Consider the following 53,660-nt stretch of genomic DNA (forward strand, 5'->3'; position numbering starts at 1 on the left):
GTCAGGCCCCCACCCTCTGGATACCTCACCTCACCGGCATACCGCAGGGATCATCAAGCGTCACTACCCGACGACAACCCGAAAACCTCAGTAACGGCAGGCGATGTCCCTGGCCTGGCCCACAGGACCACAGGACACGGAAGTGAGACGAACGGCTGGGGTTTGACGCCGCGCGAGCGCGACGCCTCAGGCAGTCCCCGGACGCGCCCGGGGCCGGCTCACTGTTGCAGCGGCCCCGCCGCGAGGGCGTCCAACTGCTCCTTCGACGACGTGAGGCTGCCGGCTCGCAGGTCTTCGACCACCGCGCGCACCCACTCCAGCTCCGCGGCCGTCACGGCCCGCAGGTACTCGGTCTCCAGGCGGGTGATGCGCGGCAGGCCCTGCTCCGCCTCTGCGGTCATGGCCGCTTCCAGTCCGTCGAGCTTCTCCGCGAGTGCGTCGGCCCGCCGCTCCAGTACGTCCGCTGTCTCTTCCGGCGTGAGCAGCAGCAGGTTCGACAGGGCGGCCGGGAACTCCGGGAACTCCTGCTTGGGCGCGGAGAGCATCTCCTCCAGCCAGGCGCGGGCGGTCTCGCGTCCCGCGTCAGTGACCTCGTACACGGTCCGCTCGGGGTACTGCTGATCGCGCCCTGTCTCGCGGACCGCGATCAGTCCGTCGCCGTTGAGCCGCTCGATCGTGCGGTAGAGGCTCGCACGCTGCCTGACGTTGACGACCTGCTCCTTGCCCCAGTCCTTGACCAGCCGCTGGATGCCGTACGGGTGCAGCGGCTTGTAGTGCAGCAGAGCCAGGACGGTCAGGGCGAGCGGGGAGCTGCGGGGAGCAGATGTGGTCATGGGCCCGATTTTAGCCCCAGAAGAACTAGTTGACGTGAGACTAGTTTCGCTGCAACTATCGAACCGTCAACGCGACACCGCCCCGAGAGGAACCACCGAGATGTCCCTCACCGAGCGCATCCACTCCGACCACGGCCTCGTCAAGCACCTGGGAAACTGGACCGAGGCCGGCCGCTTCGAGATCAAGGCACGCCACGGCGCTGCCGTCCTCGACCTCCGTTCCCCCGGCCTCCCCGACGACGTCGAGATTCACCTCGACATGGACCGGGCCATGGTCAAGCTGCTCGTCGACGACGGCACCGCCATCGACCACTGGAACCTGAGGTGGACCGCCCGCGGCAGGATCAAGGACTCCCGGCCCTCAGCCACCCCCGACAAGGCGGCCGGCCGCCGTATCCATCTGTCCGGCTCCGCGACGAACAGTGAGATCCGCATCCACCGCGGCGGCATCGCGATCCTGTCGGCGATGTTCTCCCGTGCGTACGTCCAGGACGTGCGCCGCGCACACAAGACCGGCGGCGTACCGACGATCGACGCCCCCGCGAAGGGGCGCCAGTCATGACCCGCATCGGCAAAGCCCGCACCGCGCTCGTCATCGGCGGCGGTATCGCAGGCCAGGTCGCCGCGATGGCCCTCCGTCAGGCAGGTATCGACGCCGTCGTCCACGAGGCGTACGACTCCACGGCCGATGGGGCCGGAGGCGGCATGACCATCGCCCCTAACGGCCAGAACGCCCTCGACGCGATCGGCGCGGGCGACATCGTCCGCGCCATCGGGACACCGGTCACCGCCATGGGGCTACGGAGCTGGACGGGTAAGCACCTCGCGCAGTTCGCCCCGCCCTCCCGCCTCCCGCCCCTGCAGTTCGTCTGGCGCGCCGATCTCTACCGTGCGCTCTACGACGAGGCGGAGCGCCGCTCCGTACCCGTCCATCACGGCAAGCGGCTGACCGGCACGACGGACACCGGCTCCGGCATCACCGCGCACTTCGCGGACGGTACGCAGGCGAACGCCGATATCCTCATCGGCGCCGACGGCATCCGCTCCACGGTCCGCCCCCTGATCGACCCGGCTGCTCCAGAGCCGAACTACGCCGGCCTGGTCTGCTTCGGTGCGCGGATGAACCCATCAGGGATGCCCTCCACCAACGGCGTCATGTACATGTGCTTCGGCAAGCGCGCATTCTTCGGATACCAGGTCTTCGACGACTCCTCGGCGGTGTGGTTCGTGAACCTGCCCCACCGCCCCCCGATGACAGTCGCCGAGGCCCGGGCGATCGGCGCGAACGAGTGGATGCGCGCCCTGCGGGCCGCGTTCGCCGACGACCGCACCCCGGCCCTTGAGATGATCAGCCGTACCGACGTCGGCCAGCTCCTCATCACCGGCCCGATGGAGAACATGCCAAGGGTCGCGACCTGGACCCGCGGCCGTATGACCCTGGTCGGCGACGCGGCCCACGCCGCCTCGTCCAGCTCCGGGCAGGGCGCCTCCATCGCCGCCGAAAGCGCCGTCGAACTGGCGCGCTGCCTGCGGGACCTGCCCTACGACCAGGCCTTCGCCGCGTACGAACAACTGCGCCGCCCCCGCGTCGAGCGCATCATCAAGCTCGGCGCCCGCACGAACAGCAACAAGACCGCGGGCCCGGTCGGCCGTGTACTGCGCGACCTCGTGATGCCGGTGAGCATGAAGCTGATCAACCCGGAGAAGATGGCCTGGCAGTTCGACCACCACATCGACTGGGACGCGAAGGCGGCCTCGCTCACGTAGCTCCAGTTCGTCGGCTACCCGGCGCGCCCTGGACGAGCTCGCGCCACTGGCTCGCCACCGGCGTCGCAGAACGGGCGCGTCTCTGACCGGAGCGCCGTCAGATCGAAAACTCGGTGACAACCGTCCCGGCGGGGGAGACGCTGGGGGAATGACTGAGCAGCTGCACGTTTTCGGGATCCGTGTGATCCCGCCGGATCCACGTGACCGGCACGGCATGCCCGAAGTCCGGCCGCTGAGCGACGGGGTGGACTTCATCGAACGGGACTACATGGCGTCCTGCGGCGACGCGCGCAGCTGGCTCGTCCCCGACGGGCCATTCGCCGTGGGGGAAGCACCGCATGAGGTGGAGATGGCGACGACGTGCGGTTGTCACTCCGCCCTGGACGTCGCCATGCGGCGCGAGGGCTCCACGGTGGTGTGGGACTTGAAGGAAACCGAAGGCACCAACCCTGACGACGAGCTGCGTTTCGATGCCGGGCAGTACGACGCCGAAGTGGCACGGGCTTCCACGGACTCCAGCTGGGAATGGCCCGCCCAGACCGTCGCCCGGGTCCTCGGCGATCTCTTGAGCTCCCGGACCGACTGGCTCGCCCACTGGTGCTGCGAGGCGGGCGCGGTCTGGTCGTCCCCGTGGGCCGACGAGATACGCCTCTACTTCGTCAACTACGAAGCGCAGCCCGATGGCGCGCTGCGCTTCGCGGGCCGGTTCGGAACGATCCGCCCGGTCACCGACGAGAACCCCGACGCCCAGGCAGAGCGTCTGGCCCAGGAGATCATGGCGGGCGACCCGCGCGAGGCCGCCGGAATGCGCAGCGACTCCCCGGGCGAGGGGGACGTGCTGGAATGGCTGGGCAGCGGTTACCAGTTTCACGGCCCCAGCAGCTACAAATGGCCGGTCGCACCGCGGGGGCTCCACTGACGTGCGCGTACACGCTCTGTACCCGATGATCTGCCGACGGCGAGTTACCCGGGTCAACACCCCTGGATCAGACGGGCCGTGAGCGACGACGGCTGGGCCTCTGGTGAAAGTGCTGGTCGATGGGTTGTTAGGGTCCGGTCATGGTGCGTTTGAAGATTGAGATATCCGTCCCGGAGAGTCATGCGGATGCAGTGATCGAGGCTCTCCATGCGGCCGGGGCGGGCCGGGTCGGCGAGTACGCGCGGTGTTCCAGCGTTTGGAGGGTGACCGGCAACTGGCAGCCGTTGGCCGGCTCGCGGCCGTATGACGGCGAGGTTGGCATCGTGCAGCACGCTGAGGAATGCAGGATCGAATCGGTCTGTGACGCGGAGCAAGCCCGCGCCGTCCAGCAGGCGGTCCGCGATGCCCACCCCTACGAGGAAGCAGTCATCCACTTCCTCCCCCTGTACGAGCCATAAGCCAGCCGATGGCCGCACGCACCACAGCCACTCGTCGATGGCCGCGACCAGCACGGTGGCCTCGTACCGTGCGGCGAGTCTGAGGCCCCTGTGGGCGTCAACTGGCCGGTCTCTGCTCCGTTGCGGGCCTGAGCGTGACGATCGTTTGGCGGATCTCGCGGGCTGCGCGCGGCTGAGCGGCGGGCCAAGACCAGGCTCCCGTCCTGCGCACTCCCGCGCGCCGCAGATCAGGCCCAGAAATCGGCCCATGCGCGGGCGGCCTTGGTGGCTCCTTCGATCCCCACTGCGCCGTACGCCTTCCAGTCCTCCCACGACCGTGCCTCGGCCTCGGTGAGCACGCGCACCCCCCGGCGGGGTGCCTCAGCAAAGTCGGGGATGGCCGAGACCCACTCCTTCGCCTGCTCAGGGGTCTGCTTACCGTCCAGGACGAGGCGGAAGCCCCACAGGGCCGCGTCGATCCATCCCGGCCCCCGTGCCGCCCACGCCCAGTCGATCAGCCATGCCCGGTCGGCGATGAGGAAGTTCGTTGCCGCGGGGTCGGTGTGCAGGAGCCGGCGTCCTTGGAGCAACGGCTCGTCCTCGGGATCGCAGTAGTGGCCCCACCGGTCCCAGGCCGTCATCAGGCCGACATCCGGTGCGGGCCGGATACTCAGCTCCCGCAGCGCCGCCGCGACGCGCTCCAGATGGCCTCCGTCTGGCGTGAAGTCGGCCCAGGGGGTCGCGGTGACGCCCTCGAAGCCCAGCAGCCGCCATCCGCCCGCTGACAGGTGCCACAGCAGCTTGGGCGCGAAGTCGGGCAGACGAGGGTTGACCTTCGCCTCCACTTCGAGCTCGCCGACTCGCTCGTGGTCTTCAGGCAGACCCTTGACGAAGATCTTTCCGCCGTCCGGGAGATACAGAAGCGTGGCCACACCAGAACTGTCCCCTGTGGCCATCTCAGCGCTCGTGCATCCCGTACCGACCCGGTCATCCACCGCCGCGCGGGTCTCTTCGGGCAGCTGGTTGAAGGAGAGGCGTTCGACGCGCATGGTCAGGCTCCCGCCCGGGGGCGATTCGGCGGAAAGGGAGGGTTCTTGTCCGGCCGTGGACCGCTGGGTGGACGCCCCGGCGGCGGCTGGGAGGGCGGGCGTGCGGGAGGCTTCCGCGCTGGGCTTGCCATGGGCGCAGCGTAGCCGCCCGCCGCGCCCACACCCTCGGCCGTGGCTAAGGGAGTTGAGGTGGCTGAGAATCTCGGGGCCCGCGTGCGCATGGACGGGCTGCCGGTCGAGGAGGAGTGCCATGGTGCCGCCGAGGCTCTGCTGGTCCTCGACGGCCGACTGGAGCTGGAGGTGGATGGCATGCCGGTGTCGGTGCGGGCGGGCGAGCTGTTCATGGTGGCGGCGGGAGCTGCACACGCGGTCCGTCCCGGAAGCCGTGGCACGTTGGTGATCGTGGAACCGGCCGAGGGGTAACGGTTCTTCAGGCTGGTCAACGGGCGAGTACGTGGCCGTCGTGGGGGCGGTGGTCGCGGGAGCGGCGCAGGCCGGTGGTGACGTAGGTGCGTTGCAGCCAGCGGTCTGCTCCGTCGTAACGGGGGCGGAAGGCGGTGCGGCCGTGGACGGTGACGCGGTTGTCGATGATGACCAGGCCGCCGGGGGTCAGGCGCAGGGTGCGGGCAGTCGCCTCGAAGGCGCGACCGAATTCGCCCGCGGCGGCCGACCGGGCCTGCCGTCTGCCTCAGCCAATGCGGGGCTTCATATCCACCCCCGGCGGGCTGCGATCACCCCCGCCTGGAAGCGGTTGGCCGCGCCCAGTTCCTCGTGGAGGCGGCTGATCCGGCGCCGCCTCGTCCGCACCGACCAGCCCAACTGGCGGGCTATCGCCTCGTCCTTGAGGCCGCCGACCAGCAGTGTGAGCATCTGGCGGTCCTCCTCGCTGAGAGGGTCGTCGGCGGGGGCGTCCAGCGGGGTGGCCGTGCGCCAGCAGAGTTCCCAGTAGTCGATCAGTCCGTCCAGCAGGGCGGAGGGGCGAATGACGGCCGCACGGACCTCTGTGGTGAAGTCGAGGGAGAGCGGCATCAGGGCGAGGCGCCGGTCCGCGATGGCCAGTTTGATACGGAGACCGGGCAGGACGCGGGCCTGCTCGCCGTGGTCCACCAACTCGCGGATGTCGCTCAGTACGCCGGGCCATTCCAGGGCCTCGGGGGCGTACACGGCGCGATAGCGGACGCCCCGGGTGAGGGCGGTCGCCTCGACCGGATTGGAGGTGGTGAGTGCGTACGGCGGACGGTCCAGTGTGATGACTTCTTCGCGTGCTTCCTGCTGCAGCTGTACGAACCAGCGGCCCAAAGCCTCGCCGCCGGTGATGACTTCGACCTGTTCGAAGCTGCCTTGCTGGGCCGTGGTGAACAGGCGGGAGAGCTCGCCGGCGGCCGCCCGTACGCTGTCGAGGTCGGCGGTACGGGAGCGGACCAGGGACTCCAGGGCCGCGCCCGGCTCAATGGCCGCGTAGCGGCGGCGCGTTCCGGAGAGCCGCCCTACCAGGCCGTTTTCGCGCAGCCGGTCCAGGGCGCGGGCGACCCGCTCGGTGGAGCAGGACAGATCGTCGGCCAGCTCGGTGGGAGCGGCGGTGTGGCGGACAAGGAGCGCTCGGTAGACGCTCTCGTCGAACGGGTCGATTCCGGCAGCGGTCAGCTGGGGCATGGCCAGGATCCTGGCCTGTATGTGCCAGGGGCAGCAATGGGCCAGGCCAAAACGTTGTCTGGACCACGCGATTCCGATTACTTGGTCGGGTATGACCCCTCGAAGATCTCTCACTGCCGCACTCGCGGTCGCCGTCCTTGGCGGCCTGCTGTCCGCGGTGCCCCAGTCCGCCACCGCGGACCCCCACCAGGATCCGGAGCAGCGCGTCATCGTCACGCTGACCGGGCAAGCCGCCGCGGCCGGGAAGGGCGTTCTGCGCTCCGCCGACGCCCGGGCGATCGGCACGGACCGGGCCGCCCTCGCCGGCCGGCAGAAGTCGTTCCTCGACCGGGCCAAGGGCGCCGGGCTGCACGCCGGTTCACCACGCGCGCTGAGTCTGCTGCTCAACGCGGTCGCGGTGACGGTGAAGGCTTCCGAGGTCGCCGCGCTGAAGCAGCTGCCCGGAGTGGCCTCCGTGGTCCCCGATGCCAAGATGCACGTCCTCACCGATGCGAGTGTGCCGCTGATCAACGCTCCGCAGGTGTGGCGGCGCAAGGACCAGGCGGGGAACAGCGCTGACGGCAGGGGCACCACCGTCGCCGTCCTGGACAGCGGGGTCGACTACACCCATCCCGACCTCGGCGGCGGCTTCGGCCAGGGCCACAAGGTCGTCGGCGGCTACGACTTCGCCAACGGCGATGCCGATCCGATGGACGACAACGGCCACGGCACCCATGTCGCCGGCATTATCGCCGGCAAGGCCGCAGAGCAGGGCGGCGTCACCGGTGTGGCGCCGGGCGCGAGCATCCTGGCGTACAAGGTCATGGACGACGCGGGGGAGGGCTACACCTCCGACATCGTGGCCGGTATCGAGGCCGCGATCGACCCGGCCAATCCGCACCGCGCCGATGTCGTCAACATGAGCCTCGGTGGCTACGGGGACGGCACCGACCCGCTGGGTGCGGCAGCAACCGCCGCCACCAAGGCAGGCGTTGTCGTCGTCGCCTCCGCCGGCAACGAGGGCCCGGGCAGGGGCACCGTGAGCACCCCGGCCGCCGCCGACGGCGTCGTCGCGGTCGGCGCCTCCATCAGCGGGCTGCGCATACCGAGCGCCGCTTACCAGGGCGGCGAGAAGATCCAGACGTACCGCGGAATGGTCTCCGCGAATCCGCCCGTCAAGCCCGTCACCGCCGAGCTCGTCGATGTCGGGCGGGGCACCGCGCAGGACTGGGAGCGGGCCGGCGACGTCAAGGGCAAAGCCGTCCGCATCGACATGCTGGTCGCCCAGTCCTCGCGGGACCTCTACCTGACCGAGATCGAGATGGCCCGGGAAGCCGAGCGCCGCGGCGCGATCGCCCTCATCGGCGGCCCGTCCGGCGGCGGTGGCCCGGTGTTCGCCGCACCGGCCCCGCTGTCGCAGGACCAGCCCCCAACCCCCTCTGACGACGGCTCGATCCCGCTTGCGGCGCAGACCTCACTCAAGGACTCCGGCGACTCGCTGCGCATGGACACCATGGTCATGCTGGGCATGGACTCCACCCAGTACGCCGAGCTCGGTCGCCGCCTGGCGAACGGCAAAGTGGCCGTGACGATCAGCGGCACGGACGTCACCGACAAGATCGCCTCGTTCTCCTCGCGCGGCCCCGGCCTGAGGTGGGACCTGAAGCCGGACCTGGTCGCACCGGGCTACGACATCCGCTCCACCATCCCCAAGTCCCTCTACGAACCCGGCTATTACCGCATGTCGGGTACGTCGATGGCGGCACCGCACGTCGCGGGCGCCGCGGCCCTGCTGCGCCAGCTGCACCCGGGCGAGAGCCCGGCCAAGGTCACCTCCGAACTGGTGGGCTCCACCAAGCAGATCAAGGACTACGGGACGAGCACCGTCGGCTCCGGCCGCCTCGACGTCGCCGCGGCCGCCGACACGGCGGGCACCGGCATCACCACCACCCCGGCCACCCTCTCCTACGGCCTCGCCGACCTCGCCAAGCACACGGTTGGCGGCAGCAAGAAGCTCACCGTGACCAACTCCGGCACCAAGGCCCGCAACGTCCGTCTGAAGGCGAGCGGCGAGGCCAGGGTCAGCCCCGATACCCTGCGCATCCCGGCGGGCGCCGGCGCGACGGCGACCGTGACCCTCCGGGCCGACCGCCCGGACGGCGAGGCCGAGATCAGCGGCACGGTCACCGTCACCCCCGAGCACGGCACCGCACTGCGCGTCCCGTACCTCCTGGTCGTACGGCAGTTGTTCGTCCAGGCCGGCCCCGACCCGAGCGACGGTAAGTCCACCGCCGTCGTCTTCACCCCGGCCCCGCTGGCGAAGCCGCCGGTGCTGACCGTCACCCCGCCGCACGGCAGGCGCTACACCGTCACCACCACGCTCCGCGCCGGAAACGTCTACCAGGCGGAGATCACCGGCCGCGGCGAGGGCGCCCACCTGGTGTCCGCCGACGGCCGGACCACCGACGGCAAGACACTGACCAGCAACCAGGACGGCTTCGAGGTCACCCCCGCAAACAGCCGCAACTCCCGCTGGCAGCCCGTCGGCCCCAACTCCGAGAGCGGCGACATCACCACCGCGCCGAGCGCCGCCGGATCCGCCGTCCTGACCCAGTACAACAAACCCGGCCCCTGGTCCACCGAGGACAACGGCGCGACCTGGAAGCAGCACACCAGGCTGCCGCTCGGCGACGTGGCCGGCCAGGCCTTCACCGTCATCGACCCGAAGAATCCCAAGCGCTGGTGGTACGCGGCCAACAGCAGATCCGGCATTCCCCGCACAGGCTCGATCCTGCGCACCCAGGACGGCGGCCGCACCTGGCAGACACTGAACACCCCCGACACACCGATCACCGACTTCCTCACCGACGAGGCGGGCAAGGCCCTCGTCGCCGTCACCGCAACCGACCTGCTGATGAGCAAGGACGGCGGCGACACCTGGACCACCGAGCCCCTCGGCATCCCCGTCGACGACGTCTACGACGTGGCGATCGGCGGCGACAGCCTCTACTTCTCGGCGGGCAAGTCGCTGTGGAAGCGCGACGGCCTGTCCTCCGGCACCCTGGGCAAAGCCACCAAGGTGTACGAGCCCACGAGCGGCAAGGTCTCCGTCACCGTCGTCGCGGACAGCCAGACCGTGGCGATGTACGAGGTCGGGTCCGGCGTCGTCGGCTCCTTCGACGGCGGCAAGACCTGGAAGACGCTGGACAACCACGGATACGGCGGTACGGGCCTGACCCTCACCGGCGGCGACATGTACATCGGCTACGGCAAGGACATCCGGGTCGGCCGCAACCACGGCCGCCAATGGAGCACCCTGCCGTCCGTCAACCGCGCCTCGACCACCTCCGACTTCGACCGCTGGGCCGACGGCTCGCTCACCGTCTCCGCGGACGCCGCCGGTGTCTACCGGGGCACGGCGGACGGCAAGGACTACCGGCGCCTCGGCGTCCAGGGCGGCACCGTCAACTCCCTGGCCATCAGCGGTGACCAGCTGCTCGCGGCCGGCCAGCAGGGTACGCACCGCTCGCCCCTGCCGGTCTTCGGCGCGGAGTGGGGAAACACCGGCGGCGAGGGCAGGATCGGCGCCGGGACCCGGCTGCTGCAGGCCTCCGCCAAGGACTCGCGGATCGTGTGGCGGGTGCGCAATGGCGCCTGGGGCGACTTCCACCTGGAACGCAGCGGCGACGCGGGTGCCACCTGGCAGGAGAAGGGCGAGAGCAACGGCACGGTCTTCGCCCTGGCGGTGCACCCCGCCGACCCCGACCGTGTGTATGTCGCGTACGCGAATCTCCTGGGCAAGGGCCTGTTCTCCACCGAGGACGGCGGCACCACCTGGAAGAACCTCCTCAACGACCAGACGTACTTCACCGCCGTCGCGGGTGACCCGAGGAATCCGGACCGGCTGTGGCTCGGTGCCCCCGACGGCCTCTACCGCTCGGACAACGGCGGCGACGACCTCACCAAGGTCGCCGACGGACGCGTGGACACCATCGAGTTCACCGGGACGAAGATGCTGACCGGCGGCGACGCGATCAAGGTCTCGACGGACGGCGGGAAGACCTTCCGCACCGCCGACACCGGCGAGCTGCCGCTGCGGGTCAGCGACGTGCTGCAGGTGGGCAGCACCCTCTACGCGGCCACCACCAGCCACTGGGAGGCGGCCCTGCCACGCGGCGGCCGAGGCGTCCTGCGCTCCACGGACGGCGGCCGCAGCTGGCAGAACATCTCCACCGGCCTGCAGAACCTCAGCGCCACCAGCCTGGCGGCCGCCGGCGGCTGGCTGTACGTGGGCACGGTGCAGGGAGGTGTGCACCGCCTGAAGCTCTGACCGGATAGATGTGGAGGAAGGGGCGGCTCGCCCAGACCAGGCGTGCCACCCCTTTTTCCTTGCGGGCGTGGCCCCGTGGGCGGACGGGCGAACGATCCCGGCTTGGTCCCGCGCCCCCTGACGACGTGCCGGCCCGCCGGGGCCGTTCCCGCCCAGCCTGGCCGCCACCACCCACGGAGCACTAGACGGTGTCGGGAAGCGGGGCCTCGTCGGGCCGACCCTGTGTCGCGCGGGCCGTGTCGTGGCTCGGGCGGCGGGTGCGCTCCGCCCATGCGGCCACCGGCGGGCCTGCCGCGCCCAGAGCCGCGAAGAACACGCCGAGCAGCAGCCAGCCTGCGTGTCCGAGCCCAAGGACCGCTGTCGTGAGGACCAGCGGGGCCAGGGCCTGCCCGGCGTCGAAGCCGATGCCGAAGAGGCCCTGGTATTGGCCTTGGGCGTGGTCGGGGGCGAGACCGAAGCCGAGCGCGTAGCCGCCCGAGGATTCCCACACCTCTCCGAGACTGTGCACGCAGACGGCGAGGACGGCGAGCACTGGTGCGATCCAGGCCGGAACGTCCGCCGTCAGGGCCATCAGGGGGCAGCTGACCAAGAAGAGCAGCCCGGCGAGGCGGAACGCCCGGCCGCCCTGGCGCGGTGTCTCCACCCGGGAGCCGATCCTGCTTTGGAGCAGCACGCATACCCCGCTGTTGACCGCGTAGATTGCCGCCACGGTCCAGCGGGGCGCGTCGGTGTGGGCGGAGAGCCAGATCGGCAGGAGCAGGGAGACGGTCTGGTACTGCAGGCCCATCGCGCCGTAGAGCGCGACGAAGGACACGAACGGCCGGTCGGACAGGACGGCCCAGCGGTGGTGCTCCTTGGGCCGGGGCAGGGGCTGGTAGTTCGGGACGCCGATCAGGGCGATCAGGCCGGCGCAGGCGAAGCTGGCGGCGTTGGCGAGGATGAGCGCGGTGTATGCCGTGCGGGTGTTGGCCGAGATGGCGAAGGCGGCGCCGAGGGTGCCCAGGACCACGCCGAGGTTGACGAACGTGCGGAGTTTCGCCCTGAAGGCGGCCGGGCGTTCACCGCCGGCACGGGCGATGAGTGCACCGCCTGCGGCGCCGCTCGCCGTTGCTGCCAGCCGGTCCAGGGTGGCGATGAGTGTGAACGTGACCCAGCTGTGGATGAAGACGAATGCGGCCATCGTCGCGGCCTGCATCGTGAGCGACGTCAGCCAGACCGTGCGCGGCCCGTACCGGTCGGCCAAGTTCCCCGCCGGGATCCCGGCCAGCAGTCCGACCAGCCCGGCGATCGTGAGGCCGACACCGACCCGTGCGGCGGGCAGGTGCACCACCAGCGTGAAGTAGAGCACCGCAGCGGTGTTGAACAGCCCGTTGCCCACCCGGCTGACGAAGCTCGCGACGATGAGGGCACGCTGCGGGCCACTGGGCGCCGACACGCTGGATATCCGCAGCCTGGCGCTCTTCCCGATCATGCGGAACAGGCTAGCAGCGCCCCCGCAGGCACCCTCCGCATGGCCCGGGCCGCCTCTTCCACCCGTCGGCTGGGGGCGGTCGACTCACGGGCGTCGGCGCGATGGCGACGAGCGCGGCACCGGTCGCGACTCCTGGACCGGCTCGGGAACCGTCCCCCAGGATCCTGCGTGACCTCTTGATGTGTTGTCGGCTGGTGGAAGGGACCGTATGAGAACGCGGACGATGGTGAGCATGGCGGTATCGGCGTGCGTGACGCTGATGGCGTGCGCGTGCGGTCCGGAGAAGACGAAGGAGGACGCGGACGTGAAGCCTTCGCAGCCGTCCGCTTCCACGCGGGCGAAAGAGCCGTCGGCCACGCCGTCCGCTTCCGCTCGGACCGAGAAGCCGTCGTCCACCCCGGCCCGTAACCAGCCCGCACCCAGGACGAAGGAGCGCGCGATCCAGCGGTACGAGCAGTACCTCCACGCCCTCGGCCGTGAGGACATCGCCACGGTATGCGAAGTGGCCGGGCCCGGCGCGAAGAAGGCGGAGGACCAGGGATTCGGTCCGTGCACGTCAACGTACGTCGCCGTGTTCCAGATGATTTCACCCGCGCAGAAGAAGGCCCTGCGAACCGCGACGGTCGATCCGCGGCGCGTCGCCGTGCGCACGCCCGACAAGATCGAGATGCCGCTCGAAGCGGTCAGGGCCTCCGCCACCTTCTCCGAGAGCGACCTCGGCAGCTACACCCTGGAGTACCTCAAGAACGACTACTACATCACCGACGGAACGTGACGCGTCGTACGCGGAGCCGCCTGGCGGTAGAAGCAGACTCATGCCCCCGGCTTGCACGCTGATCACCGGACGTGTCAGCTGTTGCCGGGGTGGGTTGTGGCGCGGCCGTGCAGCATCAGTGCGCGCGCGATGCCGCCGAGTGCTGTGAGGCACAGGAGAGTGCGGAAGATGTTGGCGGTCTCCCAGGTTCCCTTGAAGTCCCGGATCACCGAGTAGTCGGTGGTGGGGCCCGGGTGGCCCAGGTCGGCCAGCTTGTTGTTGAGGGGGATGTTGATCCCCATGGTCAGCAGCAGCACGGCCAGGTAGCTGAGTGCCGCGGCCAGGAGCCACCACCCCGTCTCCCGACGCCCCTTGCGGAAGGCGCGGACCGTGGCCCACGCGGTGACCGCCAGCGTGCCGACGAAGATCAGTGCGAACGGGCCGCTGTTGTCGATGACGGAGTTGAAGTTCTGCATGGCCGTGGCGTACGTGCGGTCGTCCGCCTTCGCCAGGCCAGGCATCACGGAGACGTCGAAGGCGAAGAAGAGGCCCGCCATCAGACCCATCGTCAGCGCGGCGGTGCCCAGCAGCATTCCCGTCAGCCGGTCCCGGGACGGGTTCGCCTGCAGCCGTGAGGATGACGCCTTGGCGGGCGCGGCGGCGGGCGGGCAGGTACTGCGGGACATCTGTGCGTGACTCATGGAGCCCTCCGGGTGGCATTGAGAGTCCTGACCGGTCGTGCGCGTACCGGTGCATTCCTCGATGGCGGCCACCGGTGCGGGGGACCCTCGCCGTGGAGAAGGCGCCCCGCCGCACCTGGTGACGAACTCATCTCATCGCGAAGGCACTTGCGCGACCATGGCGCAGACGCTCAGTCGCATACGCGAGTGTCCAAAGTGGTTCCGTGAGGGGCCGGGCGAAAGCTCCGCGTCCTGCCGTACAGCAGCCTTGGGACCAGTCCTCGTCCGCCGGTGGGACGGACCGGGCGGGCCTGGCAGCGGCGGTGGAGCGTCGTCGCTGTGCCCGCCGGGGGCTCAGACCGAGTGAACACCGGTGGTCCGCGCCGGGCGGGGCCGCTCGTTCCGTACGGCGGCCGCCCGAGTCAGGCACTCGGCCGCGAGTTCGGTGTAGCCCTCCTGTTCGGCCAGCCGGTGGGCCCGCTCGAAGTGGTCGCGTGCCTCGACGGGTCGGCCCATGGCGAGCAGGCTCTGCCCGCAGATGTCCAGCAGCATGGCGCGGCGGGCGGCGACCTCGTGCGGCGGGGCGAGGGTGAGGGCGTGGCGTGCGTGGTCGAGCGCCTCCTGGGGACGGTGGTCCAGGAGGTGGTGGCGGGCCAGGTGGTAGAGCGTGAGCATCTCGGTGTGGGGGTGGCCGGCGTCCCGGACGAGTGCGGCGGCCCGCGCGAACCCGGCGACCGCCGCCACACCGTCGCCCAGCTGCTCGTGGGCCTGCGCCAGGTTGACCAGCGCGAGCGCCTCGCCCGGCAGGTCCCCGGCCAGCCGGGCCAGACGGGGGGCGTGCACCAGATGGGTCAGGGCCTCGCGGTGATGTCCGCCGTCGCTGAGTATCCAGCCGAGCAGCGTGCGTACGCGTGACTCGGCGTCCGGGTCGCCCAGTTCGACGGCCGCGTCCAGGGCGTGGCCGAGGGTCGGCTCCCAGTCGGCGCGGGGCTGCTGCACCATCAGGGGCCAGAGAAGTACGCCCAGGCGCCAGGCGCGGTCGGGGTGCCCGGCGGCGGCCGCGGCGGCGCAGGCGGCGACGATGTTACGTCGCTCGGTGCCGTACCAGCGCATGGCGGCGGCGCGGTCGGCGAAGGCGAACGCCACGACAGGCGGTTGGACGTCGTCGGGCAGTCGGCAGCAGGGCTGGCTGCCGGGCTCGGCCGTGGTCGCGGCGGCCAGCGCGCCGCACAGGTAGTGGTCGAGCAGCCGCAGCAGCGCGTCCGGGCGGCCTCCGGAGGACAGGGAACGCGCGAAGAGCCGTACCAGGTCGTGCAGGGCGTAGCGGCCGTCCGCCCGCTGGTCCACGAGGTTGGCGGTGACCAGCTGGTCCAGGGCCGTGCGGCCGCTCTCCACGTCGCACCCGGCCAGCGCCGCCACGGCGCTCTCGTCGATGTCCGGGCCGATGTGGTGCGCCAGTTGCCGGAAGAGACTGTCGGCGCGCGGGGTGAGGGGGCGCAGGCTCAGCCGCAGGACCGAGACGAAATCCAGGTCGTCGGTGGTGAGCAGGGAGAGTCTGCGGCGTTCGTCGCGCAGTTCCTCGGCGGCGTCGTACAGCGAGCGGCCGGGGCGGGAGGCGAGGCGAGCCCCGGCCAGGCGCAGCGCCAGGGGCAGGCCGTCGCACAGGTCCACCAGGTGCAGGGCGGCTTCGGGTTCGGCCGTGACCCGCTGCTCGCCAAGGACCGCGCGCAGTACGCCGGTGCCCTCGTGCGCGGCGAGGCGGTCCAGGGGCAGCGGGCGGGCGCAGTCGCTGGCCACCAGGCCGGACAGGCGGTTGCGGCTGGTGATGACGGTGACGGAGCCGTCGGTGGCGGGCAGGAGCGGGCGTACCTGGGTAGAGGAGTGTGCGTTGTCGAGGACGACCAGGACACGGCGGCCGTCGAGCAGGGAGCGGTAGAGTCCTTCGGCGGCGCGCGGGTTCTCCGGGATGTCGTCGGGGGCGATGCCCAGGGCGACGAGGAAGTCCCGGATGACCGACGCCGGTTCGGCGGGCGGCGCGGTGTCGGTGAAGCCGTCCAGGTCGACGAAGAGCACGCCGTCCGGGAAGCGGTCCGCGGCCCGGTGGACCCAGTGGGACACGAACGCGGTCTTGCCGATTCCGGCCGGCCCGGTCACCAGGCACACCGCGGGGTCGTGGGCCTCGGCGAGCATCGCGTCGAGGGCGGCGAGCTGGGTGGCGCGGCCGGTGAACCCGGCCGGGCGGCGCGGCAGCAGCGCGCGGGGGCGGGCGGCGGGCGCGGGCGGCCGGGGTGTCTCGGGATTCGGCGGTGTGGGGGCAGGGGAGGGCGGTACCGGGGGCAGCAGCCCCGGGTCGCCGCTGAGGATGCGGGCGTGGAGGTCCTGGAGTCGGGGGCCCGGCTCGACGCCCAGTTCGTCGACCAGGGTGCGCCGCAGCGAGGTGTAGGCGTCCAGGGCGTCGGTCTGGCGCCCGCAGCGGTACAGGGCGAGCATCAGCAGTTCGTGCAGCCCCTCGCGCAGCGGGTTCTCGGCCACCAGGGCGGTGAGGCGGGGGACGGTCTCGGTGTGGTGGCCCAGCGTCAGGTCGCATCCGGCCGCGCGCTCGGCCGCGGCCGTCCTGCTCTCCGCGAGCCGTCGGCGCTGTGCCTCCGCGTACGGGCCGGGGAGTCCGGTGAGCGGATCGCCGTGCCACAGCGCGAGGGCGCGTCCGAGGACGTCCCGGATCGCGGCGTCGTCCTCGCCCGCCCTCAGATGCCCGGTGGATTCCACGAGACGGTCGAACTCAGCCGCGTCGAGTGCCTCGGCGGGCAGGGCCAGCCGGTAGCCGCCGCTGGCGGCGACGATCACCTGGCACTTGGCGTGGTTGGCGCGTTCCGGGTCCAGCTGCTTGCGCAGCTGGGCGACGTAGGTGCGGATCATGCCGACCGCTCGGGCCGGTGGCTCCTTGCCGAACACCCCGGCCACCAGCTCGCCGACCGCGACGACTTCGGGGGAGCGCAGGGCGAGCATGGCCAGTACGGCGCGCTGCTGCGGGCCGCCGAGCGGGACAGCCTGGCCGTCGAGCCGCGCCCCGACCTCACCGAGCACCCGGATCGTCAGCATCGCCGCGCCCCGTGGGGTGCTGACCTGACGGTCGTCTCGCAGGGGGGCATGCGGATGCCTCTCATGAGCGGGAACCTGGGCTCGGGGCCGGGCCACGGGGGCGTGACCGCGGTTGCGGTACAGCGCTCACCAGCGTAATTGATCATTGTGTGACGGAATGACCGCACAGTGCTCCCGGGGACAAGTGTGCGGGTGAGCAGGCATGATGAGGGTGGCTGGGGCGATGCCGTGGCCGACGGGGTGATTTGGGGAGGAAGGGTTCGCGTGAGGTCCCATCAGACGGTCGGCCGAGCCGAGGACGACGACTGCGCCACTCTCGGTGCGGCGCTGGCGCGGGTGGGCCCGGGTGGGGTGATCTCCGTGCGGCCCGGCCGGTACGAGGAGAGCCTCGTTATCTCGCGGGTGGTCACCATTGTGGCGGAGGAGGGGCCCGGCACCGTCGAGTTGGTGCTGCCGCGCGGCGGTGCGCTCACGGTGACTGCCGAGGCGGCCAAGCTCTCCGGCCTGATCGTGCGGGGGCAGGACGAGGAGTTGCCCGCACTGGATGTCGCCCGGGGGCAGGTCGCGCTGGAGAGGTGCGAGATCATCGGCGCGGGTTGGACCGCCGTCCTCGCCCGCGGGCGAGGGTCGCTGGCGATGCGGGACTGCCGGGTGGTCAACCCCGCGGGCGCCGGGATCGTCGACACCGCCGCCGCGCGCAGTGTCATCGAGGACAGTGTCGTCGAACACCTCGGCACGTCCGGTCTGGTGATCAGTGAGGACGCCGATCCGTGGATACGGCGCTGTGTGATCCGCGACGCGCGTGGCAACGGTGTGCTCGCCAACGGCACGGGGCGGGGCACCGTCGAGGACTGCACGGTCTCCGCCACCGACAAGCCGGGCATAGCGCTGGAGCAGGCCAGTGCCACCCGCGTGCTGCGTACGGTGGTCAGGGACGCGGCCGTCGGCGCCTATGTCGCCACCACCGGCCGGGCCGTGCTGGAGGACTGCGGTTTCCAGCACATCGCCGGGCACGGCATCGTCGTGGACGAGGGCAGCGACCCCCGCCTCGCCCGGTGCTCCACCGAACGGACCGGTGGCAACGGGATACGGGTCACCGGGCGGGCACGCGGGCTGTTCGAGGAGTGCGTGGTGACGGCGGGCGGTGACGCCGGAGTGTGGGTGGGCGGCTTCGCGGGGCCGGGCTTCGACCGGCTCACCGTGTGTGGGGGCGAGGGGGTCGGCGTCGCGCTCACCGAGGAGTGCGTCGCCGAGTTCGACCGGCCGGACGTGCGTGACATGCGCGGCGGCGGAGTGCTGATCCAGGGCGGAGCCAACCCCCTGCTGCGCCGGGCCGCCGTGAGCGCCGTGGGCGGCCACGGTGTGGAGGTGAGCGGCGAAGGGCGCGGCCGGATCGAGGAGAGCGAGATCAGCGGCGCCGGGCGGGCCGGACTGCGGGTGACGGGCGGGGGAGACCCGTTCGTCGGACGGACCGTGGTGCGGGCGGCCAAGGACGCGGCCGTATCGGTCGGCGCGGACGGCCGCTGCACCGTGCGCGACGGCGAGCTGACGGGTTCGGGCCGCGAGGGCGTGCTGATCGAGCACGGCGGGTCGCTCGCCGCCTCCCGGGTGCGTATCCACGGCAACGGGGCGGCCGGCGTGGTGGTGGCCGCGGGCGGGCGGGCCGCGCTCGGCGGCTGCGAGGTCGCGGACAACGCCGGTGACGGCATCCGAGTGGACAGTACCGAGGCGGTCGGGGTCACGGGATGCACCGTCCGGGACAATCGTGGCGCCGGGCTGCGGGCCCCGCGGGACGCTCCCCGGCTGGCCGTCGACGACCTCGTCAGCCGGAGCAACGCCCGGCCCGACGTATGGGCCGGGGCCGACGACGGCCCCCTGGCCGCGGCGCCCGTGGCGGACGCCGACGAGCGGGGCGCCGTACCGGGGGGAGAGGCCGGCCAGCAGGGCCCGCTCGGCGAACTGCAAGCCCTGGTCGGCCTGGAGGCGGTCAAGGAGCAGGTGCTGACGCTGGTCAATCTGAACCGGCTGGTGCGCCGACGGCTGGAGGCCGGGCTTCCGGCCCCCTCGACGGCCCGCCACCTCGTCTTCGCCGGACCGCCCGGCACCGGCAAGACGACCGTGGCCCGGCTGTACGGAGCGATCCTCGCGGATCTGGGGGTGCTGCGCAGCGGCCACCTCGTGGAGGTGTCGCGCGCCGACCTGGTGGCGCAGATCGTGGGCGGCACCGCCATCAAGACCACCGAGATGTTCCAGAAGGCGCTCGGCGGCGTCCTGTTCATCGACGAGGCGTACACGCTCACCCAGGACGGCACGGGCACCGGGCCCGACTTCGGTCAGGAGGCGGTGGACACCCTGGTGAAACTGATGGAGGACCACCGCGACGACGTCGTGGTGGTGGCCGCCGGGTACGGGCCGCAGATGCAGCGTTTCCTTGGTTCCAACGCCGGTCTGTCCTCGCGGTTCAGCCGCACGGTCGAGTTCGCGAACTACTCGGTGCAGGAGCTGGTGACCATCGTGCGCACCATGTGCGCGGCGCACCACTACACGCTCACCGAGCGGACCGTGCATGCCCTGGAGGGCCACTTCGAGGACATGCCCCGGGGGGAGACCTTCGGTAACGGCCGCGCCGCCCGCAAGGTGTTCGAGGAGATGGTGGACCGGCAGGCGCTGCGCCTTGCGACGGTGGCCGATGTGAACGAGGACGCGCTGACGCTGCTGCTGCCGCAGGACGTGTCGGAGCGCGCGGGCGAACCGGCGGGCGGCGGCATACCCGAGGACGGGGCCCGCTCCGCGAAGATCCTGGAGCAGTTGCACTCCCTGGTGGGTCTCGCGGCGGTCAAGTCGGATGTGCAGGACCTGGTGAATCTGCTGGAGCTGGGGCGGCGCAGGCGGGCGGCGGGCCTGCCCGCGCCCGCCGTCGGCCACCACCTGGTGTTCGCGGGCTCCCCGGGCACCGGCAAGACGACGGTGGCCCGACTGTACGCCGAACTCCTGGCGGCCCTCGGTGTGGTGACGCGCGGTCAGCTCGTCGAGGTGGCGCGGGCGGACGTGGTCGGCCGGTACGTCGGGCACACCGCCCAGCTCACCAAGGAGGCCTTCGAACGGGCGCGGGGCGGAGTGCTGTTCATCGATGAGGCCTACACCCTCACCCCCGAGGGAGGGCAGGGTCAGGACTTCGGCCAGGAGGCGGTTGACACCCTCGTCAAGCTGATGGAGGACCACCGGGACGAGGTGGTGGTCGTGGCCGCCGGGTACACCGAGTCCATGGGGCGCTTCCTGGCCTCCAACCCCGGCCTCGGCAGCCGGTTCTCGCGGCAGGTCCACTTCGCCGACTACAGCGACGACGAACTGGTCTCCGTCGTACGCAAGCAGGCCGAGACGGCAGGCTACGAGCTGACGCCCGAAGCTCTCACGGCCGTACGGGAACACTTCGCCGTACTGCCCCGCGACCGGGCCTTCGGCAACGCCCGGGAGGCCCGGCGGGTCCTTGAGGGCATGGTGACCCGTCAGGCGGGACGGCTCTCACGGACGCCGCGCGCGGGTGTCGAGGATCTGCGCAGCCTGCTGCCCCAGGACCTGACGGGAGGAGAGCCCGGTCCACGGTGACGCGCGTGCACGGGGTGTGATTGGGTTCCCACCATGCGATCTTCTGTGCGAGCCGGTGCCCCCCGGCGGGCGGCGGCCGCCGCGCTTCTCCTGCCGGCCCTGCTCGTTCCGCTCGCCGGGGCCACCCAGGCGGCCGCCCGCGACAACGTCTCCCTGCCGCCCGTGCCCTCGACACTCGAAGACGGCCACGGATGCACCCCTGCCTCCGCCAAGAAGACGGACCAGCTCCCCTGGGCGCAGGCGGCGTTGGATCTGGAGGGTGCCTGGCGGCTCAGCCGTGGCAGCGGGGTCACGGTGGCCGTGGTGGACACCGGCGCGGCGCCCGCGAAGGTGCCGGCGCTGGAAGGCCAAGTCGTCGCGGGGCCCGATGTGGTGGCGGGCGGCAGCGCCGGCGACGACTGCGTGGGGCACGGTACGTTTTTGGCCGGTGTCGTGGTGGGCCGGCAGGTGGACGGTGTGCGGGCGGCCGGAGTCGCGCCGGGGGCCCGGGTGCTCGCGGTGCGGGCCACCGACCGCAAGGGCGCGACGAGTGCGCAGGCGCTGGCCAAGGCGATCCGGTCGGCCTCCGGCGCCGGCGTGCGGATCATCGCCGTGGCGCTCGGGGTCACCGAGGCCTCCGAGGACCTGAAGAGCGCGGTGCGTGAAGCCCGGGACAAGGGCGTGCTGATCGTGGCGCCGGCCGATCCGGCGGGTCAGGGGCAGGGCCCGTTCTACCCGGCGGCCCTGCCCGGAGCGCTCGCGGTGTCCGCCGTGGGGCCGGACGGAGCGCCGCCCGCGCGGGCCGGAGGCAAGGGGGCCGTCGCGGGCGCGCTGACCGCGCCCGGGGTGGCGGTGACCGGGCCGGGGCCCGGTGGGCCGGGCCAGTTCACCGGGAGCGGTGACGCGGTGGCGACCGCGTTCGTGGCGGGTACGGCCGCCCTGGTCCTGGCGCGCCAGCCGGACCTGACGGCAGATCAGCTGCGGCGGCGCCTGACGGGCACCGGCTCCGGGCCGTCCGGCGGTGCGGCCCTGGACCCCGTCCAGGCGATCGCCGCCGCGGCGGTCGACGGCGAGCGCGCGGCGAAGGAGTCCGGGGCGGCGGCCCCGCCCGCCCTGGCCCGCCGGGCCTCGGCCGACGGTCCGCGCCAGGCCCTGGTCGTCGCCGGGTCGGCGGCCGCGGTGACCGTGCTGGTGGCGGGCGCCGCCGTGGTACTGCCCCGGGCGCGGCGGCGCGGCTGGCGTCCGGGCCGCGCGGGCTGACATTGCTCGTCGGCGGCCGTGCGGCCGGACCGAGAGTCATCAGCTCCGTCCGTACGCGCTCGGAGCCTGTCCCGGCAGACGCCCGCCGGCAGGGGGCCCGTGTGGTCCCCTGCCGGCGGGCGTGTGGTGGCGGTGCGGTCACCAGCGTCCGGAGCTCTCGTCCTGGGTCGCCTCGTCGAGCGCGGTCTGCACCTGGGTGATGCCCCGGCGGGTGATCAACTGGGCGCGGCCGACCGGGAGTTGGCGTGGCTTGGTGTTGCCGAACAGATAGCCCTCGGAGGGCGGGCAGGACAGCAGGGCGGCCGGGGTGTTGACCTCCAGGAGCGAGCGCAGCAGCGGGTCGTTCATGGCGCGCGCGGCCCCGTTCGCGCTGCGGGCCACCACCAGGTGCAGGCCGATCTCGCTGCCCTGTGCCAGGTAGTCGAGGAGCGGGCCGAAGTGGTTGGACAGCCCGGATCCGGCGACCATGTCGTAGTCGTCGACCACCAGGAACAGCTGCGGGCCGGTCCACCAGTCGCGCTTCTTGAGCCGGGCGGCGGTGATGTCCTGGCCTGGCAGCCGGTCGCGCATGGCCCGTGCCACCCCCTCCACGGCCTGCTTGAGGATGTCGACCGATACGGCGTGGCCGAGCCGGTGCGACTCGGGCACGCTCTCCAGCAGGCCGCGCCGGTAGTCCACGAGCAGCACCCGGGCCTCCTCCGGTGTGTACTGCTCGGCGACCGCCCGGCACACCCCGCGCAGCAGGTTGCTCTTGCCGGTCTCGGCGTCGCCCACGACCAGCAGGTGGGGGGTCTGCCCGAAGTCGTGGACGAACGTGCCGAGCCGCTCGCCCTCCAGACCGATCGGCAGCCGCAGATCGCCCTCGACCACACGTGCGTCGGGGAGTTCGGTGCGGGGGAGGACGGCGGGCAGAGTGCGCACCTGCGGGGCGGGGGCGCCCGGCCAGGCCTCGCGGATCCGCGCGACCGCGTCGGCCACGCCCGCGCCGAGGGTCGCCGCGTCCGCCTCGCCGTCGAGGCGGGGCAGCGCGGTGAGGAAGTGGTGGCGGGTGTCGGTGAGGCCCCGGCCGGGGATCGCCGGCACGGATGCGGCAGCGCGCATGTTCACCATCGAGTCCATGCTGTCGCCGAGCCGCAGTTCGACGCGGGTGCCCAGCTGGTCGCGCAGTGCCGTGCCGATCTCCGCCCAGCGCGTCGAGGCGATGACGAGGTGGACTCCGTAGTTCAGGCCGCGGGAGGCCAAGGTGGTGAACATCGGCATGATGTCCATGAAGTCCTGGCGTACGGTGCCCCAGCCGTCGACGACGAGGAAGACGTCGCCGTACGGTTCGTCCGGCAGCTCACCGGCCGCCCGGCGGGCGCGCAGGTCCGCCATGGACTCGATGCCGAGCTCCTGGAACTGGCGCTCGCGGCGGGCGACGAGATGGTTGACCTCGGCGAGGGTGCGCTCCACCCGCTCCAGGTCGAGCCGTCCGGTCACACCGCCGACATGCGGCAGGTCGCGCAGCGAGTTGAGGGTGCCGCCGCCGAAGTCCAGGCAGTAGAACTGGACCTCGCGGGGAGTGTGGGTGAGGGCGAGCGCCAGGATCAGGCTGCGCAGCAGGGTGGACTTGCCGCTCTGCGGGCCACCGGCGACGGCGAGATGGCCACCGGCCCCCGAGAGGTCGGCGAGCAGGGGCTCCCGGGTCTGCTCGAAGGGGTGGTCCACGATGCCCAGCGGCACGGTGAGTACCGGCCGCCCGGTGAGGGGGTCGGCGCCCAGTCCGCGTACCGGATCGGTGCGCAGCGCCGGGAGCAGGGTGTCCAGGGTCGGCGGTGTGTCCAGGGGCGGCAGCCATACCGTGTGCGCCGGCGGGGCCACGTCCCGCAGCCGCCGCACGGCCACTGCGAGCAGGCTGTCGGTGGACTCCTTCTCCGGTTCGGCGGCGGGGACGGGCGGGGCCGTCGGCGCGGACCACTCGGTGCGGTAGGGCACGACCTGGTCGGCCACGGCCGACTGGGCCACCCGCCGGGCGCCCCGGTAGGCGCCGGAGACGTAGGCGGCCTTGAAGCGGACCAGGGCGCCGGTGTCCCTCTTGAGGATGCCGCTGCCCGGTACGGGCGGCAGCTGGTAGGCGTCCGGGACGCCGAGTACGCCCCGGCTCTCCATCGCGGAGAAGGTGCGCAGGGCGATCCGGTAGGACAGGTGGGACTCCAGCTGGTGCATCCGGCCCTCGTCGAGGCGCTGCGAGGCGAGCAGCAGATGCACGCCGAGTGAGCGCCCCAGCCGTCCGATCATCACGAACAGGTCCATGAAGTCCTTGTGGGCGGCGAGGAGTTCGCTGAACTCGTCGACCACGACGAACAGGGTCGGCAGCGGATCGAGGTCGGCGCCGGCTGCGCGGGCCGCCTCGTACTCCAGGGCGGAGGAGTGGTTGCCCGCTGCCCGCAGGAGTTCCTGACGGCGTATCAGTTCGCCGTGCAGGGCGTCCTTCATCCGCTCCACCAGGGCCGCCTCGTCGGCCAGGTTGGTGATGACGGCGGAGGTGTGGGGCAGGGTGTCCAGGCCGAGGAAGGTGGCGCCGCCCTTGAAGTCGACCAGGACGAAGTTGAGGGTTTCCGAGGAGTGGGTGAGGGCGAGGGCCAGGACCAGGGTGCGCAGCAGTTCGGACTTGCCGGAGCCGGTGGCGCCGATGAGCATGCCGTGCGGGCCCATACCGCCCTGGGCGGACTCCTTGATGTCGAGCGCGATCGGGGCGCCGTCGCCGGACACGCCGAGCGGGACGCGCAGACGGGCCTCGCCGCCCCGGGCGTTCTGGACGGCGGCCACGTCCATGCCGCGCAGATCGGAGATGCCCAGCAGGCTGGTGAGTTGGACGTCGGTGGTGAGTGCCTCGCCGGTGTCGGCGGTCACGCCCATCCGGTACGGCGAGAGCAGCCGTGCCAGTGCGCGCGCCCGGCGCGGTCCGAGCTGATCGGGCAGGCCCAGGAAGGTGGCGTTCTCCTTGCCGGAGCGGTCGGTGCGGACCATCTCCAGCCGCCCGGGGGCCGCCCGCAGCCGCAGCACATTCCGTCCGGGGCGCCAGGGCAGGGCCCCGGCCACGTCGAGGACCGCGCAGTTGCGGTAGCCCTCGGCCAGCAGCCGCAGTTCAGCCGGGACGTGGGGGGTGTCGAGGATCACCACGTAGTACGGCTCGTCGGCGTGCGGCTGGGCGCCCGGCTCGAACGGCGGCCGGTCGGTGAACTCGGCGCCCAGCAGGCGCTCCACACCGGCGGGTGAGTCGGTGACCAGGCGCACCGGCCCCAGGCCGTCGGTCTCGCTGGGGTGCAGGGCGTGCGGGAGCCACTTGACCCACTCCCAGTCGGCCCTGCGCTCGTCGTCGGCCACCACCACGATCCGCAGGTCCTGCGGGGCGTGCAACACGGTGAGCTGGCCGATCAGGGAGCGCGTCAGAGCCGCCGCGGTGGACGGGTCCCCGTGCACCAGGACGCGGGCGTAACCGCGCAGATACAGGGCGACCGGCTGGTCGGGGATGGTGGCGTAAGCCTTGATGAAGCGGCGCAGGGCGTGCGCGCACAACGGCTCCAGGTCCTCGACCGGCTTGGTGCTCAGCGGGGTCAGCGTCACCCCCAGCCGCTGTTCGCCGAGCGCGATGCGGACCTCGGCGAAGTCGTCGTGGGAGGCATGCCGTTCCCACAGCCGCGCGGTGCGCACCAGGCTCCACAGGGCTGCCGGTTCGGGATGGAGCCAGGACTGCGCGGCCCGCTGCTGCGCCACGAGTTTGCGGATGCGACGTCTGCTGATGGAGAGGTAGCGCAGGTAGTCGCGCCGTTCCGCGCGCAGTTGGCGCTTGCGGTCCCCGGAGCTGCGGATGATCTGCGAGACCAGCATGCCGACGGCCGAGACGGCCATCAGCCCGATGGCCACGTACATCAGCGGCCCGCCGCCCTCGCCGGGACGCAGGAAGATGAGCACCATGCCGAGCGAGCTGAGCGCCATGGGCATGTACGTGACCATGTTGCCCATCGCGGACTGCGCCTCGGGCAGCGACGGCGGCTCTTGCAGGCTCAGTTCGCCATCGGGCATCTCGGGGCCGAGACGCCGGGGAGGCCTCTTGATGAGGACCACGCTCAAAGGGGTTCGCCTTCCTGGGAAATGCCGGGGCGACCGGTGCGGAAATCCGGTCACCGGGCGCTCGTCGGGGGATTTGGGGCCGGGCTCCGCGTTTCTCACGGACTTGCCCCGCGTCCCCCGCTCCCGTCTCACGATAATGTGACCGACGAGATCGCGTCGACCTCACATTCGGAAGGGACCCTCAAGGCTTGAGTGACAATTCCACCGCTGCGCTGTGCCGCCTTACGGTCATGGCGCCGGAAAAGTCCCTGGAACTCGCGGTGCCGTGCGATATCGCCCTGGCGGACCTGCTGCCCGCGATCGTCGACCAGGCGGGAACGGACCTGTACGAGAGGGGAGTGGAGGCGGGCGGCTGGGTCCTGCAGCGGCTGGGCCAGGCCCCGCTGGACGAGGAGCTCACCCTCGCCGCCCTCGGCCTGCGCGACGGCGACACCCTGCATCTGCGGCCCCGCGACGAGTCGCTGCCCGACATCCACTTCGACGACCTCGTCGAAGGGCTCGCCAGCGGTCTGCGCGGGCGCGCCGACAGCTGGCGGCCGCGCTGGTCGCGCCTGCTGATGACCGCTCTGACCCTGTGCGCCCTGGCCGCCGGCCTGTTCGCCGTCGTGCTGCCGGGACCGCCCGGAACGCGTGCGGCGTGCGGCGCGGCAGCGGCCGTCGTGCTGCTCGCCGGGGCCGCCTCCGCGTCCCGGGCGCTGGGCGACGCGGGCGCGGGCGGAGCGCTGGGCATCGCGGCCGTGCCCTATCTCGCCCTGGCGGGCGCCCTGGTGCCGACCGGGTCGGGCGACAGCGCCGAGGCGGGGGCGCGGCTGCTGGCGGGCGGTGCGGCTGGGGCGGGCTGCGCGGTGCTGGCCCTGGCGGCCGTCGGAGCCTGCGCCCCGCTGTTCGTGGGCGCCGCCGTGGCGGCCGTCCTGACCGCGGCGGGCGGCGCCGTCCTGCTGCTGATGGACCCCTCCCACGAGGTGGCAGGGGCGCTGGCCGAGGCGGCGGCGCCGCTGGTGGTCACAGTGGTCGCGGCGGGGGTCTTCCTGCCTTCGCTGGCGTTCCGGCTGTCCGGGCTGCGCCTGCCGCTGCTGCCCACCAACGCCGACGAACTCCAGGAGGGCATCGAGCCGGTGCCCGGACAGCGGGTGGCCGAGCGGGGCGCCGTCGCCGACGCGTATCTGACCGCCCTGTGCGCGGCCCTGGCGCTGGTGTCGGCGTGCTGTCTCACCGCGCTGGGCCGCCAGACCTCCTGGTCGGCCCAGGGCCTGACGGCGGCGCTGAGTCTGCTGCTGCTGGTCCACGCCCGCTCGCTGGGCGGCGGCTGGCAGCGGCTGGCGGTGGTGGTGTCCGGGGCGTACGGCGCGGTGCTGCTGGCCGTCCTGTACGCGCTGCGCATGAGCCCGGCCCAGCGGCCGCTGCTGGTCGGCGCGCTGGTCGCCCTCGCCGCGGTGCTCGCCGTGGCGGGCTGGACGGTGCCGGGCCGCCGGCTCGTGCCGTACTGGGGCCGGGCGGTCGACCTCACGCACACGCTCCTCGCCATCTGCCTGATCCCGCTGGCCCTGGAGGCGAGCGGACTCCTCCACTACCTGCGCGGGCTCGGCGGCTGACCGCAGCCGTCCCGACATCGCAGAAAGGCACTTTCCATGCAGTCCAGGCGGGACCAGGTCCAGGCCCACATGTTCGTGATGGGCCGGGTGGCGGCCGGGATGTACCGCGACGACCCGGACGCGCCCGAGCCGCCCCACCGCCGCACCTCGCGGGGCATGGGCGTCGGCCTGGCCATCGGGGTGCTCGTCGCGCTGGCCGTGACGGTGTACGGATTCGTGGTGCCGGGCGGCTCGGACGGCTGGAAGAAGGAGGGCACGCTGGTGCTCGACAAGCAGTCGGGTGCCCGTTACCTGTCCTTGGACGGCCGGCTGCACCCCGTGCTCAACCAGAGCTCGGCCCGGCTGCTCGCCGGGGACCGGCTCAGCGTCAAGTCACTGTCCTCCGCGTCGATCGCCGCCGCCCCGCGCGGCCCCGCCCTCGGTATCGTCGGCGCCCCCGACGCGCTGCCGGCCGCGTCCCGGCTCAGCCGGGACGCCTGGTCGGCCTGCGCCACCGGGGCCGAGCCCGGCGGGGACGGGGCGCTGCTGACGCTGGGCGTGGGCCTGTCCGCCGGCGGCCGCCCCGTCACCGCCGGGCGGGCGGTCCTGGTCCGTGGGGGCACCCGGCACGAGACCTATCTCCTGTGGCACGGCACACGGTCGCGGTTGGACCCGGCCAACGGGGCAACCGCCGCCCTCGGGTACGGGGACACCCCGGCCTTCCCGGTCCCCGAGGGCTTCCTGAACGCGCTGCCCCCGGGCCCGGACCTCGCCACCCCGGAGGTGGCGGGCCGCGGCGCGCAGGGGCCTTCGCTGGCCGGACGGCCCAGCCGGGTCGGCCAGCTCTTCGGTGACGGCGCCGGGCACCACCTGCTGCTGCGCTCGGACGGGCTGGCGCCGCTGACGCCCCTGCAGTACGCGCTGCTCAAGGGCGATCCGCGTACCCAGCGCACCGCCTATGCCGGAGCCGCCGTCACGGAGGCCCCGGTCTGGCCGGACGACCTGGCCCGCCACCGCGCGCCGGGCACGGCGGCGTCTTCCCCCGGCCCGGGGCTGCCTGATGAGGTACCCCGGGTGATGGAGGTCGCGGCGGGCGAGGCGGTGTGCGCGGTGACGGCGACCGGGGCGGGCGGGCCGTCGGTCTCCGTGGTCCTGCCGCAGGCGTCAGCGGTGGCGGGGACACCCCCGGCGGCCGGTCCGGGGCTGGTCGCCGATGCCCGTACGGCGGACCGGGTGGCGCTGCGCGCCGGGTCGGGCGCGCTGGTCAGGGCGGTGTCGTCCAGCGGCACGGGCCGGGCGCTGTACCTGGTGACGGAGTCGGGCGCCAAGTATCCCGTCGCGGACGCCGACTCGCTCCAGCAGCTGGGATATCCGGCCGCGTCCGCGGTGGCGCTGCCCGCCGCGCTGCTGTCCATGCTGCCCACCGGACCGGCCCTTGACGCGGGCGCCCTGCGTTCTCGGGGACTGGTGCAGGCCGCTGCGCAAAACGGCGGGAAATAGAGATGGAGAAGCGCGTCAATCTTTCTTGGATCTTTTATTGATCTCCTTCTGAACTTTCGCCGCAACCATATGGAAACATCGTTCGTCTCTTGTGGTGGATGGCCAGTGAAATGAGCGGCACAAATGCGCCGCCTGGACCGTCCGCCCATATTTCCAGAGGAGGAGAGTTCCTGTGTCCCAGACCCCCGACGGGATTTTGGCGAAGAACGACGAGGCGATGTCGGGTGCCCTCGCGGGTCTCACCCAGCACCTGGACGAGATCGAGAGCGCGGGCCGCACGGTCCGCGGCATCCAGGCTCAGGTCGCCACGGCCTATCAGGCCGGCTCCGGCGCGAGCCACTGCGCCGCCATCGACGACTGGCTGCGCATCCATGCCCGGGTCACCCAGGTCACCGAGAACTTCCGGCACGGCACCCACCAGGTCAACTTCTCGATCGACGAGGCGGAAGGCGACGCCGGCGGCTACGTCAACAACCTGGTGAACGCCCTCGGCGGCCAGTGAGACGGGGGCGTTCACCGCCCCCTTCCGCCGCACTTCCGTCCCCACCCACCTTCCCTTCCGCACAGCAGCAGGAGACCGTCATGGCCAACGTAGAGATCCGTCACCAGGGTGTCACCGACGCGGTGAGCGCGATGGACCGCGCGCACGCCGACATGGTGGACGCGCTGCAGTGGCTGGAGCAGAACTTCAGCGCCCTGCGCGAGACGCTGCAGGGTGCGGCGCGCCAGCAGTGGGACAGCTTCGAGAGCGAGCTGAAGTCCATGAAGCTGACCCTCAACGGCGACTACCAGCAGGCCCGTGTGGTGCTCCAGCGGATGCACGACCGGCAGATCGAGGGCGACCTGAACGGACGGCGCCGCATGGCCGCCCTCCAGGGCGCCTGAGCGGCCGCGGGATCGGAGCGCCGCCCATGCCCACCGAGAATGGTGGCGGCACCTACAAGTTCACCGACGACGCCCTGCGCAAGTACATCGACTGGGTGGCCCAGTTCGAGTCGGACCTCAACACCTCCCCCTTCTACCCGCAGTTGGCCAACTACGGCGGGGAGAAGCCCTCGGCCCACCTCGCGCTGGGCGTGCCGGAGAAGTTCCTCGCCGCGCAGACCCTCGGCACCCTCTTCACGACGTTCGCGACCGGGCTCCACACCCGTCTGGAACACGGCAAGGGGAAGATCAACGAGTTGGCGTCTGCTCTGGACGACGTCGACCTCCTGCTGGGCGAAGGGGAGCGGGACGCCCATGCCATCTCCGTGACGGACCTCGCCGGCACCCTGCACAACCTGCTCTCCGGCCCCGGTGGCAGTGCCGCCGGCCCCAAGCCGCCCGCCACCAGCACCCCCTGACACCCGGACCCGAAGGACCCCTGTGCCCCCCGTGCCCCCCGACCCCCATGCCGGTCCCGCCCCGCAGGACTGGGGCAGCACCGTATCGACCGTGTGGGACGAGATGATCCTCGCGTTCGCCGACCCCAAGAGCGCGGGCGACGTCAAGGGGAAGATCAACCGCCTCGCCGTGGCCGACGTGGGGGCCACGGGGACGCAGTGGATCGCCAAGCACTACTGCGGGTACTACACCACAGCCGAGCGCAAAGACCTCGATGTGGACATCTGGTACGAATGGTCCTTCACCTTCAGTAGGTCCATGACCTTCGTCGTCGGCTTGAAGTACAACTGGAACGACTACGGCAACGACAAGGGCGCCCTCGCCGACTTCACCGGTACGTCCAACACCATCGTCCGTTCGCTGCAGCCCGTCGGGAACAACGTCATCAACGCCACGTCGTTGAACTCGGCCGCCGACACCCTCGACGCCATGGGGAAGTGGCTGACGACGTGGGAGCAGCAGTTCGTCACCTGGTCCGGTGACGTCGGCGAGGGAGACAGTGACCTGCAGGGCGAGGCCGCGGGGCTCATGAAGGCCACCTTGGTGTCCGCCGCGCGCGCCGTCGCCGAGACGGGGAAGTACCTCGACGGCGGCCAGGTCGCCACGACGCTGCGTGAGACCGGGACCACCCTCACCAAGGAGTTCAAGAATCTGCTGGGCGTGTGGGACGGATGGTGGGGAGACCCGCGGGCCATGCCGATGTGGCACCTGTTCACCAAGTTCCCCACCCCCGCGAGCACCCCTGTCACCATCGAGGGCTCCGACACTCTCGAAACGATCTCGGCGAAGTTCCGGGACCTGTTCAAGGCGACCGGGTCGCCCGCGGACGAGAGCTTCTGGTTCAACTTCGAGCGATCCGCCAAGATCAGCTGGTGGGACGACGTCAAGACGCGGCTCGACCAGCCGGCCCACGCGCCGGTGGTGAACATCGCCAACTCCTACGTCGCCGCCGCCCGGCATCTGCACACGGTCGACCCCGACTTCGCCTTCCGCTTCACCCAGGACGACGCGAGCAAGTTCCTGACGGCGGGCAACGGGGGACTGGGGCCCGGCCCGGGGGCGGGCCCGCCGGGGCCCGGATCCGGGGGCAGTGGCGGTGAGAAGGGCGGCGGGGCCGGTGGCGGAGGCCTCGGCGGCGGCCTGGGCGGAGGCGGCGGTCAGCACCAGACCGTGAAACCGCCCCCCGTACCGAAGAGTCTGAGCTCGGGCCCGAAGGGCGGAGCCAGCTCCAAGACCAAGGATCTCCTGGGCGGCGGCTCCCAGGGGGGCAACAACGGCCAGAACACCGGCGGTTCCTTCGGGCAGGTCGTGCTCGGCCCGGACGGCAAACCGCTCAGGGACGAGAAGGGCATGCCCATCCTCATTCCACCGGGCGCCGTCATCGACCCCAGGACCGGAGCCGTCACGGGAGCGAACGGCAAACCCGTCCTGGGGAAGGGTAAGAAGCCCCTCATCCTTCCCAAGGGCTCCCGCATCCAGCCGCCGGCCGCCATATCCACCGGCGCCGGAGCGCGGGACCCGAACGCCGAACTGCGCCGGATCCGGGAATCGCTCAACACCGACTCGCGCCTGATCCGCAGCGCCAACAAGTCCGGCGAGGAGCTCTGGGGCCCGCCGCGCCGCGCGACCGTCAGCACCGCCTCCAGCGGCGAGTTGGGTGTGGCGAAGACCGGCGGCGCGGGGCTGCGCAGAATGCTCGACAGCAACGGCAACCCCGTCAACCAGTCCGTCATGAGCAGCGGCATGAGCAGCCGTGTCCGCGCCGCACTGGGGGAGAGCGCCGCAGAGGCGGCGCTGGCGGACCGGGCCAAACAGGTCGCTGCGGCCGAAAGCCGGGCCCTCGGCCGCGGGGCCTCCGGCTCCGGGACGCCCTACATGCCGCCCATGGGAGGCATGGGCGGGGGCGGCGGGGCGCCGGGCGGCGCCGGGGCGGGCCGGACACCCAACGTGTGGCTGTCCGAGGAGGAAGAGGTCTGGGGCACCGAGCCGGACTCCGCGCCCGGAGTGATCGGGCGGTGAGCGAGGCGCGGCCGCCGGGCAGCCCCAGACACGAGCGCGACCACGAACCACGAGAAGACGGAACGATGAACACCACCACCGCGCAACCGCGCGGAGCCGCGGACGCTGTGCCCGCGCCCCCCGACGACGTGCGGGAAGCCGCCCGGCAAGCCCCCGACCACTGGTTCGGCATGCTCGACCCGGCATGGCGCGCACGCCACGAGGAGGAGGACGAGGCCCCGCCGGTATGGGCCGTCCTCGGCCAGTGGCGCTCGGACAGCCGGGGCGAGATCGTCGAATGGCAGGACAACACCGCCTACCGGCCCTCGCCCGCCATGATGGGCTGGCCCCGGCCCACGGACCCGGTCGACGCCGCCGCCCAGCTCGCCGCGACCGGTTACGGTCCGCGCGAGGACATCGCCGTCGCCGTGGTCCAGGCGCGGCTGGCGGTGCTCACCGCGCCCCACGGAGGCCCGGTCCTCGCCTGCGCCCCCGACGGCACCCCCGTCGTCCCGGTGTTCAGCCAAGCCGCACATCTGCACGCCGCCGGCGCGCTCGCCCATCAGCTGCTGCCTGCCGAAGAGGTCTTCGCGTGGGTGCCGGACGGCTACGAGCTCTGCGTCAACCCGGCCGGACCCGCCCCGGCGCGTCTGTCGGTGGCCGACCTGGAGAACGCCGTCGCGGCTCTCACCGCCCGCGCGACAGGAAGAGGAGACACCTGATGGCATCGTTGGAGCAGCAACTCGAAGAGGCGATGGCCGACTTGGCCACGCACACCCGCCGGGTGCAGGAGATGCAGGCCGAACTCGCCACCGTGACCGCCTCGGCCACCTCCCGGGGCCGGCTGGTGAGCGCCACCGTCGACACACGCGGACGGCTCACCGATCTGAAGTTCCACACCGAGGACTACCGCACGCTGCCCCCCGCCCAGCTCGCCGACGTCGTCAAGTCCACCGTCAACGAGGCCCGGGACGCCATGACGGCGAAGGTGGGCAAGAGCGTACGGCCGCTGGTGGGCGAACAGGGCGACCTCGCGCGGGGGCTGTTCGGAGGCAGCGGCATCGAGGACCTGCTGGCGCCGCTGCGGGCCATGCGCCCCGACGGGCTGGCCGCCGGTCTGCTGGGCGACACCGCGCCGGTCGACCGGTCGGCCGCGCGTCGACGGGACGAGGAGGAGTTCGATGCCTGAGAACCACGGCGGCGGGCGGATGGCCATCCCCGACAACCTCGCCGAACGCTTCGCCCAGTTCGGTGAGATGTCCACCATCACCGGCGAGCTCCACACCCTGATCGAGCACATCAACGTACAGAACAAGACCGCCGGCGGGCGGGACGACGCGTACGCGAAGGAGTACCACAAGTTCGTCGAGGAGCACGGCAAGGGCCTTTCCACCGGGCTCGACGCGTTCTCCGACCTCCTGGAGCGGTTCGGGGCCAGTGGCAAGGGCGCGGCGGACGGCCTGAACGACGCCGAGACGGATGCCGACCGGATCGCCAAGGGCCTGCACGGCTGACGCGGCGGTCCGGCCCCACCGGCCCGCCCCTCGCACCGGCTCCTGGCAGCACACCCCCCCCACTTGGCGTTAGTACACGGACGGACCACGGCAGTACACGATGGCGATTGAGATATCCGGCGGCTGGGCGACGTTCCTCAAGACGCTGAGCGGTGTGGACTTCCCGCAGGCGAACGAGGACGAGCTGCGCGAGGTCAGCCGTGAGTACCGGCAAGCCGCCCAGAAGTTCGGCCAGCTCGAAGACCTCCTGCGGGAAGTGGTCCGCCAGGTCCAGGCGGACTTCGAGGGCGAGACGGCGACCGGCTTCCTGGAGTACGCCAACCAGTTCGTCGGCGGTGACAACAGCGTGCTGGGCCATGCCAAGAAGGAGGCCGAGGCCCTGGCCGAAAACGCCTTCAAGACCGCTGCCGACGTCGAGTACACCAAGTGGGCCATTTTCGGCCAACTCGTGCTGCTGATCGCGCAGATCGCCCTCGCGCAGGCCCTGCTCTCCGTCACCGGAGGCCTCTCGGAGGCATGGCTGGCGCTGCTGGCGGCGGAGTTCCGCGTGGCGGTGATCCTGCTGGCCCGCTTCCTGATCACCCAGATCGTCCTGCAGATGATCATCGGGATCGCCGGTGGTCTGCTGCTCGACGCGGTCCTCCAGCTCACCCAGATGGGCATGGGCAACCGTACGGAGTGGAACAAGCAGTTCACGCTCGACGCGGTGAAGTTCGGTGCCATCGGCGGTCTGCTGGGCGGGCCGTTCTCGGTGCTCGGCGAAGGGCTCGGCAAGCTGCTGGGCAATCTGTTCGGCAAGGGGCTGGGCAAGAAGCTCTCCGAGGATCTGGGCGAGCGGCTGTTCAAGAGCTTCGGCGGCGGTGCGGGCCGTGGCCTGGACGACATCCTGGACGGCGGTCTGAAGAACCTGCCGAAGGGCGGCGGGCGGGGGCTGGGCAGCAGCGCGGGCAAGGGCGCGGCCGGTGCGGGAGGCAAGGGCGCGGGCGGCGCGCTGGGCGACCTCGGCGCCGGCGCGGGCGGCAGGGCCGGAGGGAACGCGGCGGGCAAGGCCGGCGGCAACCTCATCACTCCGGAAGTCGCCCGCAACCTGGGCCGCGACATCGGCCAGGCACTCGGCAGGACCGCCCCCGCTATGGGCGGGGTGACCAGGGGTGCGACCGCCGGGGCGGTCCGGGGCATGGCCGGGGAACTCGTGGTCAACGACTTCGGCAAGATCTTCGAGAAGCACCTGGGCGCCACGCTCGGGAAGACCACGGCGGGCGCTCTCGGCCGGGAGTACGGCGAGGCGTTCGTCACGAACTGGGCGGGCAAGGGCGGTTGGCAGGGGCTGACGCGGTCGCTGGGCGAGGTCCTGGAGCCGTACGCGGGCAAGCTCGGGACCACCGGGATGCAGGCGTTCTCCCACGACCTGCCGGAAGCGCTGGTGCACGGCATAGCCAAGCACCTGCCCGGCGACGCCGGATACAAGATCGGAAATCTGCTCGGCAACATCGGTTCGGACGCCGGGCACCAGGCCGTCACCGAAGGCATGTACAACCTGCTCTTCAGCCCCGAGCACGAGTTCAAGGTCACCGGTTTCACCCCGGTGGCCGGAGCCGTGGGCGGTCTCCTGGGCCATGGCGTCGCCCACGGCATCAACGCGCTGCGCGGAGCGGGCGGGGGCGGCGCCACCGTCGTCCCGCCCGAGGTGCCGGACCTCAAGTCCCCGCGTACGGGAGGGAGTTCGGGCAAGGGTGGCGCCTCCGGAGAGGGAGAAGGGGCCACCCCGGTCCCGGCCGCCGAGAAGATCGCCACCGTCTCCTCGGGCGGCACCGAAGACGGCGGTGCCGCCGCCCGCGGTGACGGCGGTGCCCGGCGCACCACGTCTGACACGGACCACACGGACCGGAACGGACCGGACGGCGGCGACGGCCAGGACGGCTCCTCGCCCGACCACGAGCGCCGCGACACCGACGCGGACAGCGAGTACGAGGAGCTCGAATACCTGAACGTGGATGGTGACGACAGGTTCGTATCCCCGGATGCGGATGACGACGGCATCGGGTTCACCGAGGGCGACGAGGGGCCCGTGTCGGCTCCCGTACGGCCCCAGACGGTCGGGGCGGGTGGCGGTGACGGCGGAGGGCCGGTCCCGGTGGCGGAGTCGCCGCGCCCCGAAACAGCCGTGGCGTCGGCGTCGGCTCCGGCCCCCGCTCCGGCCCGCGTGCCGACCGGCTCGGGCGGGCCGGACCTCCCGGGCGCCCGCCCGCAGTCACCGGCGGATCCCGGCGGCGGCTCCGGGCGGGACACCGAGGGATCCGGTCCGCAGCGCACCCCGGACGGGGCCGATGACGGCGGTCCCCGGGTGTCCGGCGGATCCGACCGGGCCGAATCGCTCGGCGAGGACTGGCCCAGCACGCCCGACACCGACCCGTCCGCGCCGGGTTCGCAGGGCCGGGGCGAGGTCCTGGACCGGGTCGAGAAGGCCCTGGCCGAGGGGGACGCGCCGGCCGCGCTACGGGAGATCGCGACCCTGAAGGACCTGGAGGTCCGCTCGCGCGCGGAGCTGGACGACCTTGGGGTGGGACTGCCGCTCGAATCGGACGGCCCCGAGCCCGTAAGGGGCGTGCGGGAGATCGCGGACGATCTGGCGCTGGCCGTACGTACCGACCCGGCCATGGACGTCTCGGCCATGGTGCGGGAGGCGCGCGAGCACCTGGCGGGCGAGCGTGCCGCGCGGACCCGCGCGGACGCCCTGCGCAGCAGGCTGGTCCGTGATTTCCTGGATGGCGCCGACGGCGCTGACGGCTCCGGCGGGCGCGGCTCCGTGGACACCGACGCCGGTTCCCGCAGATCCGGCACGGCCGCCGGAGCTGACTCCGACGAGGCGCTGCACCGACGCCTGGACGAGCTGCGCAAGGAGGGATCCGACGCTCCGGACGCCCCCGACCAGTACGCCGGGCTCCGGGAGCGTCTGGACCGCCTCCACGACGGCGGCACCGCCTACCACGGCCGCCCCGCCCGTCTGGAGGAGTTGCGGCGCGCCCATCAGGAGGCGCTGAGCGAGGAGCGCGAGCACGGGCGGCACGAGCCGCAGCCGCAGGAGCCCGACGAGGCGGACAGCACGCGCCCGGCCGGGAACGACACCGAAGCCACGCCGGAGGACCTGGCGGCCCTGGAACTGCTTGACTCCCTCGACTCGCCCGGCCCCGTTCGGGACCCGGCCGACGACGGGCCCGAGGCGGCGTCGGAGACTCCCCGGCCGCAGGGTGACGACCCGAACGAACTGGACGCGTTGCTGGACGAGTTGCCCTTCGCGCACGGCGATGGAGACGGCTTCGGCGACCTGGACCGGGCCTCACGCGTGCCGGTCGAGCTGCCGGACGTGCCGGGCGACGCGCCGATGGACCTGGCGTTCCCCGAGGTGCCTCGCGGCCGCCCCGCCGGCCGGACTGATGCGAGGGTCACGCGGGCCCTGGAACACCTCTCCTCCCAGGCCCGCAAGGCCGGTCTGGACCGGGGTGATGTCCGTGAACGCGTGGAGCAGATCAACCAGGACACCGCGGCCGGGCGTCATTCCGAGGCCGCAGCCGGGCTCCGCTCGCTCCAGCGCGACGTCGCCGTCGCCGGGCTCGACACCCGCCTCGCGGACTTCCGCCGTCACATCGACGCCGGATACCGACGCGTCTCGGAGCTCGGCATGCGCCGCAGCGAATGGCTGGGACACGCGGTCGACATCGAGACGTCGGCGCTGGAAGGCCGTCCCGCCCACGACACCGCCGCGCTCATCGACACGTACGAGCGTCGGCTGGGGGCTCTGCGGGCGGAACTGGGCAAGCGGGGCGGCGGCTCCGACGCCGACCCAGCACACCAGCCGATGGACGAGCGGGCGCTCGACGAGCGCCTGGACCGCCTCCACCGGGACCACGAGCGACGCCTCGGCATGGACCCGGACCGCAGCGACCTGTGGTCGTTGCGGCGTGGCGCCGAGATGACGGCCGAACAGGCGGCCCGGCTGGACGACGAGTACCGTGCCGAGCTCTCCCGCCTCGATGGCGCACAACGCGTCGAGCGGCTGCGTGAACTGGGCGCGGGCGAGCGTGAACTGGAGCACTGGCAACGGCGGTTGGAGCGCGACGGCCTCAGCGAGGAGCTGAGGGAGCAGTACGAGCGGCGTACGGCCGCGCTGGGTGACCGGGAAACAGAACGCCGCCTGGACCTCACGCGCACCGACGACGAGCGCGAGCAGATGCGCCTGCAACGGCGCTTCGCCGAGCTGCGCCCCGACGACGCCGGTAACACCTTGCAGTGGGAACGTCTGCAGCGCCGCCACGACCCGCTGCGCATGCGGGACGCCGAGGCGGACGCGGACCTGGCCGCGCTGCGCCGACGCCTGGAGGCGCTGGGCCCCCGCTCGCGCCCCGACGCCGACCCCGAACGACTCGGCGACCAGACGCCGAAGGAGCAGGACGAGGCGCCCGCTCCGCCGGACCGAAGCGAGGACGGGTCGGGCTCCCGTACCGAGGAGTCCGACGACTTCGACGCGCGCGTGCGCGCCGGACACCAGAACCTCGTCGACATGCCGCAGGCCGAGCGCGAGCGGTGGGTGGAGCGTTACGCGCACGCCGACGATCAGGCCGCCCGTGACCGGCTCGACCGGCAGCACGACGCCCGGGTGCAGGAGTTGCGGCGTGAGGCCGAGCTGCGTGCCCTTCGCGAGGGTGACCCCGTCGGCGCGGAGCGAACGGAACGGGAGCGCGCCGCATGGCTGTCCCGGTTCGACGAGGCCGCCGGTGACACCGAGGCCACGCGGCAGCTGATCGAGGAGTATCAGGCAGAGACCCGGGTGCTGCGCGAAGTCGGACACAACCGGCTGGACCGGGCGCTCAGGGCCCCCGATTCGCTGCGCCCGCTCAACGACCGTATCGACCAGGCTCTCGACGGTCTGTCCACCGAGGCGCGCCGGGCCGCCGCCAAGGACAGCGCGACGCTCTCGGAGCGGCTGGAGCGGCTGGGCCGGGGCCCCGGCGCCGCGGGGCGCGACCTCGGCGACGGTGTGGGCGAGGACCTGCCGCCGCGCGACCCGGACCATCCCTCGGACGGCGACGGAGACGGGGACTCAGTCGTCCGTGGGCAGGCGGACCAGGACTTCGACGACCTCATGCGGGCCCGGTTGCAGGCCTTGCAAGGACCCGGCGACGGCACGGACACGCACGACGGCGCGTCCCAGGGGCCCTCGCGTACCGGTGGCGCCGAAGGATCGGACATCGGGCAGATGTCCCGGACGAGCGAGCGGACGGGCGAGCTGGAGGAGGGCGAGGACACCCTGCGCGAGCCGTTCTCCGACGACAGCGACACCGACCCCCACACCGACACCGACGGCGCCCCGGCGTCCGCGCCCACGAGTTCGTCCGCTCCGGACGCCTCCACCACGGCCAAGGGGCGTGGCTCGGGTTTCACGTGGAACAGCCTGGAGGAGTCCGAGAGGGTCATCGCGCGCCCCCGTGACGCCGACGCCTTGGGCGAGGACGCACGCGAGCCGCTGCCGGTCCCCGATGAGCCCGAGTCCGTCCCGGTACCCGGCCCCGCGCCCGTCACCTCGGAACCGGTCACCGCACCGCCGCGGCCTCCCCGGAGCCTCGACGACCTCTCCGCCGACGTGTACGAGCGGCTGCTGTACTCGGTGCGCCGACGCTTCCCCGACCTTGGCGACGAGGCCGTACGGCAGCGGGCGAGCGAGGAGCTGGACGCCGTCCCGCGCGCGGTCCACGCGAGCGACGACCCCGGCGCCGAGCGGCCCGTGGCGCTGGCACGCGACGCGGTCGCGCCCGAGCGCCGGCCCGAGGACCTGGTCCGCTTCGACGACGGGGCCGAACTGCCGTACAACCTCCGCTCGGCGGGGCACGGCGCGCTCGCGTTCCGTGGGATCGAGCGGCTGATCGAGGAGCTGCACGCGGACCACCGCCCGGCCCCCGGCGCGCTGGAGGAGCTGCGGCGGGAGCTCGCCGACAACCCGCACACCTTCCTGCACGGCCGCCCCTTCACCATCACCACCCAGGACGGCGGTCGGCACACACTGACCGTGGAGACCGCCAACTACGGCGACTGGAGCCGCTACACCCCGCTCGGCGAAGAGGCGAAGGCCGCCGGGGACACCAAGGTGGACACGGAGGTCCGCAGCCGTCCGGGCACGGGGGACAGCAAGTCCCTCGGCGCGACACGGTCCTTCGGCGCCACCCTCCCGCTGGGCCCGGGGACCGGCACTGTCGCCCCGTACGCGTCCCTTGGTGTCACCGTGCGCCGCAAGGAACCCGCCTACCAGTACGCCTTCGAACACCGCGCCCAGACCAGCAGCACCGCCGTCGGCAAGGACGGCAGCCACGTCCACGTCGACGACCTGTACGTCAGAGCCGTCGCCGCGCCCCTGGACCGCTCCGGGCAGCCGTCCGGACCGGTGCGGGAGTCCGCGTACCGCATCACCGGCGGGCTCGCGTGGCGGGCGCCGGACAGCGCGGTGCGGCCGGTGCTCCCGGACCGGATGCCCGAACACATCCGGTTCGCCCCGGGCGACCGGCCCCGCCTGTTCGTCCCCCTCGACGTCGCTCCCGGCGGCGACCTGCACACATGGGCGCGCACCGCGTTCCCCGAGGCCGGGCCGGACAGCGCGGCCCGCCGGGCTCTCGACTCCTTCTTCTCGCCGGAGAGCCTGCGCACCCTGCTGGGACCGGCCACCGAGGCCACGGTCCTGAGCGCACCGCTCCCGGCGGACCCGGCCGGCGCGCACTGGCTGGGCGCCGCCGAGATGCGCCTGCGGCCGATGTCGGCGGCGCTCACCGCCGCGTCCGACACGACCGAGGTCAAGAAGGCCGACACCGGCCGGGTCGCCGCCGTCCTCGACCGGCGCAGCACCCAGGGCGGCAGCCTCACCGGCACACTGGGCCCGGCCGTGACCGTGCCCGGCCTGGCACAGCAGCTTCGCGTCCAGGCGGGCGGAGCGCTGACGTGGTCCACGCAGCGCGCCGAGAGCAGCTTCACCGGCAACACCGCCGAGATCGGCCGCACCCTCACCACGCGCGGTCACTCGGGTGTCTACGAGGTGCGCTACCGCGTCGAGGTCCGCAGGCTGGGGGAGGCCTGGCGCTCGCCGCGCGCCGACGGCGATCCCGCGCATCTGACCGCGTCCGTACTGATGGCGCGCGACGAGGCACGACGGCTCGCCCGCTGGCAGCGTGACCTCGGGCATGCGGACACCGCACAGGAACCCCGTCCGCCCGCCTACCTCCCCACCGCCGAACGGCCGGGCACCTTCGGGCCGCACGTGGTCGTCGCCCTCGACACGGTGGCCGCGCCCCAAGACACCGGCGGCGAGCCGGTGCGGCGCGCCTCGCTCATAGAGCGCGTACGCGACCAGGTGCTGGAGAGCCTGTGGGAGCGCCATCCCCGCCTGGTGGTACGGCCCGACCAGGACACTCCGCGCAGTTTCCGCGAGGGCCGACTCCTCAAGGACTCCGCCGAAGCCGACTACGCCAACGCGCTGCGCAACACCCACAAGCTGTACCAGGCGCTGTCGCAGCCGCAGATCGAGAGCGCCCTGGAACGGCTCACCACCACCGGTCTGCGCATCCAGCTCGACCGCGTCGGCAGGGTGGGCGACAGCGGGCTCGGCGCCGCCCTCAAGGAGTACGTCACCGTCGAGGTCCGGGCGCGCGTGCGCGGCCCGCGGTTCGCGGGGACCCAGCATGATCTGGGCGTCGCCAACAACGTCCTGTCGTCGATCCGCGCCGACGGCTCCAGCACCCGCACCCAGGGCTGGTCCGGCGGGCTGGACCTCGGCATCCTCGGCGGCGACGCGTACGGCGCGACCGCCGGACTGAGCCTGCGCCGAGGCCGCCAGCGCGCCTACGGGGCCACCTACGGGCCGCAGTTGAACCCGGACGGCGGGATCGGCAGCACCGGAAGCCAGCATCTGTGGACCTACGACCTGGACTTCGAGGTGTCGGCCCGCTCCCTGCGCCGGCCCGCCAACGCGGCACGCGTCGCCACCGGCGAACTCCTGGCCGCGGATGTGTTCATCTCCCATGGCACGGCCGATGACCTGCTGGGCGCGCGGGACTTCGGCGGACAGCTGACCCTCGCCGTTCCGGCCGCCCTGGCCGCCACCGGTGGCGCCGTCACCGAGGGCGGCGCGCCGGTGCGGGCGATGAGCGCCGAGCAGGCGCGGACGCTGGCCTCCGGGCGGCCCGTCGCCGACCGGGCGACGCCCGCACTGCTGCGAGGCCCCCACATCGTCCAGAACGTCCTGGCACCCGCCACGGTCTACCGGCACGCCCGGGAACTGCTGGCAGAGGTCTCGGGCGACTCATGGGTCTACCGGAGCGACGGCACCCCTGCCTCCCACGCGCTCGCCGAGTCCTTCGCACCCGGCCGCAACGAGGCGGACTTCACCGACGCCGCGGTGGTGGGCAAGCACGTCGGCGAGCTGTTCGGCAAGACGGCGTTCACCGACATCACCGCGTCCGTCAGCGCCTGGCCCCGGCTCGGCCGGGCCCGGGTGCTGGGCGTCGTCGACTCCGGCGACGTCACCCTGTCCGCCATCGGATCCGTGACCACCGGCGCGGGCCACTCGCTGGCCGCCACCCGGGACGCCGGCGTGACCGTGGCCGCGGCGTTCCGCGCCAAGCAGCACGACGCCCTGCGCACCACGGGCGCCTACGGGCTCTCCTGGACGCCCTACCAGCGCTCCACCACCCACACCGAGACCCACGCGCTGGGGGCCAACCCCACCCACACCGTGGCCTACAGCGGGCCCCTCGCCCTGGTCGCGGCGGACGTGGACTGGCATCTCGCCGCACGTTCCAGCCCGCGAGGTCTGCTGGCGCTGCCCACGACCGGCCCCTGGGTGAGAGCGCCGCGGGGGCGGATCGTCTCGGTGCCCGACGGCGTGCTGATCTGGATGCTGCTGGAGGAGGCCAGGGCGCTGGGGCTGTACGAGGACGGGCTCGGCGACCCGCTGCCGCACGTCCCGTTCACGGCGGGCCCGCTGGCCGCGCTCGGGTCCTTCCCCGTCGGCAGCCTCGATCTGAGCGGTGCGCTCAACCGGTTCCGGGAGCTGGTGGGCACCGGCCTGCCCCGGCACGCCGACTGGCTGGAGCCGGCCGGTCTGCTAGAGGACCAGCTCGGCAGCCTCGCCCGGCGCAGCGCCACTCTGTCGCCCAGCGGGATACGCGGCCTGCTCGCCACCTTGGAGAACGGCGGCGCCACTTTGCGCCTGACCCGTCAGAACCTCGGCTCCTCACGCAGCGCCCGCCTGACCGTGTCCCTGCGGCGCACCGCGTTCACCCCCGGCACGCTGCGGCACGACGCCGCACTGTCGGCGTCGAAGGTGACCTCCACGGCGCACACGGTCACCGACAAGGCGGCCCGGGGCACCGACGCGGGCATACGAGTCACCGAAGGCCCCACCGTCCCGGGGCAGTCGGCCCTGACCGGGATCTCCGTGGCGCTCGACGACCGCGCCGGCTTCTCCCGCTCCACCACGCTCGGCCTGACCCTGACCGAATCGGCCACCTCCACCGTGACGCACGGCGGTATCTCCGTGTCGGGCGACAGCGCGTTCTCCGTCGTCTTCCAGCTGGAGGTCGACGGCGGACGCCATCGGCTCACCAGCCCGCCCTACCCCCTGGGCACGGTCCGCGAGCACCTTCCGCTGTCCCTGGCCGTGCCGACCTCCGTCGCACCGGAGCGGCCCTCCGTGCACCATCCCTTCGCTCCTGCCGCCGTCTCCACCCGGCCGACCCTGATCGACGCGAGCACCCCCGGGGCCCTGGCCGACTGGTCCGCGCGGCCCGCGTACCGCCGGGCGAGGGAGCTGTTCGCGGCCGGACCCGAAAGTCTGGCGGTCGCCCGGATCGAGGGCATCGCCGAGCTTCGCGAGGCCGGGGCGTTCGTCCTGGACGCGGCCGGGCCACTGCCGCGCGGCGGCATCCGCCCGCCGCTGGGCACCCGGGCCGGGACCTGGACGGGGACGGCGCTGGGCCAAGGCGGCGACCCTCACCAGGGCCGCGGCGCCCTCACCCGTCCGGGCGCGGCGGCCGCCCAGGTCCACGCCGACACCGTCAGCCACGAAGTCCTCGCCGCCTACTTCCGCCAGGTGCTCACGCAGGGGCTCACCCTCGGGCTGCACGACACCGACTCCGCGCACGGCGGGTTCGACGCCACCTTGCGGTTGTTCGCCAACATCGACCTCGACAGCGCGGTCGTGGTCGCCCTCGATCCGGACGCGGGCATCGGCGGCAGCCGGCGTGCCCTGGGCAACCAGACGCACAGCGGTGACACCACCCAGGTGCACCAGCCGGGACTGACGGCGGGCCCGAGCCTGGCACCGGTGTCCGTCGCGTTCCCCCCGGGCACCGTCACCGTGTCCACACCCGGCTGGCCGGACACCGCGATCGACGGACTCACCTTGGATCGCCGTACCTCCGCCCTGACCACCATCAAGCCGCCGGCGGGCGGAGCGGTGCTGGTCCGCATGGACGTGGACTGGCGGCACGTCGCCGAGGTCACCCGCCGCACCGGAGCCGTGCCCCAGGCCGTGCGGAACCTCCTGCCCGACCACATCAGCAGGCGCGTCGGACCGCCCGCCGCCGCCGAGCACACCGTGACGGCCGGCATCCACGTCTGGGTCTCGTACGACCTCGCGAGGCGGCACGGCCTGCTCACGCCCGAACTCGACACCGCGTCCACGACGTTGAAGAAGCAGACCAAGGCGTTCACCGAGGCCGCGAAGGCGGAGGCGGCGACAGTACGGTCTTTGCGCGACCTGACGGCCGAAGTCACCCAGGCCCGCGCCGGCGTGGAGCGCGCCTGGCGCGAAAGCGTCACGGACGACGACACACCGGACGCGATGGCGCCGACATCGTCGGCGGCATCCGCCGCGACCGGTCACGACACACTGCCCGCCGCCGTGCGTGCGGCGGCGGCACGACTGGCCTCGCGCGAGGAACGGCTCGCCGAACTCCAGCAGCAACTGGCCGACCGCCGCCGCGACCTCGCCTCCGCCCAGACCCGCCTCTCGCGCGCCCGGACCTGGGCCGACGAGACGCTCCTCCACCACAGCCGCCCGCCGGCCCAGCGCACCGGCGACGCGCCGGCGCCCTTCGACGCCGACGCGGTACTCGACGGCATCGTCGTGGCGCAGCCCTCCGACCACGACCTGGCCGACTACCCGCTGCCGGCACCCGGCCCGCAGCAGTCGGCCGGTCCGGCGGCCGCTGACCCGCTGACCGCGCCGGGCCCGCTCACCGAAGCCGAGGTGACCGAGGCCGTGCGGCCCTGGTTCGCCGAGCACCGCGCGACCCTGGACCCGCTGATGGTCCGCACCGACCTGACGGACGGCGCCGTACGCGAACGGGACAACACGCGGGCGTGGGCCCGCACTTGGCGCGCCGCCGACACCCGCTACCGTGCCGCGCTCGCGGACGAGCAGGCCGCCCGGGGGCGGCTGAGCCGTGCCCACGGAAAGACGCCGCGCGTTTCCGCGGAACGCCAGTGGCGTGCCCTGGAACCCGTACGGGAGGCGGTACGGGCGTACGACGAGGTACGCGAGCGCCTGGACCTCGCCCGGTCGGAGGCAATCGCGGCCCGCGCCCGGTTCCTGGCGGCCAGGGACGCCGCCCGGATCGCCGCCGACACCCCCCGCACGGCGCCTGGTCCGGCCCCCTGGCGTCCCGACCCGATGCCCGCCACGGCCCGCACGGCAACCATCGATGAGCCGCGCCGGTATACGGCCCTGCTCGCCGACCCCGAAGGGCGCCCGCTCACCCTGCTGTCCCCGGACGGAGAGAGGGTCCTCGACATCGTCGAGACGCCGGCGGCCGAGCCCGGCAGCGGCACCAGCTTCCTGCGCTCGCTCGTCCACGCCGTGGACACGACCGCTCCCGACCTGCTCGACACGCGCGGACTGCGCGGCAACGACCTCACGTCCACCGTGCGCGCCGTCGCCCACGCCATGGCCGACCAGCTGCTCCCCGATGGCGAACTGAGCATCTGGCAGCGGGAGTTGGCGGACACCATCGCGCCCGGCCCCGCCGACCGGTTCACCGCGCAGGACCTCGACGCCGCAGGCATCACCCTCACCGCGGCCGAGCGCCAGGAACTGGCCGCCGCGCACCACCGCCTGCCCCGCGCGCTCACGCTCACCCCCGAGCAGCGGCTCGCCCTGGCCCGGCTGAACCTGCTGCGCCCGGGAGACGGCCGGGTGGGCGACCGCGTCGACGCGGGCTGGAACCACGCGGCCGCCGACCTGCTGCCCGTCCTGGCCGCACGCCTGCTGGGGCTGAACCTCACCGTCGTACGCGGAGACCTCGGCCACCAGACGTTCACCCCGCCGGACCGGCTCACGCCGCTGGAGGTGACGCTGCACGTCCAGGACCACCAGTACCGGCCCGCGCTGGGCCGTATCGACACCCAGGCGGCATCGCGCGAGGGCGACACCCTTGTCCTGGCCGATGGGAGCAGGTATGTGCTGCACCCCGGGGATGCTCCGCATCCTGGCGCCGGAAGCGAGGATGGCGGCCTGTTCGAAGCGCTCGCCATTGCGCACGGCCGTGGGGAAGGCGCCGGGGACCTGCGGGCCCGTGCCCTCGACGGTCTGCCGCGGGAGGTCGTCGAGGAGTTCCCCGACCTCGGTGAGGACGTGCTGCGCGGCCATCGGTTCACCGAGGACGACCTGGCAGCCGCCGGGGTCGCCCTCGACGGGACAGGGTGGCGCCGCTTCACCGAAACGGGAGGCATGCTGCCCGAGGACACCGTCCTGGGCGCCTCCGCGCGGAGTGTGCTGAGCCGACGCCTGTTCCCCGGAGCGGGCACCACGTTCACCGAGGATGAGCTCCGGGCCGCCGGACGGGAGCCGGGCGCACCCTTCACCAGGGGCGCGGACCCGCAGTCCTCGACCTCGTCCCTGCCCTCCGGCCACTACGCCCTGACGCCCGCCGCCCACGCCCGCCTCTCCGACAGCGAGCGTGCCGCCCTCACGGCCCTCGTACTGCACCGGCCCCACACCTCGGCCCCGCCCGCCATGCCCCGGCTCATCCATGAACTGGCCGTCCGCGCGGTCGGCGGGCTGCGGGTGGTGGACCCGGACGGCCACGTGCGAACGTACGGCACCCCCACGGCCGCGTCGCCGTTGCTGTACCAGGACGGCGACCGCTACGTCGCGGCCCTGCCGGCCACGGACGCGGCCGAAGCCCCGCGCCAGGGAGGCCGGTTCAGCTCGGCGGCGGACACGCTCCTCGTGGCCCTGGCCCTCAACAGCGACGCACCGGCGGCCCTGGCCGCCCCGGACGCTCAGGAGCAGACGTTCCAGGGCTACGAGCACGTCGAATCCGAATTCCGGCTGGGCACAGCGGCGTTGATCGAGCGCCTGCTGATCGAGCGCATCCGGGACGAGCACGCCGTGGAGGCGGTGGTGAGCCTGGGCGGTGGCGGCGGAGTCTTCGCCTACCGCCCCCAACGGCCCCTCCAGGACCTGGACCTGCGGCTCAGCCTGCCGGACGGCATCGACGCGGCACAGCGCCAGCAGATCTTCGCCACCGTGGCGCAGCTCGTCAATCCGGACGGAGGCGCCCAGGCGCCGGCGAGCACGGTCAAGGGCTGGTTCGGCGGGGTCGAAGTCAGCGTGACGTTCGGCAAGGTCCCCACGGACCAGCGCCGGCTCAAGCTGGCCGGTGACGAGACGCAGACCGTCCCCGTCACCGCTGTCTCGGCACCGCGTCTGCTCAGTGACAAGATCGTGGCGCTCGCGAACCGGAAACTGGCGGCGCCCGGGGAGGGCACGCAGGGGCAGCGGCCCGAGGACGAGCTGACCGAGAAGCGCAGGCGCGACGCGCTCGACATCCTCGCCCTGACCGACAAGCTCTCCGAGGACCTGCCTGCGGAGCGCAAGGTGGCGACCGCCCTGGCACAGGTCGGCGAACTCGGTGACGAGATGTCGCCGAAGTACCAGCCATTGAAGAAGACCGCGTTCGACCAGGCCGCGAACCAGTTGAAGAGGGCCATCGAGAAGGCGGCCAAGAGCGGGCAGGCGCAGACCGACTTCGTCCCGGCGGACTGGAGCACGCTGCGGGAGATCGGCAACAACCTGCCCTCGGCGGCCCGCAAGGCAGCGGCACCCCGGGGGCAGGCACAGTCCCGTGGGCAGTCCAGCGGTCAGAACCGGCCCCAGAACCCGGCTCAGTCCCACTCCCCGGCCCAGGCCGAAACCCCGTCCCAGCCGCCGCTCCAGGGCCAGGATCACAGCGGGCCCGATACCGAAGGGAGCCAGAAGAACCCCGCCGTGGCGGCGGCGGAGTCGGAGCGGGTCTTCGTCCTCGCGGACGGCCGCAAGATCCCCTACGCCAGTGTGCAGCTGTTCGAAATCAGGGACGCGCAGGGGGAGTTCCTCGGCCACGCCTCGCACAGTGCCGACGACTGGGCCCGGCGGGAGGACTTCTACCACCGCTTCCGTACGACCACCGACTCCTTCCGCCACTACCGCGTGCGCGAGGGCGCTGACCGGGCCACCGCGTCGCCGGACGGCACGCAGGCAGAGGAGCGACTGCCCTGGCGGCCGGAGACATCGGGCACGGACACACCGCGCCCGTACTTCTTCGACGCGCACGGCGCCAAGGATGGAGTGGTGCTGCGGTTGAAGGCGGACGCCGATTTGAGCAGTGCGACGCCCGAGTCGCAGAAGGTGGTCGTCGACGGCGCTCAGTTCGGCCGTTTCCTCACTTCTCTCACCCAGGGACCGGCCGAGCGGGGCGACATCGTCCTGGTGGCGTGCAAGACGGGGCAGACGAACGACGGGAACAGCGTGGTCGCCGAGGTGGCCAAGGCGGCACCCGGGCGCCGTCTCTACGCGCCGGACAGCGACGTGGGCCACTCCCCGGCGATCGAGGGGGAGGCGCCGGACGGAGGCGTACTGGCACTGCTGGCCCGTGGCGAGGACGCACGCGGGCGATGGGTCACGGCGTATGCGCCCGGCACGGACGAGGCGTCGGCCCCGGCTGCCACCGGTGCGTCGTCGCGACTGGAGCAGCCGGTGGCGACCGAGCGGGCCGCAGCCGTCGCGCTCCAGGCCGAGGGCGACACGCGTACGGGCGTACGGGAAAGGAGCGCGGCCCCGGGCGAGTTCACGGTGAATGCCGATCGCGAGGGGGATTTCGCGTCACGCATTTACGACGGGCTGCAGGGAACGATCCTCGAACATGAAGAGATAGCGACACTCCCCGGCGAAGTCGGGTACTACACGAGCCCCGAGGCAGAGGTGGGCGCGCCGCTCGGTATGCGTTCGTCTTTCCCCGTCACCGAGTCGTCGCAGGCGGCACCGGTGTACACGGGCCTCGCCGACACGCCGTTCCGGCTTTCGGATCTCCAGCTCTACACGCCTCGGTATAGCGGGAACCCTCCTCCGCGCTATCACGCGTCCCTGGCAAACGCGGAAGACCACGCCGCGATTCGCAGGCTCTACGAGCACGTCGATCTGGACGACTTCACCAACTTCGGCAGCTCTGCTCACCTCACCATCATCGAGGCGAATGTCGGCCCCCAGGGCGGGCTCCTCTTGCGTACGAGAACGGGCGGGGCGGTGGAGCTGGCCCGCGAGCAACTCGCGCACGTCGTCGAAGCCCTGGAACCCGAGCGAATGGGGTCCGTCGTTCTTGTGACAGGCAACGGGATCCTCTGGCACGCCAGTCTCCTTCTCCAGCAAGAGGTGGTCCTGCCGAGCGGCAGGAAGCGGTTCCTGATGGCTTTCACCGACAGAGGATGGGAAGGCATCCTGAGGAACCACTTCGACCGCCGTCGCTATTCCAGGCACAGTGCCGTCAGCGCGGTTGCCCCCCAGGTCGGCAATCCCAGCTCCGGGCATACGCCGCTGCACCTGCTGCCCACCATCGACACGGGGCAGATACGGGTCGCCGATCCATCATCCGACCCCGTGCCGCCCCCCGCGCAACCTTCGACGTCCCGGGAGCGTATCCGTGCAGCCCGACGGATCTTCATCCGTACGCCCTTGGGGGCCGAGCAGACCGCATGGGTGAAGGAGACCACCGAAATGGTCATGGGCAGCACTGCCGGATCGGACTTCTCCCAGAAGGGGCGATCCGCACACCAGGTCACTGTCAGCCAGCCGCGTAGTTTCACCGAATCTCGCCAGGCCCAGTCGCTGCGCCACGTTTCCATCAGGCTGTGGAACGCGCTCGGCCATCTCCATCAGCAGATGCAACACGGCGCGAACGGAGAGAAGTTCAAGAGAGAGGTCGAAGTGCAGGGGGCGCTGGTCAATAACCGCCTGGTCTTCGCCACCAACCTCGACCGCTCCGTCGAATGGCTCATCGAAGGTGCGGAGCAGGCCGGCGGGTTCTGGAACCTGCTGCACTGGTCGCCCGACCATCGGTACCTCCTGGGTTATACCGCTGCTGACCGAGCCGAGACTCTTGCGCGCTCGAGCCGCGCCCTGAACAAACTCGCTGCTCAGGTGTCGGGCATGGACATCGAGGAGGACGGCGGTCCACTCCAGGGGAGGAATGCCGTCATAGACACCCTCCGAGCGATCCAGGACCACGGCGAGAACGCACGCGTTCACGCCGTGGCGACCTCAGAGAAACCGGAGGCCCTGCGCAGGTTTTTGATGGATGAGGAATACGCGGGTGGGGTGATTCTCGTCATGGGGCCGGACGGGGCCCACGACTGGGCAAGCCCGATGCACGCGGAGCAGAAGCTCCTGCACCTCCTGTCGCGGGCTCAGGTCACGCCCCAGGACGTTCCGTCGTCGGTCGTCATTCGTGGCCAGAAACGTCCCTGCGCGGCTTGCTGGCTGGCTCTGACGAACTTTCAGGAGCAATGGAACACCACAGCGGGGCATAGCGGACACGGCATCGAATTCAACGACCGCGTCGGAAACTTCTTCCAGCAGTCACTCCACACACTTGCCCGTCACTTGCCGCACCTGGCACGCAACGCCGAGGCCCTGGACGGGCAGCTGCGGAAAGAGTCGTTCATCTCCGCATATTCGCACCGGTCGGCGGCATCGGTTGTTGGTCGGAGTTCCGCAGGCGATGCTCCGAGCTCGGGGGAAGGGACCCGGTCCTACGAGACGGCATCCGAGAGCGAATCGGAGTGGGTGGAAGAAGTTGTCGAGCCGACGGGAAACAGCATGCACACCGCCTCGATGCCGCTGGCTCCTCGGCAGTCTGTTGCGACCAGGCAGCCTGGGAAACTGGACGAACTTGCCATGGAGTACCAGTGGAACGTCCTGGCTGTGATGGGCAACGACGATCTCCGGACCCGCGCACAGCGAATCTCGCGCGAGAACACCTCCGCGCAAACCGGGTACTCCCTGTTGGTGTGGAGCGTGATGAAGAACACCGTTCGCGGAAGTCAGGAGGTGGGCCTGAAAGCCCAGTTCGCGCGCTTCCTGGGCGTCAGCAATGCGGCTATCACCGGGTGGATGAACAGTGATTTCGTCGAGCAAGTGATGGAACCCCATTTGGTCCTGCACGAGCTGAGTGTCCAGGATCGGTACACGCTCGTCGAGGCGATGGCACCGGAATTCATGAAGACATGGACCGAGTATCTGCGGCGGAATGAGCGGATGCCTTTTGCCGCGCTGGCCGAACTGGGTGGCGCCGATTTGATCAACGCGCTTACCGAGATGCGGAACAGGGATCCTGCGGCAGCCTCGCACCTGGAAGAGTTCCTGGCGCTTGAGGCGGGTTCTATCGCGCGCCTGACCTAGAGAAATGTAATGGCCCGGCTTCCCGCCGCCCGGCGGGAAGCCCGTAAGGAATGAGAGTGATGGAGAGAAACCTGTTCGGATCCGCAGGGCCGGAGCACGCCTCCGGCCCAACGGAGCCCCAGTACCGCGGCGGTGACGGCTCCGGCCTGGACGAGGAGGCGCCCGCCGGGGCCATAGGCGCTCCCGCCCGGACCCAGGCAGCGGGAGGCAGCGAGGGCGGTGACGGCGGACGGCCGAGCCGCCCCGGCACCCTCGGCCGGGACCCGGAGCCAGAGGCCGAGGGGGTCCCGGAGGCTGAGGTTCAGGCCGAGACGCAAGCTGTGACCGCGGCGATCGGTGCGCCCGAAGTGGCAGGCGGAGCCACATCCCCGGCGGTGACGCGTGCGGCGGCACCGGATCGGACGGGCGCAGCCTCCCAAGCAGCCTCCCAAGAGGCAGAAGCGGAGAGGGAGACAGGGACGGCCTCTACCGCCGGCGAGCCCCCTGCCGAGTCGGCCGGCACAGAACCGCCCACGGAACCGCGTGCCGCAGCGAGCGCTGCCGCCGAAGCCCCGGCGGCAGCGGGCGGGCCCCTCCCGATAGCCGTCGCAGCGAACACCGCGCCCGCCGCCTCGTCGGCCGTCCGGGCGGCCATCCGGGCCGACGGGGGTGACGGGGCCGGTGACGGTGACGAACCGGGCAAGGGCGGCCCAGGCGTGGCGGGGCGCGTTCCGCGGCCCATGCGCATCGCCGCGGCCTTTGCCGGAGCGGCCCTCATCGCCACGCCGTTCATCGTGGCGGGACTCCAGGGCGGTGACGACGGTCAGGCGGCACGCCGCGAACAGGCGGCCGCGTGGAACGGCGGTAAGGCGAAGGACGGCTTCGTCCCGGGCACCGACCCCCAGCAGCGCGGGGACGAGATCGGTTCGGCGCCGCACACCGGACAGGGCGGGGGCGGTGACCAGCGGGGCGGGACCGGCACGGGCGGTGGCGGCGCCGGTGACGGTACGCGGGCGCTCGGTGGCGTGCCCGCCGGGAGCGGCGTTACGGGTGACCACCCCGCAGGGCAGTCGAAGTCGGAGGCCGGCACCGGTAGCGGGGGCGAATCCCGGACCCAGACGGGCGGGTCGCCCTCCTCTCAGCCCGGTGGCGGCTCGGGAGGAACCAAGACATCGGGCTCCAGCGGGTCCAGGGGCGCGGTGGGCCAGAGCCCTGGCACGGTGTTCAGTGCCATCGCCGGACCGTACTGCTCGGGTCCGCAGCGCTTTCAGATGCATGACTACGTCAGCGACAAGCGGACGGGCTGGTCCAGCTCGACCGGTGGCTACAAGGGCTCGGGCTGCGACGGGCGGTATGTGTCGATGCCGATGTCCGGTGGTTCGGGGGACGGTGCCAACTCGGTCAACTGGCTCTTCGACACCTCGGCCGACGCCAAGCAATGCCGTATCTCCGTCTACATTCCGCGCAGCAGTGACGTGATGAGGGTCGGCGGCACCGCGACGTACTACAGCGTGTACCGGGCTTTCACCCCCAAGAGCAACAACCTCGTGGGGTCTTTCTCCATCAACCAGGTTTCCCATCAAGGAGGTTGGTACGACGTCAGCGGAACGTTCCCGGTCGGCACCAGGAAGATCTCGGTGATGATGCACGATCGGGGCACGAACAAGAAGGGGTCCACCAAGACCTACGCCCATCACGCGGCGGCCGCTGTCAGGGTCAACTGCACGGGGTGACACCCGTACCCTGGGCCGGCCCGGAGGTGCCTTCGGGTCGGCCAGGACCGCACGCGGTGGTCCCGACCGAAGCTACGCCCGCGGTCATCGCGGCCGGGACGAGGCATCGCCGGGCCCCGCTGGTGCCTGGTTGTGGAGTGGGGCCGGGACCACGGGTGTAAGTAGTTCCGATACACGGCTAGGGCGTGTTTCGAAAGTAGCGTCGTCCGCCCGAAGGGCGGGCCCGGCGGCGTCTGGTGTGTGCGATCGCAAGGCGGAGGGTTGCCCCGATCACTGGTGTCTTTGGGTGAGTCCTCCC

General features: G+C 72.2%; 26 protein-coding genes and 2 pseudogenes. 20 read left to right on the top strand and 8 right to left on the bottom strand.

The window, feature by feature from the left end; all coding sequences use genetic code 11:
• Positions 1-218 precede the first annotated feature (218 nt).
• A complete protein-coding gene (locus tag ACZ499_RS37175) occupies positions 219-833 on the bottom strand; it encodes a PadR family transcriptional regulator (protein WP_468401923.1) in 615 nt (204 codons plus the stop codon).
• 100 nt (positions 834-933) lie between these two features.
• On the opposite strand from ACZ499_RS37175, the gene ACZ499_RS37180 reads away from it, so the two are divergent.
• The 4 genes from ACZ499_RS37180 (at position 934) to ACZ499_RS37195 (ending at position 3,977) form a co-directional block, all read left to right on the top strand.
• Entirely contained in the window at positions 934-1,395 is a 462-nt protein-coding gene (locus tag ACZ499_RS37180) for a hypothetical protein (RefSeq protein WP_468681250.1), read from the top strand.
• Positions 1,392-2,600, top strand: coding sequence for an FAD-dependent oxidoreductase (locus ACZ499_RS37185; RefSeq protein ID WP_468681252.1), 1,209 nt, complete (start codon positions 1,392-1,394; stop codon positions 2,598-2,600). The genes ACZ499_RS37180 and ACZ499_RS37185 overlap by 4 nt, the downstream gene beginning before the upstream one ends.
• 148 nt (positions 2,601-2,748) lie before the next feature.
• Positions 2,749-3,519, top strand: coding sequence for a hypothetical protein (locus ACZ499_RS37190; RefSeq protein WP_468681254.1), 771 nt, complete (start codon positions 2,749-2,751; stop codon positions 3,517-3,519).
• 140 nt (positions 3,520-3,659) lie between these two features.
• Positions 3,660-3,977, top strand: coding sequence for a hypothetical protein (locus ACZ499_RS37195; protein WP_468681255.1), 318 nt, complete (start codon positions 3,660-3,662; stop codon positions 3,975-3,977).
• A gap of 227 nt (positions 3,978-4,204) precedes the next feature.
• On the opposite strand, the gene ACZ499_RS37200 is transcribed toward ACZ499_RS37195, so the two are convergent.
• Complete coding sequence (locus ACZ499_RS37200) at positions 4,205-5,005, bottom strand: protein kinase family protein (protein WP_468681257.1); 801 nt, start codon at positions 5,003-5,005, stop codon at positions 4,205-4,207.
• A 213-nt stretch (positions 5,006-5,218) separates the two neighbouring features.
• On the opposite strand from ACZ499_RS37200, the pseudogene ACZ499_RS37205 reads away from it, so the two are divergent.
• A pseudogene (locus ACZ499_RS37205) lies at positions 5,219-5,428 on the top strand (cupin domain-containing protein); the annotation flags it as partial.
• A gap of 16 nt (positions 5,429-5,444) precedes the next feature.
• On the opposite strand, the pseudogene ACZ499_RS37210 reads toward ACZ499_RS37205, so the two are convergent.
• Both ACZ499_RS37210 and ACZ499_RS37215 read right to left on the bottom strand, forming a co-directional pair.
• Positions 5,445-5,645, bottom strand: a pseudogene (locus ACZ499_RS37210) (TauD/TfdA family dioxygenase); the annotation flags it as partial.
• Between the two features lie 65 nt (positions 5,646-5,710).
• Entirely contained in the window at positions 5,711-6,658 is a 948-nt protein-coding gene (locus ACZ499_RS37215) for a helix-turn-helix domain-containing protein (protein WP_468681259.1), read from the bottom strand.
• Between the two features lie 91 nt (positions 6,659-6,749).
• On the opposite strand from ACZ499_RS37215, the gene ACZ499_RS37220 reads away from it, so the two are divergent.
• Positions 6,750-10,967: a S8 family serine peptidase gene (locus ACZ499_RS37220; protein WP_468681260.1), complete on the top strand. Its 4,218-nt coding sequence runs from the start codon at positions 6,750-6,752 to the stop codon at positions 10,965-10,967.
• A 181-nt stretch (positions 10,968-11,148) separates the two neighbouring features.
• Here the strand turns inward: ACZ499_RS37220 and ACZ499_RS37225 are convergent, their stop codons facing one another.
• Positions 11,149-12,438 (bottom strand): MFS transporter, encoded by a 1,290-nt coding sequence (locus tag ACZ499_RS37225; protein ID WP_468681262.1) that lies wholly within the window; start codon positions 12,436-12,438, stop codon positions 11,149-11,151.
• A gap of 232 nt (positions 12,439-12,670) precedes the next feature.
• Here ACZ499_RS37225 and ACZ499_RS37230 point away from each other — a divergent pair, with 232 nt between their 5' ends.
• A complete protein-coding gene (locus ACZ499_RS37230) occupies positions 12,671-13,213 on the top strand; it encodes a hypothetical protein (protein WP_468681265.1) in 543 nt (180 codons plus the stop codon).
• A gap of 74 nt (positions 13,214-13,287) precedes the next feature.
• Here ACZ499_RS37230 and ACZ499_RS37235 read toward each other — a convergent pair whose 3' ends face one another.
• Together ACZ499_RS37235 and ACZ499_RS37240 are read right to left on the bottom strand one after the other, a co-directional pair.
• Positions 13,288-13,893, bottom strand: a complete 606-nt coding sequence (locus ACZ499_RS37235) for an anthrone oxygenase family protein (protein ID WP_468681268.1) — start codon at positions 13,891-13,893, stop codon at positions 13,288-13,290.
• A gap of 333 nt (positions 13,894-14,226) precedes the next feature.
• Entirely contained in the window at positions 14,227-16,971 is a 2,745-nt protein-coding gene (locus ACZ499_RS37240) for an AfsR/SARP family transcriptional regulator (protein ID WP_468681269.1), read from the bottom strand.
• 264 nt (positions 16,972-17,235) lie between these two features.
• Between ACZ499_RS37240 and ACZ499_RS37245 the strand changes: the two genes are divergently transcribed.
• Both ACZ499_RS37245 and ACZ499_RS37250 read left to right on the top strand, forming a co-directional pair.
• Positions 17,236-20,577 carry a right-handed parallel beta-helix repeat-containing protein gene (locus ACZ499_RS37245; protein ID WP_468681271.1) on the top strand — a complete coding sequence of 1,114 codons (3,342 nt, stop codon included), beginning with the start codon at positions 17,236-17,238 and terminating at the stop codon, positions 20,575-20,577.
• Positions 20,578-20,610: 33 nt separating this feature from the next.
• Positions 20,611-21,816, top strand: a complete 1,206-nt coding sequence (locus ACZ499_RS37250) for a S8 family serine peptidase (RefSeq protein WP_468681273.1) — start codon at positions 20,611-20,613, stop codon at positions 21,814-21,816.
• Positions 21,817-21,954: 138 nt separating this feature from the next.
• Here the strand turns inward: ACZ499_RS37250 and eccCa are convergent, their stop codons facing one another.
• Positions 21,955-25,881: a type VII secretion protein EccCa gene (gene eccCa, locus ACZ499_RS37255; RefSeq protein ID WP_468681275.1), complete on the bottom strand. Its 3,927-nt coding sequence runs from the start codon at positions 25,879-25,881 to the stop codon at positions 21,955-21,957.
• A 236-nt stretch (positions 25,882-26,117) separates the two neighbouring features.
• Between eccCa and eccD the strand changes: the two genes are divergently transcribed.
• The 11 genes from eccD (at position 26,118) to ACZ499_RS37310 (ending at position 53,362) form a co-directional block, all read left to right on the top strand.
• A complete protein-coding gene (gene eccD, locus ACZ499_RS37260; protein WP_468681277.1) occupies positions 26,118-27,521 on the top strand; it encodes a type VII secretion integral membrane protein EccD in 1,404 nt (467 codons plus the stop codon).
• 36 nt (positions 27,522-27,557) lie between these two features.
• The gene (gene eccB / locus ACZ499_RS37265) at positions 27,558-29,000 is read left to right on the top strand and encodes a type VII secretion protein EccB (RefSeq protein ID WP_468681280.1); all 1,443 of its coding nucleotides are present in this window, start codon (positions 27,558-27,560) and stop codon (positions 28,998-29,000) included.
• A gap of 172 nt (positions 29,001-29,172) precedes the next feature.
• The gene (locus ACZ499_RS37270) at positions 29,173-29,502 is read left to right on the top strand and encodes a hypothetical protein (RefSeq protein ID WP_468681282.1); all 330 of its coding nucleotides are present in this window, start codon (positions 29,173-29,175) and stop codon (positions 29,500-29,502) included.
• An 80-nt stretch (positions 29,503-29,582) separates the two neighbouring features.
• Entirely contained in the window at positions 29,583-29,885 is a 303-nt protein-coding gene (locus ACZ499_RS37275) for a hypothetical protein (protein WP_468681284.1), read from the top strand.
• A gap of 26 nt (positions 29,886-29,911) precedes the next feature.
• Entirely contained in the window at positions 29,912-30,343 is a 432-nt protein-coding gene (locus tag ACZ499_RS37280) for a hypothetical protein (protein ID WP_468681286.1), read from the top strand.
• Positions 30,344-30,374: 31 nt separating this feature from the next.
• A complete protein-coding gene (locus ACZ499_RS37285; protein WP_468681288.1) occupies positions 30,375-32,402 on the top strand; it encodes a hypothetical protein in 2,028 nt (675 codons plus the stop codon).
• A gap of 65 nt (positions 32,403-32,467) precedes the next feature.
• Positions 32,468-33,103, top strand: coding sequence for a type VII secretion system-associated protein (locus ACZ499_RS37290; protein ID WP_468681290.1), 636 nt, complete (start codon positions 32,468-32,470; stop codon positions 33,101-33,103).
• Positions 33,103-33,570, top strand: coding sequence for a YbaB/EbfC family nucleoid-associated protein (locus ACZ499_RS37295; protein WP_468681292.1), 468 nt, complete (start codon positions 33,103-33,105; stop codon positions 33,568-33,570). The genes ACZ499_RS37290 and ACZ499_RS37295 overlap by 1 nt, the downstream gene beginning before the upstream one ends.
• On the top strand, positions 33,563-33,895 hold the full coding sequence (locus tag ACZ499_RS37300) for a hypothetical protein (protein WP_468681295.1): 333 nt from the start codon (positions 33,563-33,565) through the stop codon (positions 33,893-33,895). The genes ACZ499_RS37295 and ACZ499_RS37300 overlap by 8 nt, the downstream gene beginning before the upstream one ends.
• A 100-nt stretch (positions 33,896-33,995) precedes the next feature.
• On the top strand, positions 33,996-51,650 hold the full coding sequence (locus ACZ499_RS37305) for a WXG100-like domain-containing protein (RefSeq protein WP_468681296.1): 17,655 nt from the start codon (positions 33,996-33,998) through the stop codon (positions 51,648-51,650).
• Between the two features lie 719 nt (positions 51,651-52,369).
• The gene (locus tag ACZ499_RS37310) at positions 52,370-53,362 is read left to right on the top strand and encodes a hypothetical protein (protein ID WP_468681298.1); all 993 of its coding nucleotides are present in this window, start codon (positions 52,370-52,372) and stop codon (positions 53,360-53,362) included.
• The last annotated feature ends 298 nt before the right edge of the window (positions 53,363-53,660 follow it).

This window comes from Streptomyces sp. NPDC031265 (genome assembly GCF_055570295.1).

Coding starts and splice junctions, on each gene's coding strand:
- ACZ499_RS37175 (WP_468401923.1), bottom strand. CDS start 833: ATGACCACATCTGCTCCCCGCAGCTCCCCGCTCGCCCTGACCGTCCTG.
- ACZ499_RS37225 (WP_468681262.1), bottom strand. CDS start 12,438: ATGATCGGGAAGAGCGCCAGGCTGCGGATATCCAGCGTGTCGGCGCCC.
- eccB (WP_468681280.1), top strand. CDS start 27,558: ATGCAGTCCAGGCGGGACCAGGTCCAGGCCCACATGTTCGTGATGGGC.
- ACZ499_RS37250 (WP_468681273.1), top strand. CDS start 20,611: ATGCGATCTTCTGTGCGAGCCGGTGCCCCCCGGCGGGCGGCGGCCGCC.
- ACZ499_RS37305 (WP_468681296.1), top strand. CDS start 33,996: ATGGCGATTGAGATATCCGGCGGCTGGGCGACGTTCCTCAAGACGCTG.
- ACZ499_RS37230 (WP_468681265.1), top strand. CDS start 12,671: ATGGCGGTATCGGCGTGCGTGACGCTGATGGCGTGCGCGTGCGGTCCG.
- ACZ499_RS37220 (WP_468681260.1), top strand. CDS start 6,750: ATGACCCCTCGAAGATCTCTCACTGCCGCACTCGCGGTCGCCGTCCTT.
- ACZ499_RS37190 (WP_468681254.1), top strand. CDS start 2,749: ATGACTGAGCAGCTGCACGTTTTCGGGATCCGTGTGATCCCGCCGGAT.
- ACZ499_RS37280 (WP_468681286.1), top strand. CDS start 29,912: ATGCCCACCGAGAATGGTGGCGGCACCTACAAGTTCACCGACGACGCC.
- ACZ499_RS37180 (WP_468681250.1), top strand. CDS start 934: ATGTCCCTCACCGAGCGCATCCACTCCGACCACGGCCTCGTCAAGCAC.
- ACZ499_RS37195 (WP_468681255.1), top strand. CDS start 3,660: ATGGTGCGTTTGAAGATTGAGATATCCGTCCCGGAGAGTCATGCGGAT.
- ACZ499_RS37310 (WP_468681298.1), top strand. CDS start 52,370: ATGCGCATCGCCGCGGCCTTTGCCGGAGCGGCCCTCATCGCCACGCCG.
- ACZ499_RS37215 (WP_468681259.1), bottom strand. CDS start 6,658: ATGCCCCAGCTGACCGCTGCCGGAATCGACCCGTTCGACGAGAGCGTC.
- ACZ499_RS37185 (WP_468681252.1), top strand. CDS start 1,392: ATGACCCGCATCGGCAAAGCCCGCACCGCGCTCGTCATCGGCGGCGGT.
- ACZ499_RS37275 (WP_468681284.1), top strand. CDS start 29,583: ATGGCCAACGTAGAGATCCGTCACCAGGGTGTCACCGACGCGGTGAGC.
- ACZ499_RS37240 (WP_468681269.1), bottom strand. CDS start 16,971: ATGCTGACGATCCGGGTGCTCGGTGAGGTCGGGGCGCGGCTCGACGGC.
- ACZ499_RS37295 (WP_468681292.1), top strand. CDS start 33,103: ATGGCATCGTTGGAGCAGCAACTCGAAGAGGCGATGGCCGACTTGGCC.
- eccCa (WP_468681275.1), bottom strand. CDS start 25,881: ATGCCCGATGGCGAACTGAGCCTGCAAGAGCCGCCGTCGCTGCCCGAG.
- ACZ499_RS37235 (WP_468681268.1), bottom strand. CDS start 13,893: ATGAGTCACGCACAGATGTCCCGCAGTACCTGCCCGCCCGCCGCCGCG.
- ACZ499_RS37300 (WP_468681295.1), top strand. CDS start 33,563: ATGCCTGAGAACCACGGCGGCGGGCGGATGGCCATCCCCGACAACCTC.
- ACZ499_RS37290 (WP_468681290.1), top strand. CDS start 32,468: ATGAACACCACCACCGCGCAACCGCGCGGAGCCGCGGACGCTGTGCCC.
- ACZ499_RS37200 (WP_468681257.1), bottom strand. CDS start 5,005: ATGCGCGTCGAACGCCTCTCCTTCAACCAGCTGCCCGAAGAGACCCGC.